This window comes from Amycolatopsis sp. NPDC059235 (assembly GCF_042754125.1).
Lineage (GTDB): Bacteria > Actinomycetota > Actinomycetes > Mycobacteriales > Pseudonocardiaceae > Amycolatopsis > Amycolatopsis albidoflava.
Genome location: NZ_JBHZAG010000001.1, coordinates 184,045 through 241,715, shown reverse-complemented (window position 1 = coordinate 241,715; position 57,671 = coordinate 184,045). Strand labels below are relative to the sequence as shown.

Here is a 57,671-nt window from a genome sequence, read left to right as displayed (position 1 = left end):
CGTACCTGGCGATGGCGACCGTCGAGGAGATGGCGCACCGGGGCCTCATCCCGGGCGTGACTCCCAAGCAGGCCACCACGAACCTGATCAAGGCGCTCGGCAAGGGTGTCCGCAAGACCATGTCGAAGATGGGCGTTTCGACGGTGGCCTCCTACACCGGCGCGCAGATCTTCGAGGCGGTCGGCCTCGGCGCCGAAGTGATCGACACCTGTTTCACCGGAACCACTTCGCGCCTCGGCGGCGTCGGCTTCGACACCCTCGCCGACGAGGTTTCGCAGCGGCACGTGCGTGCTTTCCCGGTCGACGGCGTCCGGGCGAGCCACCGCGAGCTGGAAACCGGCGCGGACTACCAGTGGCGGCGCGAAGGCGAGCCGCACCTGTTCAACCCGCAGACGGTGTTCAAGCTGCAGCACTCCACTCGGGCCGGGAAGTACGACGTCTTCAAGGAGTACACGAAGGCGGTCAACGACCAGGCCGAGAAGCTGCTGACGCTGCGCGGGCTGTTCGACTTCAAGTACAGCGACCGGAAGCCGGTGCCGATCGAAGAGGTCGAGCCGGTTTCGGAGATCGTGAAGCGGTTCGCCACCGGGGCCATCTCGTACGGCTCGATCTCGATGGAAATGCACCAGACGCTGGCGATCGCGATGAACCGCCTCGGCGGGAAGTCGAACACCGGCGAGGGCGGCGAGGACCCGGAGCGGCTGTACGACCCGGAGCGGCGCAGCGCGGTCAAGCAGGTCGCGAGCGGCCGGTTCGGCGTCACCAGCGAGTACCTGGTGAACTCCGACGACATCCAGATCAAGATGGCGCAGGGCGCGAAGCCCGGCGAGGGCGGGCAGCTGCCCGGCGGCAAGGTGTACCCGTGGATCGCGAAGACGCGGCACTCCACGCCGGGTGTCGGGCTGATTTCCCCGCCGCCGCACCACGACATCTATTCCATTGAGGACCTGGCGCAGCTGATCCACGACCTCAAGAACGCCAACCCGGACGCGCGCATCCACGTGAAGCTCGTGTCCGAGGTGGGCGTCGGCACGGTCGCCGCCGGCGTGTCCAAGGCGCACGCGGACGTCGTGCTGATCTCCGGCCACGACGGCGGAACCGGCGCGTCGCCGCTGTCCTCGATCAAGCACGCGGGCGGACCGTGGGAGCTGGGCCTGGCCGAAACGCAGCAGACGCTGCTGGCCAACCGGCTGCGGGACCGGATCGTGGTGCAGACCGACGGCCAGCTCAAGACCGGCCGCGACGTCATGATCGCGATGCTGCTCGGCGCCGAGGAGTTCGGTTTCGCGACCGCGCCGCTGGTGGTGTCTGGCTGCATCATGATGCGCGTCTGTCACCTCGACACCTGTCCGGTCGGCGTCGCGACGCAGAACCCGAAGCTGCGCGAGAAGTTCAGCGGCAAGGCGGAGTACGTGGTGAACTTCTTCGAGTTCATCGCCCAGGAGGTCCGGGAATACCTGGCGGAGCTGGGATTCCGGTCGGTCGAGGAGGCCGTCGGCCACGCCGAGCTGCTCGACAAGCGCAAGGCGGTGGACCACTGGAAGGCCGCCGGGCTCGACCTGTCGCCGATCTTCCACGTGCCCGAGCTGCCGCCGCGCGCGGTGCGGCACCAGACCGTCAAGCAGGACCACGGCCTGGACAAGGCACTGGACAACACGCTGATCCAGCTCGCCGAGGGCGCGCTGGCGGCGGGCGACAAGGTGCGGCTGGAACTGCCGGTGCGCAACGTGAACCGCACCGTCGGCACCATGCTCGGCTCGGAGCTGACGAAGAAGTGGGGCGGCGAAGGGCTGCCCGACGACACCATCGACGTCACCTTCACCGGCACCGCCGGCCAGTCGTTCGGCGCGTTCGTGCCGAAGGGCATCACGCTGCGGCTCTACGGCGACGGCAACGACTACGTCGGCAAGGGCCTGTCCGGCGGGCGGATCGTCGTGCGGCCGCCGAAGGAATCGCCGATCGTCGCGGAGAACCACATCATCGCGGGCAACGTGATCGCGTACGGGGCCACGAGCGGCGAGATCTTCATCCGCGGCCAGGTGGGCGAACGGTTCTGCGTGCGCAACTCCGGCGCCCTGGCGGTCGTCGAGGGCGTGGGCGACCACGGCGGCGAGTACATGACCGGCGGCCGGATGGTCGTGCTGGGCAGCGTCGGCCGCAACTTCGCGGCGGGCATGTCCGGCGGCGTCGCGTACGTGCTGGACCTGCCGGCGCACCGGGTCAACCCGGAGATGGTCGACATCGACCCGCTCGACACCGCGGACGTCGACTTCCTGCGCGAAACCATCGAAAAGCATTACAACGAAACCGAATCCGCCGTCGCGCGGGCGTTGCTGGCGGACTGGGACAATGCGGTCGACCGGTTCGGCAAGGTCATGCCCAAGGACTACAAGCGCGTTCTCGCCGCTCAGGTGGCTGCTGAGCGCGACGGGCGGGACGTGAACGAGGCGATCATGGAGGCAGCTCATGGCTGATAATCGCGAAGCCAGCTATGAGTGCCGACTGGGTGCGGGTATCCCGCAGAACACGGAGGCCGCACATGGCTGACCCCAAGGGCTTTCTGACCACCACGCGCGAGGAACCGAAGCGGCGTCCGGTGGACCTGCGGCTGATGGACTGGCGAGAGGTCTACGAGGACTTCGCGTCGACCAAGCTGGAAAAGCAGGCCGGGCGCTGTATGGACTGCGGCATCCCGTTCTGTCACCAGGGCTGTCCGCTCGGGAACCTGATCCCGGAGTGGAACACGCTGGTGTGGCGCGAGGACTGGCAGCAGGCCGCGGACCGGCTGCACGCCACGAACAACTTCCCGGAGTTCACCGGCACGCTGTGCCCGGCGCCGTGCGAAACCGCGTGCGTGCTCGGGATCAACGACGACCCGGTGTCGATCAAGCGGGTCGAGATCTCGATCATCGACCGGGCCTTCGAGGAAGGCTGGGTCACGCCGCAGGTTCCGGTCACGAAGACGGGCAAGAAGGTCGCGGTGGTCGGGTCCGGTCCGTCCGGGCTGGCCGCGGCGCAGCAGCTGACGCGCGCGGGCCACACCGTCGTGGTCTACGAGCGCGCGGACAAGATCGGCGGGCTGCTGCGGTACGGGATTCCCGAGTTCAAGATGGAGAAGTTCCGTCTCGACCGCCGCCTCGACCAGATGCGCGCCGAGGGCACGGAATTCCGGACGTCGGTGAACGTCGGCGTGGACGTCACGGTCGAGCAGCTCAAGTCGGACCACGACGCCGTGGTTCTGGCCGGCGGCGCGACGGCGTGGCGCGACCTGCCGATCGAGGGCCGGTCGGCCGAGGGCATCTACCAGGCGATGGAGTTCCTGCCGCCGGCCAACCGGGTCGCGGCGGGCGAGCTGGCGGAGTCGCCGTATTCGGCCAAGGGCCTCGACGTCGTGGTCATCGGCGGCGGCGACACCGGCGCGGACTGCGTCGGCACGTCGCACCGGCAGGGCGCGAAGTCGGTGACCCAGCTGGAGATCATGCCGAAGCCGCCGGAGTCGCGTTCGGACGCCCACCCGTGGCCGACGTACCCGATGATCTACCGGGTCACCTCCGCCCATGAGGAGGGCGGCGAGCGGCTGTACTCGGTCAACACGCAGGAGTTCCTGTCCGATGAGGACGGTCGCGTGCGTGCGCTGAAGCTGGTGGAGGTGCGCAGCGAGGGCGGCAAGTTCGTGCCGGTCGAGGGCACTGAGACCGAGCTGCCCGCGCAGCTGGTGCTGCTGGCGATGGGCTTCCTCGGCCCGCAGCGCGAGGGCCTGCTGACCGACCTCGGCGTGGACCTTGACCAGCGCGGCAACGTCGTGCGGGACAAGAACTTCCAGACCACTGTGGACAACGTGTTCGTGGCGGGCGACATGGGCCGCGGGCAGTCGTTGATCGTGTGGGCGATCGCGGAAGGCCGCTCGTGCGCGGCCGGCGTGGACGCCTTCCTCACCGGCCGGGGCGTGCTCCCGGCCCCGATCGCGCCGACGGACCGGCCGATCTCCTGATGGCTCGGAGCAGGCGCGTCAACGTCGCCGCGCCTGCTCCGTTCAGTCTCGGGGCCAAGCGCGTCACTGCCGCCGCGCTTGCCCCGTTCAGTTTCGGGATGAGCGCGTCACTGCCGCCGCGCTGGTCCCGGCTTTCGGGCGGGTGTGACAACGGCGTCGCACCCGCCCTTTTTACTGCGCGGCCCCGTCGTTGTAGGCGACCTCGCCGCCGACCACGGTCGCGCCGATGCTGATCTCGCCGATTTTCGCTGGGTCGACCGTCAGCAAGTCGTCGCTCAACACCGTGAAGTCGGCCAGCTTCCCCCGGCTCAACGTGCCCTTGATCGTCTCCTCATGCACCGCATACGCCGAACCCACCGTGTACGCACGCAATGCCTCCAACGGAGTCACCGCCTCCTCCGGCGCGATCGGCTGGCCCGACGCAGTCCGCCGGTTGACCATGTCGTGGATGCTCAGCAACGGCGACGCCGCGACCACCGGCGCGTCCGTGCTCCCCGGCAAGACCACCCCGGCGTCGAGGAAGCTCCGCATCCGATACGCCAGCCGGCTGCGTTCCGGACCGAGCGCGGCGAGCAGCCCGTCGCCGATCTCGGACAGGAATCGCCCCTGCGGCACGGGAATCACGCCCAGCTGAGCGATCCGAGCCACCGCGGCGTCGTCGGCGACCGCGCAGTGTTCGATGCGGTGCCGGATGTCCTCGCGCGGGTACTTCTGCTGAGCCTCCTCGTACGCATCAAGCACCGCCCCGAGGGCTGCGTCGCCGATCGCGTGGGTGGCGATCTGCCAGTGGCACCGGTGCGCTTCGAGGATGTAGCGGCGCAGTTCGTCCGGTTCGAACAGCATCAGCCCCTGGTTTCCGGGGGTGTCCTCGTACTCGCAGCACATCGCGGCGGACCGGCCGATCAGCGAGCCGTCGGAAAGAATCTTGACCGGGCCGATGCGCAGCCGCTCGTCGCCGACGCCGGTGCGCACGCCGAGGTCGAGCCCGAACCACTCGCCGCCGGGTTCGAACGGGCCGCAGTCGCGCAGGGCGGTGATGTAGGGCATCACCGTCATCCGCACGCCCAGCTGGCCGCGTTCGCGGGTGCGCTGGAAGGAGTCGAGGTCGGCTCGGCCGTGGCCGATGCCGTCGACGGTGCCGATGCCGGGTTCGGTGACGCTGGTCAGGCCGTCGGCGAGGGCGGCGTGCGCACCGGCGGCGATGTTGGCGATGACCTCTTCGGTCGCTTCAGGACGCAGCAGGCGGTCCACGAGCACGGTCGCGCGTTCCTGCAGCAATCCGGTGGCGCGGCCGTTTTCGTCGCGCACCACCGTGCCGCCGGGAACGTCCGGCACGCCCAGGCGGTCCGGATATCCGGCCAGGGCGAAGGCCTCCGTGCTCGCCACCGCCATGTGCCGCGACGTGTGCGTGAGCCACACCGGACGTCCACCGGCGGCGCGGTGCAGGGCTTCGGCGGTGGGGTGTGCGCCGATCTTGTTCTGGTCGTAGCCAGCGCCGGTGACCCAGGCGTCGGCGGGCAGCGTCGCGGCCCGCTCCGCCACCGCGCGGTAGAGCGCGTCGAGGGTCGGTGCGGCCTCGGCGGAGACATCCAGTTCGCGGATTCGCTTGCCGCGCATGCTCAAGTGGTGGTGCGCATCGTTGAGACCGGGGACGACCGGCGCGCCACCGAGGTCGACCACTACATCAGCGGAGAGTCCGCTGACCTCCTCGTCGAATCCGACGATCCGGCCGCCGATCACCCCCAGCGCGGTCGCTTGTGGACGGTCTCCGTCCAGCGTGGTGAAGCGTCCATTGTGGAATAATGCATCGAGACGCACTTGGTTCATCCTTGTCGGGTCAGGGTTTTCTCGGATTCGGCGACGGCCGCGGTGCGGCGAGCGAGCGCCAGGACGCAGGTGAGGGTCAGCGCGAGCAACACGACGTGGTAGATGACGACCGGCCAGATCGCCCCGTGCGTCGAGTTGAGCAGGGCCTGCGCGATGAACGGCGTGGTGCCGCCGAAAAGCGTGCTGCACAGCTGGTAGGACAGCGAGATTCCGGTGTAGCGCAAGTGGATCGGGAACCCGCGGGTGAGGAATCCGGCGAGCACCGCGTAGTAGCCGGAGCCGCAGACGGTCGCGACCGCGATGCCGACGAAAGCCAGCCCCGGGTTGCCGGACGCGATCAGCAGGTACATCGGCACGGTCACCACGATGTTGCAGGCCAGCGAAACGGCCATGAACCGGGTTTCGCCGACGCGTTCGGCCAGCCGCGCCGCGACCGGCTGCCAGCAGAACTGGACCACGGACGCGCCGAGCAGCACGTACAGCATGGTCTGGCGGCCGATGCCGAGTTCGTTCGTGGACCAGGCGAGGACAAACGTGTTGCTGAAGTACGCGGCGGCGATGCCCATGATGCTCGCGCCGATGCCGAGCAGCACGGTCCGCCAGGCAGTCCGCAAGACTTCGAGCAGCGGCACCTTCGCGACGGCAGCGGTCGCCTTGGCGCGCAGGAACTCCGCTGGCTCCTCGACCTTCAATCGGATCACCAAGCCCAGCGCGACCAGCACACCGGACAGCAGGAACGGCACCCGCCAGCCCCAGGTCAGGAACTGCTCGTCCGGCAACGCGCCGACGGCGAGAAAGACCACTGTGGACAGAATCGACCCGGCAGGCGAGCCCTGCTGCGCGAACATCGCGAAGTACGACCCGCGCCCGGCAGGCGCGTTCTCCGCGGCGAGCACGACCGCGCCGCCCCACTCCCCGCCGACCGCGACGCCTTGCACCGCGCGAAGTGCGACGAGCAGCAACGGCGCGGCGATGCCGATTTTGGCGTAGGTGGGCAGCAAACCGACCGCGAAGGTCGCGAAACCCATCAGCAGCAGCGTGACGACCAGCGTGTTCTTGCGCCCGACCCGGTCGCCGAGATGCCCGAACACGATCCCGCCCAGCGGCCGGGCGAGGAAGCCGACCCAGAACGTCCCGAACGCGGCGAGCACGCCGGTCGCCGGATTCAGCCCCGGGAAGAACAGCTTGCCGAAGACCAGCGCGGACGCGGTCCCGTACAGGTAAAAGTCGTACCACTCGATCGCCGTCCCGGCGAAGGAGGCGAGCGCGGCCCGGCGGCCGGCGGCGGTTTCGTGGTTCACGGGCAACTCCCTGGCGGCGGTGTTCCCCAGAGTCTTCGTCCCGCGACCTATGCTGTCCAATACCTGTCCGGACCCATTCCGATACCTCGGAGGCATAGGCGTGGAACTGCGTGTGGTGCGTTATTTCCTGGCCGTCGTGCGAGAAGGCTCGGTCACCGCCGCAGCGCGAACGGTGCGGGTCGCGCAGCCGTCGCTGTCGCGGCAGCTCCGGGCGCTGGAAACCGAACTCGGGGTGGCGTTGTTCTCGCGCTCGCCGGGTTCGCTGACGCTCAGCGCGGCGGGCACCCGGTTCGTGCCGATCGCCCAGGACCTGGTGCGCCGCGCCGAGGAGGCGGGCGCGGTGATGGCGGCGATCGGCCGCACCGAGGACACTCCGCTGACGCTCGTCGCGCCGCCGAGCACAGTGGACAGTCTGCTGGCCCCGTTCATGGCCACCGGCAAGGCCGGACCGGTGCTGCGGGACGCGTTCCCGGTCGCTCCGGACCAGGTTTTCGACTGGCTCCTGCACAGCAGCGCCGACCTCGGCATCTCGACGTCCCCGCCGCCCGCGCAGCTGGAAACCGCCGCGCTGGGCCGGGTTCTGGTGTCCGCGCAGGTCCGGCCGGGCCACCGCTGGTACGAAGCGAAGTCGATCCCGCTGGCCGAACTGGCCACCGAACCGCTGCTGGTGATGAACCGCAGCAACGCGGCGCGGCTGGTCGTGGACGAGGCGTTCCACCGCGCCGGGCTGATCCCGTCGGAGCTGAACGAGACCGGCTCCCCCAGCGTCGCCCAGGCGCGCGCCGCCGGTCGTGGCGAGGTGTGCCTGGTGACCGACCTGGTCCGGTTCGGCCTGCGCTCCATCCCGATCGAAACCGCCGACGGCCCGCTGACCGTGCCGCTGTACGCGGGCTGGCGGCCGGACCATTACGCCCGGCCGTCGATTCTGGCGCTGGTCGAGGGGTTACGGGAGTTTCGTGGCGCGTTGGGCGAATGAGCCGCACTCGGTGAGAAGTTTTCGTTGTGGCACAACGGGTTTGCTTGGTTATTCTCTGCTGGTGCTCTATGACTACTTCGTCGCGGTGGACGACGCCATGGCCGCGCTCGCGTTCGATGATCCGGACAATGCGCGTTGCGCGGGCTACGCCGAACTCGCCGTGAAGGGAGCCGATCCGCTCACGGATCTGCTGCCCGTCGAGACATCTCTGACTCGCAGGACCACCGCTGAGGTCGAGGCCGACCCTGACCGCGGCCGGGACATCGCGCTCCTCGAAGATGGGGAAGCTGCCGCGGTGCTGTCGCTGGCCAACTCCTTCCGCGACGCACTGGCTGCCGCCGACGACACTGCTCTCCAAGACGCGTCTGCTGCCTTCGCGGAGCAGCACTGGGAAGACATCAGCGCTGAGCTTCTCGTCCCCTTCCTGAAGGAACTCGCCGCCCTGGCCAAGGGGGCCGCCACAGACGGCCACCGGCTCTACTGCACGATCTGGCTGTAGCGGCTTTTTCGCCCGATCCGGTGACCCGGCGGCCGATCCCGTGCTAGAACAGTGCGGCGATGGGAAAACTGACCCGCCGGGCCCGGGCCACGGCCGACTATCTCTTCTTCGTCGGCGCCGGGGAATGGCCGGTCGCCGTGTCCGCGCTGGGGGTCGTGCTCGGAGCCGTCACGATCCTGCCGAGCGCGTTCGGCGTCGCCATCTCGATCGTCGCGCTCCTGCTCGGCCTGCTGACTCTCGTGCGAGACATCCGCTTGCTGCGGAAACGGTGGGCCGGCTACGAGTTCACCGCGATCGCCGCGCCGTTCCCGGTCGCGGACACGCCGCCGCCGCGTGCCTATCCGGACGCGCAGTACCTGGCGATTCCCGCCCGTGGCACGGCATTGGTCAGCGACGCCATCGACGCGGCGCTCACCGAAACCACCTTCAGCATCACCGTCGCCGAGGATCCCTACCGGCTCCCCGCGAAGCTGAAGGCCACCGCACCGCACGTGCTGCCGTTGCGGGCGCGCGGCCGGTTGCTGTTCAACGGCCCGATCGTCGGCATGCGCGGCGAACCACTGCCGGTCGCCGGAGCGCGTCCGGCGCCGATCGTCCTGCATCGCGCCCGGTTCTTCGACGCGGTCTGCAGCAACGAACTGGCGTCCCTGCGCATCACGAACTCCGCCGACGGCCGCGAATACGACCTGCGCAACGAGGAACTTACCGACTCGTCCGGTGCCCTGCGCACCCTCGCCGCGAGCACGCTCGCCGACCTCGTCGGCGTGTCCACGATCGCGTTCACCTCGGACGGTCTGCTCGTCGTCGTCCGCCAGTCCGCCCGGAATTCGGCCAGCGGGCTGCTGCTCGCCCCGTCCGGAAGCGGCAGCCTCGAACCGCGGGATCTCCTTACCGCGCAAGGAGGAACTCGCCGGAACCTGCACACCGCGGTGTGCGCGGGAATGGAACGCGAACTGTGCGAGGAAGCCGCCGTCCGGCCCGGCGAAGTCTCCTCGACGCGGCTGACCGGCTTCGCCCGCTGGCTCGAACGCGGCGCGAAACCGGAATTCTTCGGCGTCACGCAGCTGTCCGTCGACAGCAGCGAACTCACCAGCCGCCGCACGAAGGGCGCGGAACGGCTTTACAGCGCCGGAGTCACCGTCCTGGAGATCGACCTGGCGGCGCTAGCCCAAGAGCTGACCGACGGCGTACCGCTGATCGAAGCGAACGCACTGCCGCCGCGGCTGCGCGACGACAGTTCTCTCCCGCTCCTGTTGTGCCTGCGCAGCGCCGCGCTGCAGGTCAGTGCTCGTTCTTGATGACGAAGTAAGACCCGCGGATCGTCCCGGCCAGCTTCGACTTCTGGCGCGCGAACTTGAACTTGTCGGCGAGTTCCTCCGGGACGTCCATCCCGTCGGAAAGCTTGAACCCGACGGCGCGCTTGCCGCCGTCCTCCAGGGTGTACATGACGTTGATCGACAGGCCGCTCTCGTAGAACACGTAAGCCATCCGGATGCCGTCGACCTCGAATTCGGTCGCCTCGAGCGGCCGCGAGGAAATGACGAGATCGCGTTCGTCCTTGAGAATCCCGTGCACCCACTCGATGCTCTCCGGGACCCCGGCCGCGGGCTCGACGGTGAACACGTGGTCGTACTTGTTCTTGAAGTAGCGAGCCTCGTTGGCCCGCAGCCCGGCGAGCGCGTCCGCGACCGGAGAAGACTCCAGGCCGACTGTCGACACGGTGGTGAAATCGACGGCGTAGGACATGATCCGCACTCCCCGGGCTGGGTCTGATCGCGACGACCGGAGAGTACCTCGGGCTCGCGGGCGTTCGCGACTCGTTCGACGGAGCCAGGCCGGGCAGCGCGGGGAGGACGCTGCCCGGCCCCGCCGGTCAGCCGAAGAAGTTCCGAGCCTGGCCGATGCGGCCGTTTTCGAACGTCAGGACGCCGTATCCGGCGGCCACCGGCTCGGTCTCGGTGCCGAGGTACCACGCGTACAGGGCCACGTCGTGGTGTGCGCTGATCACCTGGGTGAGGCCGAGAGCGAGGTCGCCCAGCTTCTCCCGGGCCCGGCCGACCGCGTCGACGATCGCCTCCCGGCCCTCGGCGGTCCAGTCCGGGTCGACGATGTCGGCGTCCTCGGTGAAGATCGCTTCGAGCGTTTTGCGGCGCTGGTCGGCGTCGAAGGTATTCCACGCCTCGAAGTAGGCCTGCACGAGTTCGCTGGCAGAGGTGCTCATTGGGGTTTCTCCTTTTCTGTGGGTTATTCGGCGGAAGCGCCGACGGTGTCCGGTGCGGTGAGGGTGTGCTCCGGCGGTCGTTTCACCAGGAACGCAAGGAAGCCGCCGGCCACCGACGCGATCCCGGCGACCCACAGCGCGACGCGAAGCCCGCCGACCACCGCGGACGGCTCCGGCACCGCGTGAAGGTCGAGGCCCGCGTTGGCGACCGCGACGAGTACCGCGAGTCCGATGGCGCCGCCGATCTGCTGCGAGGTGGTCGCCAGCGCGGAGGCGACGCCTTGTTCCCCGGGCGCGACGCCGGAAGCCGCGGAGACGAACATCGCCGGGAAGGTCAGCCCGCCGCCGATACCCCAGACGACGAGTCCGGCGAGGACAGTCCAGAACGACGCGCCGACGGCCATCCCGACGGCGAGCAAAGCCAGCCCGACGCCGTTGACGAGCATGCCGGTGAACAGCGTCGCGCGGATGCCCCACCGGCCGAGCAGGATTCCGGTGAGCTTCAGCGACGCCGCCATCGAGATGATCGTCAGCGGCAGGAACGCGAGACCGGCCTGCAAAGCGTTGTACCCCAGCACGTTCTGCAGGTAGGCGGTGAACTGGTAGTACGCCCCGCCGAGGCCGCTTTGGAAGACAAGGATCACTCCCATCGCGACGATCAGGCTGCGGTTGCCGAACAGTCGCAGCGGGGCCAGGGGGTCGCGCGTGCGCTTCTCCACGACGACGAACACGGCCAGCAGCACGGCCCCGCCGGCCAACGCGCCGAGGCCCCGCCAGGACACCCAGCCCACTTCCGGCCCGCTGACCAGGCCGAGGACCAGCAACGACGATCCGGCGCTGGCCACGATCGCGCCCGTGAGGTCGAATCCGCCGCGCACGGCGGAGCGAGCGGGATCGGCGGCCAGCACCGGACGAGCCGCGAGGGCAGCGCCCAAGGCAAGCGGCACCAGCAGGAACAGCACCCACTGCCAGCCCAGCGCGTTGGTGAGCACGCCGCCGAGCAACGCGCCGGCAGCGAGTCCGCCGCTGCCGGCCGCGCCCCACACCGCCAGCGCACGGTTGCGGGCGGGGCCTTCGGCGAAGCTCGTGCTGATCAACGCGAGCGTCGCCGGAGTGAGCAGCGCCGCGCCAAGCCCCTGGACGGCGCGCGCCGCGTCCAGGATTCCGGGGTTGCCCGCGAAACTCCCGGCGAGGCAGGCAATTCCGAAAATGGCGAGGCCCGCGACGAAGGTGCGGCGGGCCCCGAATCTGTCGACGATCCGGCCGCCGAAGAGCAGGAATCCGCCGAACCCCACGGCATACGCGCTGACGACCCACTGCAGCGACTGCGCCGTGAAGCCCAGTTCGCGGCCGATGTCGGGCAGCGCGACGTAAACGATGTTGTAGTCCAGCGCGATCACGAACTGGGCGAACGCCAGCAGCGCCAGGGCCAGCCCGGACCGCCGGGCGACTGAGGTCTCCATCGAATGTGTTTCCTCCGAGCCGTTCTACACGGCTATCAATTACTACACGGCGTTCAGTAACAGCACGGCGAATAGTAGCCGAGCGCTGTAGAGTGTCAAGCGTGGAAGCTCGGGTGCCCAGCAGACGGGAACGGTTGCGCGCGGAAGCCAGCCAGGAGATCAAGGCGATCGCGCTGCGGTTGATGACCGAAGGCGGGCCGTCCGCGATCTCGCTGCGGGCGATCGCGCGCGAGATGGGCATGACCGCGGGCGCGCTGTACGGCTACTACGCCACCCGCGACGACCTGGTCAACGCGCTGATCGCGGAGATCTACTCGGCGTTGGCGGACAAGGAAGAAGCCGCTCGCGACGCGGTGTCCGAGGACGATCCGGAAGGCCGGGTGCTCGCCGTCGGCGAGGCGTTCCGGACCTGGGCGGTCGGGCATCCCGAGGAGTTCCAGCTCATCTACGGCGACCCATTGCCCGGCTATCAGGCCCCCGAAGGCGGAGCCGCGGCGGACGCGGAACACCGGGCTTGCGCGGTGCTCACCGGCCTCGTCGCCGACGCCTGGCCGCAGGCGAGCAAGCGGCTGTCCGACGACGGCTACGACTGGGCGGATTTCGACCCCGGGTTCGCCGCGGTCATTCGGGGCGAGTTCCCCGACCTGCCGCCCGCGGCGGTCGCGCTGGCGATGCGGGTCTGGGGCCGGATGCACGGACTGGTGGCGCTGGAGGTGTACGGGCATCTGCGTCCGCAGGTCCTCGATCCGGGGAGGCTGTACCGGGCCGAACTGCTGGACCTGACCAAAACCCTGGGGATCACTCCCGCCGGCCGGGCGCGGTGAACGCGGTTTTCCTGCTGGTCCACGGCGGGCTTGGGGACGACATGGACGCCGACCGGTTCTGGACACGGCCGGGAGTCGCCGACGGTCTCCGCCGGAAGGGCCGCACGGTACTGGCCCCCGATCGCCTCCGGCACCCGCCGGACTGGCCCGCCGAAGCCGCGCATCTCGCCGCGTTCCTGCCGGACCGGCCCGCCGTTGTGGTCGCCGGTTCGAACGGGTGCTCCGCGGCGGTCCGGCTCGCGCTGGCCTTTCCGCAGCGCATAGACCGGCTGCTGCTGGCCTGGCCCGCCACCGCCGGAGACGCTGAGGTCGACGCCCGCTTGGCGGGGGTCCCGCGTGCGCTGCTGCGGGGCGAGACCCTGCGCGGCGTCACCGACGACGAGCTGGCCACGCTCGCCATGCCGGTCGGCGTGCTTCCGTCCGTCCCGGACAATCCGTTCCACCAGCGCCGCACTGTCGATGCCCTCCTGCGGCTCGTACCGAGGTGCGCGGAACTCCCCGGCTGCCCGGAGCCGCCCCGCCCCGGCTTCGCGTCCCATGTGGACGGTCTGCTCGCCTCGATCACCGGGTTCGCCGACTGCTGAACCCCGATTTCCCCTGCGTACGCCCGGTCGGGGAATTTCGTGCAGGGCCTACGGTGGCTTGGTGCGCAACCACCTGATCGACCTGGCCGTCGCGCTCGCCGTGCTCGGCCTGACGCTGACCGGGGAGCTGCCGGACGCGAACCGGCCGTGGTTCTGGCCGATCGCGGTCGCGGTGATGTTCGCGGCGGTGCTGCTGCGCCGCCGGTTTCCGTTGAGCGCGATGCTGGTGTCGGTCGGCGTCGCGCTCGCCACGCCGCCGTTCTGGGGTACGTCTGTCACCCTCTACACGGTCGCTTCGCTGCGCGGACTCCGCTGGCCGACCGCGGTCGCGGCGCTGGCGGAAATCGGTCTGATGGTGTCGTTTTCCCGGCTGTCCGGCCCTCCGGACTGGAAAACGTTCGGGCTCGCGCTCGTGCTGATGGTCGTGGTCCCGACGCTCGCCGGGCTTTGGATGCACCAGCGCGCGGCGTTGCTCGCTGCCCTGCGCGACCGCGCCGAACAGGCCGAACGCGAGCGTGACCTGCTCGGCGAGCGGGCAGTGGCAGCGGAGCGACGGCGGATCGCACGCGAGATGCACGACGTCGTCGCGCACCGGGTCAGCATCGTCGCGCTGCAGGCGGGCGCGCTTTCCGTGCGCGCCAAGGACGACGAGACCGTGCAGCTCGCCGAGATCATCCGCGAATCGAGTTCCGCCGCGCTCAACGAATTGCGCGACATCCTGCAGGTGCTCCGCGACGACGTTCCGGAACCGCGTTCGCTGCCGGATCCGACGCTGGGCGGTGTGCGCCAACTCGCCGACGATCTCGCCGCCGCCGGTGCGCGGGTGCGCGCCGACCTGCCTGACCCGATGCCGGACGTGCCCGATCCGATCGGGCGCGCGGCGTACCGGATCGTGCAGGAAGCTCTTACGAACGCCGCGAAACACGCCCCGGGAACGACAATCGACGTGCGACTGTCTACTTCCGACGAAGGCCTGGTGGTCGAGGTGGCCAACCCGCTCGCCGATTCGGCCGGGCTGCCGGGCGCGGGCTACGGGGTGATCGGCATGCGCGAACGCGCGACGCTGACCGGCGGGACGCTCCGCGCCGGTCCGGACGGCGCGGGCAGTTACCGGGTGCGGGCCGCGTTCCCGCTGCGAGCGGAGGAACCGTGCTGAAGATCCTGCTGATCGACGACGAGGTGCTCGTGCGCAGCGGCATCCGGATGATCCTGGAGTCCGATCCGGGAATCGAGGTGGTCGCGGAGGCAGGCGACGGCCGCGAAGTGCTCGCGCTGGTCCGCGAGCACCGGCCGGACCTCGTGCTCACCGACGTCCAGATGCCCGAGGTCGACGGCCTGGAGGTGACCCGCCTGGTCACCGCAGAACCGGACGCGCCCGCGGTGGTCGTGCTGACGACGTTCGACCTGGACGAGTACGTGCACGAGGCGCTTCGTCACGGTGCCACGGGTTTCCTGCTCAAGGACACGCCGCCGCGCGAGCTGGTGAAAGCGATGCACGTGGTGGGCAGCGGCGAGGCGATGCTGTCGCCGTCGATCACCCGCCGGCTGCTGACGCACTTCGCCACCGCCGCCACCCCGACACCCGCCCGCGCCCGGCTCGAACCGCTGACGCCGCGCGAACGCGAGGTCGCGGTGGCCGTCGCGCAGGGTTCGAGCAACGCCGAGATCGCCCGCGCGCTCGGACTCAGCGAGGCGACCGTGAAGGTCCACTTGGGACGGATCATGGCCAAGACCGAGGCGGCGAACCGCACCCAGGTCGCGATTCTGGTGCACGACGCCGGACTGGCCTGAATCGTTACCCCGCAACGGGTTTCCAGGATGTCAGCTCGACGCCGGGCCGGGTAGGCGTTTCCGAGGGAACCGCGCGACACCAACGACTTCCCGATCGCGTGGCTGGCGGTACTCCTGATCGGGTCCGGTCAGGGCGCACCCGGCGGCACGAACGGCAACCCGCCCGGAGCACCCGCCTCCGCCAGCGCCATCAACATTCCGGTGTCCACTTCGGACTGGATCGCGTCCGCCAGCCGGTCCAGCATGTCCTCCCGCAGGTCCGCGAACCCCGGCGCGCCCTCGGCGGCTTGCCACTCGATGCCTGCCTGTGCCGCCGCTTCGGCGAGCCAAGCGCGGCGGAACCCGTCGTTCTCCAACGCGCCGTGCCACGTCGTGCCCCACACCGAACCGACGCGGTAACCGTCCAAAAACGACTCCGCGTCCGCCGGGGCGGCGCTGCCGTGGTGGATCTCGTACGCGTCCACCCGGTGTCCGCGCCATTCGCCGGTCGGACGGCCGAGCACCTTCTCCCCCGCGAACGTCACGCGCGTCGGCAGCAGCCCCAACCCTTCGACGAGACCGGCACTCGATTCGACGTCGTCCTCAATGGACTCAGCGAGCATCTGGTACCCGCCGCAGATGCCCAGCACCGGAAGCCCCGCCTTAGCCCTGGCAGTCACCGCCTCCGCTAAACCTCGCGCACGCAACCAGTTCAGATCGTCCACAGTGGCCCGAGAACCCGGCAACACGACCAGGTCCGCCGCGGCAACGGTGTCCGGGTCAGCGGTCAAACTCACCGTCACGCCCGGCTCGGCGGCGAGCGCGTCCACGTCGGTGGCATTGGACGCCCGAGGGAACCGGACCACTGCCACCCGCAAACCGCGTTGGGCGGCCTCATGCCGCCATCCGGCCGCGGCGAGGGCGTCCTCGGAGTCGATCCACACGCGGTCCAGCCATGGCAGCACACCCAGCACCGGCCGTCCGGTGACCTTCTCCAGGCTGTTCAACCCCGGTTGCAGCAACCCGACGTCACCGCGGAATTTGTTGACCAGCCAGCCCGCCACCAACGCCTGGTCCTCGGCCGACAGCAACGCGAGCGTCCCGTACATCGCGGCCAGCACCCCGCCGCGATCGATGTCGCCGACCACCAGCACCGGCAGGGAAAACCGCCGCGCGAGGCCCATGTTGACGTAGTCGCCGGAACGCAGATTGATCTCCGCCGGACTGCCCGCTCCCTCGCAGACGACGAGGTCGAACCGTTGCCGCAACTGGGCGAACGCGTCGAAGGCGATCTCCGCGAGCCCGGCGCGTCCGGTCGCGTACTCCCCGGCTTCGAGCGTGCCGTACGGCTTGCCGAGCGCGATGACGTGACTGCGCCGGTCGCTGCCGGGCTTTAGCAGCACGGGATTCATCGCGGCTTCCGGCTCCACCCGCGCGGCCCGTGCCTGCAGCCATTGCGCGCGGCCGATCTCCGCGCCGTCCGCGCAGACCATGGAGTTGTTCGACATGTTCTGCGCCTTGAACGGTGCGACCCGCACTCCGCGCCGCGCGAACCACCGGCAGAGTCCGGCGGTGACCAGGCTTTTCCCGGCGTCGGAGGTGGTCCCGGCGATCAGCAGCCCGCTCATCTCGCCACCGTAATCCCCGCGCTCCGCAACCTGCTCATCGCGATCCCGGCCGAGACAGCCAACGCCGCCGCCCCCACCAACCGCGACAACCGCACCGCCTGGCGCAGATCGCGCGCCCCGGGCGGCCGCCCGTCACCCAGCGTGCCCCGGCGCTCGACCTCGCCGTGATACGTATTCGTGCCGCCCAGCCGGATGTCCAGCGCCCCGGCGAACGCCGCCTCGACCTGCCCCGCGTTCGGGCTCGGATGCGCGCTCCCGTCCCGTCGCCAGGCACGCCAAGCCGACCGCGCGTGCCCGCCGGCCAACGGCGCGGTCACCGCCGTCAGCACCGCACCGACGCGCGCCGGCACCAGGTTGACCCAGTCGTCGACGCGCGCGGCGAACCAGCCGAAGTTGCGGTGCCGCGGCGAGCGGTAGCCGACCATCGCGTCGAGCGTGTTCACCGCGCGGTACCCGAGCAGGCCGGGCACGCCCGCGACCGCACCCCACAGCAGCGGCGCGACGACCGCGTCGGACGTGTTCTCGGCGATCGATTCGGTGGCCGCGCGGGTCAGCTCGGCGGCGTCGAGACCGGTGGCGTCGCGCGCGCAGAGATGGCTGAGCCGCTGCCGGGCGGCGGGCAATTCACCCGATTCGAGTAATCGCGCCATTTCGTGCCCCTCCGCGGCGAGCCCGCGGCCGCCGAGGACGACCCAGGTCGCGGCGGCAGTCAGGACAAATCGGGCGCCCGGCCGGTCCCGCACGGCTCGCTCGGCAAGAAATCCCAGGCAGGCGACCGACCCCGCGCAGACCGCCGCGTAGGCCGCCCCGCGCGGCTTGGAATCGGCCCACCACCAGCGTTCCAGCTGGCCAGCGGCGGTGCCGAAGGCCGCGACCGGATGGCCCCGGCGCGGGTCGCCGAACCACGCGTCGGCGGCGTATCCGGCAACGATCCCGGCCGCGGCGGCGGCTTGTCGGAGTGGCACGTGGCGAACCGTAGCGCTAGGGAGAGAATGCCGGGTATGACCAAGCTGACGCACCGGCTCGCCGGGTCTCTCGAAACCCTGGCGCAGGCCCTCCGCCGGTACGGACGCGACGACGGCAAGGTGCTCGTTCTCGGCGGGGTTCGCTCGGGCAAGTCGAGGCACGCGGAGCGGCTCGTCGCGCACCACCCTCACCTCGTGTACGTCGCTCCCGGGCTGCCCCCGTCGGCGGAGGACCCGGAATGGGCCGCCCGCGTCGAGGCGCACCGGGCCCGCCGCCCGCGCCACTGGACGACGATCGAGACCACCGATCTGGCGACCGTGCTGCGCAACGCGACCAGCCCGTTGCTGATCGACTGTCTCGGCACCTGGCTGTCGCGGGTCCTCGACGAGGTCGGCGCGTGGACGGGCAAATCGGGCTGGGAGCGCAGACTGGACGACCGGCTCGAGGATTTCCTCGCCGCGTGGAGCCAGGCGCGGGTGCCGATCGTCGCGGTCAGCAACGAGGTCGGCAGCGGTGTGGTGCCCCAGGCGGTGTCCGGGCGGCTGTTCCGTGATGTGCTGGGCGCACTCAACAACCGGGTGTCCGCCGACAGCGACCGCGTTTCGCTCATCGTCGCCGGGCGGGCGCTCGACCTTCCGTGAGGAGCTAGCCGTGCCGCGTTTCGCCATTCCCGTCCCGGACGCCGCCGCCCGCGCCACCGCCCTGGAGCGGCTGGACGGCCTGGTCAAACCGGTCGGCTCGCTCGGCAGGCTGGAAGAACTCGCGGCCTGGCTGAGCGCCGCGCACGGCGTGGTCCCGCCGCGCCCGCTGGACGACGTCCGCGTGGTCGTCTTCGCCGGCGACCACGGGGTGTCGGCGCAGTCGGCCTACCCACGCGAGGTGACGGCGGCGATGGTGCGCGTGTTCCTCGCCGGGCGCAGCGGGGTGACGGTGCTCGCGGCGCAGGTCGGGGCTTCTGTGCGGGTAGCCGACATCGCGGTGGACTGGGATGCCACGGATGTCCCCGAGGAGGTCACCGCCCACAAGATCCGCCGCGGTTCGGGAGCCATCGACGTCGAAGACGCTTTGGCTCCCGGTGAGGCTCTTGCCGCTTTTGAGGCGGGCCGGGCCATCGCTGCTTCGGAGTCCACTGCGGACGTTCTCATTCCTGGCGACATGGGCATCGGCAACACGACGGTTTGCGCCGCGGTGGTGGCTTCGGCCCTCGGCCTGCCCGCTGCCGAAGTGGTCGGCACCGGGACTGGCGTGTCCGGGGAGGCGTTGGAGCGCAAGACCTCTGTCGTCGCCGCTGCTCTTTCCCGCCGAGCGGTGACCGACCCGTTCGACCGCCTGACCGCCCTGGGCAGCGCCTGCCTCGCCGCGACGGCCGGGTTCCTGGTGGAGGCCGCGGTCCGGGGAATCCCGGTGGTGCTGGACGGAATCTTCTCCGCGACGGCGGCTTTGGTGGCCCGGGACATCGCGCCGGGCGCGGAGCAGTGGTGGCTGGCGGGGCATCGGTCGACGGAGCCCGCGCAAGCGTTTGCTTTGAAGGCGCTGGGGTTGACGCCGATCCTGGATCTGGGCCTGCGACTCGGGGAAGGCAGCGGAGCGGTGCAGGCCGTGCCGACACTGCGGGCGGCGCGTGCGGTGATCGCGGAGATGGGCCTTTTGGCGGACCTCGGGTGACGGGTTTGCTCGGGGGGCGGGGTTTGGTCGGCGGGGAAGGCTTGTTCGGAGGGCGAGGCTTGCTCGGGTCGGGCTTGGGCTTGGGCTTGGGCTTGGGCTTGGGCTTGGGCTTGGGCTTGGGCTTGGGCTTGGGCTTGGGCTTGGGCTTGGGCTTGGGCTCATGGCGCTGGCCTGCGGTTCGGCGCGGGGGCTGGTTCGGAGTTCGAGTGGCGAATCGGCTCGAAGTTCGCTTCGCCGGGGACCGCCCCAATGTGGCGTTGGGTGCGTCTCACGCACCCAATGTGGCATTCGGTGCATCCCACGCACCCAACGCGGCATTCGGTGCATCCCACGCACCCAACGCGGCATTCGATCCATCCCGCACAACCAACGCGGCATTCGATCCATCCCGCACAACCAACGCGGCGTTCGGTGCGTCGGGCGCACCCAATGTGGCATTCGGTGCGTCGCATGCACCCAACGCGGCATTCGATCCATCCCGCACAACCAACGCGGCATTCGGTGCATCCCACGCACCCAACGCGGCATTCGGTGCGTCGCATGCACCCAATGTGGCATTGGGGCGCGAGCTGTGACCCTGCCGCTGAGCGACGGAATCCGTCTGGCCGTCGGCACCCTGACCACCGTCCCGGTCCCCGCACCGCGCAGGATCGATCGGCGCGTGGCGGGGGTGGCGATGACGCTCGGCCCACTTGCCTCGATTCCGCTCGCGGCGGTGGCGGGGCTCATCGTGGCCGGCGGAGTCGCGCTCGGGCTCCCCGCGCTGGCCGTCGCCGCGCTGGCGCTCGGGGCGGTCGCGCTGGGCAGTCGTGGGTTGCATCTCGACGGCCTAGCCGACACCGCCGACGGACTCGGTGCCTCCTACGATCGCGCGAAAGCCCTCGACGTCATGCGCCGCGGCGATTCCGGGCCTACCGGTGTCGCGACGCTGCTCTTCGTCCTGCTCGTCCAAACCGGCGCGCTGACCGGCGCGATCTCCCACGGACACGGGATCGCCGCCGCGGTGCTGTCCGTCCTGTGTGGACGGTGTGTGCTCTCGCTGTGCTGCGCGCGAGGGGTCCCCTCGGCCCGCCCGGAGGGGCTGGGCGCGACGGTCGCCGGATCGGTCCCGATCCTCGTGACCGCGGTGGTGTTCGTGCTCGCGGCGGGGTGTGCCGCGTTGACGCCGGGGTTGCCGTGGTGGCGAGGGGTTCTCGCGGTAGCGCTCGGTTACGCCGCAGCGGCGGTGTTGCTGGCCCGGTGCGTCCAGCGCATCGGCGGAGTGACCGGCGACGTCCTCGGCGGGTGCGTCGAGGTGGCGGTGGCCGCGGCGTTGCTGGCTGCCGCCTGACCAAGCGCCAGGCCGCCGTTACTCCGGAAAGGAAATCTCCGCCGCGTCCGGCAGTGCGGTCGGCGGCTCGTCGAGGTACCGGCTGTATTCCAAACCGGACAGTACGCCCTGGGTCACCCACACGAGAATCTCTCCGACGCCCTCCACCAAGGCCCTCCGGGGGAGCACGCCACTCAGGTCGCCGTACGGGATCGCGTCGGGCACCGTGAGATCGACGCTCACCGAACCCGGCGACCAGTTCCGCTTGCGCGAGCAGCACCAGGTGGCCCATCAGGACTCGGCGCAGTACCGCGCGCTCATCGCGTTCAGCGGACGCGTCATACGAAGAACTCCTCGATCCACGAACCCTCCGTACGCACGGATTCCGCCCGCACCTTTCGCGCGAAATCGTCGATTGCCGTGTCGATCTCCGCGACCGGGCGCACAGCACCGCGCACGACCTGGACCGCGTCGTCGGTCGCTTGCCAGCCGCCGGGCGCGCGGCAGATCCGCAGCGACCATCGTCCTTCCATCGAAAGGGACGGGAACTCGAAGTCAGGCCGGTCCGACTCCGGGCGGGCCTTCCACTCCCGCAGCGCCACGGCAAGCTCCGCGACCGGAAACGACTTCCAGCTGCAGAGAACGATTTCGCCGTCCACGACCTCCAGGTCGGCTTCCACGTTGACGAAGACGTCGCCCTTGCCCCGGTAATGCAGATCCGAGGTGTCGAAACGGGAATACGCGAACTTCACCAGCACTTCCTCCCCTCAGATCCCCCAAACATTATCCTCTCGGCACAGCCCGCACGGCAACCGATTTGTCTGGTACGTCCGGCCGGGCCATCCTCACGCTGCGGCAAAAGCCAGGCCCGTGCTACCAAGGAACAGTCCGCGACGACTGACCGAGAGGACCTCGTGGCACCTGCGCATCTCAACCGGCGTCGGCTTTTTCATCTGGCGGCCGGTCTTTCGGCTCTCGGCACCGCCGCCTGCAGCGCAACTCCGGACAGCCCAGCCCCAAACACTGCGGCGCCCAAGCCGGACGGAGCGCTCGGGGCCAACTTCAACGCTGACCCGGACACCATGGGCTGGGACGAGCTTCAGCGGTCCGCCGCAAAGTGGGTGCGCGGGTTCACCGCGATGCCCGACCTCGACAAACACAGCGCCGCCGAGAATCCGACGATCAAGACTCTCCTCCAAGCGGCCGACCGCGAATACGGCACCGTGCTCTCCCTCAAGTTTCCCTACTTTCCCGACTCCCACAAGCAGATTCCGCGCCCCGGAACGCCGGACATGCAGGCGGATCTCGCGCGGATCGACAAAGTGCTGCCCGCGGTCATGGACAAGGTCGACATCCTCGTGATCGGCAATGAGCCGTTCATCGAATGCCCGCGGTCCGACTGGAACAACGGCGCACTCAACGAATTCTACGAGACCATCGCCGCCCATGTGATCAAGCAGCGCAAGGGAAAGACCGTCCTCTACATGGGCGCGCTCAACAATCTCGAAGATCCTCAGTGGACTGGTGCGGGAACCGAACGCTGGATGAAGTACGTCCGCGAGACGCCGGAGATCGAAGGCACCGACATCCACCCACATGTCGGTGCGCCGGAACAGGTTCAGGCGTTTCTGGATTACGTGCTGCCCAAGCTCGGCGGCAAGAAGTTCCTCGTCACCGAGTTTTCGCTGGTCCAGCTGTGGAAGAAGCATCTCGGCGACAGGGTGTCAACGGAGTATGCGGACAAGTATCACGTGCCGAAGGACACCAAGGTCTGGCAGGTCATTCGCAATGCGCTGCATCAGCCGTTTCCCAAGCCGCGCTGGGATGATTTCCTTCGCACCAGTCCGTGGTTCGAGAACAACAAGAACTTCCTGACCGACCAGATGGCGAAGTTCCGCGCTACCGGAAAGCTCGCCGTCGCCACCTACGGGATCGACCAGGGCATTGCCGCGCTCAAGGGAGCGGACTTCGGTCCGGACACTCCGCCGTGGTTGTTGAACAGCGTGTTCGCCCGGGCGACCGTTCAGAAGAATCCCGACGGGACGATCGCGCCGAATTACGCCTGGCTTGAGGAATTCACTGCACTACAAAACCATTAGCCTAACGCGGCAAGGAAAGCGTCCGTTGTAGCACGGTCGCGGACTGCGATACGCAGGTGATCTGGGCCCAGCCCGGGGAACGTGTCGCCGCGGCGGACGGCGTAACCTGCTTCGCGCAGCCGCAATCGGACGTCCGCGCCGCTGGGGACTCGGATCAGCACGAACGGGCCGCGCGGGATGCCGAGTACGGGAATTCCCAATGCGGCCAGGCCGGATTCCAGGTAGTCGCGGTCGGCTTCCGCGGCGGCGGCCAGCTTTTCGGCTTCTTCCAGAGCGGCGGGACGACAGCAGGCAACCGTCGCGACGGCGGCCAAAGTGGACACTGACCAGGGTGGCTGCACCGAACGCAGCCGCGCGATCAGTGATGGTTCGCCGAGGACGTATCCGGCTCGCAACCCCGCCAAGCCCCACGTCTTGGTGAGGCTTCGCACCACCACGACTCCGGGGATTCGTTCTCCGGCAAGGCTTTCGACTTCTCCGGGGACCGCGTCGAGGAAGGCTTCGTCTACCACGAGCGTACGGCCGGGACGGGCCAGAGCGCGCACGGAATCGGCTGGATGCAGGACCGAGGTCGGGTTGGTCGGATTGCCGAGGAAGACCAGATCGGCGGAGGCGGGGATCAGCGACGGAGCTAGCCGGTAACCGTCCGCTTCGGACAGAATTACCCGGTCGACCGAGTGTCCGGCGGCACGCAAAGCGGCTTCTGGTTCGGTGAATTGCGGGTGGATCACCACGGGGTGCTCGGCCGGAAGCGAAGCCAGCAGCGTGAACGCTTCCGCGGCTCCGGCGGTTACCAGGACGTCAGAGAAATCCCGGCCGTGCCGGGCGGCAACGGCCTCCGCGGCGCGGGTGGGATCTGGATAGGCGGCCAGATCGTCCAGGGCAGCAGCTAGTTCCGCGCGGAGCCACGCGGGCGGGGCCGGGAGCCGAACGTTTACGGCGAGGTCGACGAGGCCGTCGCCGACCTCGCGGTCGCCATGGTGGTGGAGGTCGTAATCAGCCATGGACTGCTGCCAGGGAATGCGCACGCACCCGGGAAGCGAAACGGTCCGCCAACTCGGGATGCCCGGCCCAATGGACGTGCAAGTAAGACGCGTGCAGTGAATCCGACGCGAATCCGTCCAGGTTGCGATCCCAGCCCCACGCGGCGGTTTCTCCGTGTGCGGGAGTGATTTCGGTGCGGTGGAATTCGTGGCCGGTGACGCGCTGTCCGGCTGCGGCCAGCACATTGTCCGCTACCGAGACCGCGCGACGGTAGCCTAGTTTCCCGCGCGAGGTCATGGTCGCGTCGGCGGCGACGGCACCGACCATCGGCAGGCCGTCCAGCGAACGGCACAGGTACAGCAAGCCCGCGCATTCCGCGCTGACCGGCATGCCCGCGTCGATCGCCGAGCCGACGGCCGCGAGCAGTTCCACATTGGACGAAAGCTCGGCGGCGTGCACCTCCGGGAAACCGCCGCCGAAGTACAGGCCAGCACAGCCCGGCGGTAAAGCCTTGTCCTGCAACGGGTTGAGGTCCACGACGTCGATCCCGCGAGCAGCCAGCAGTTCGAGGTTCTCGGCGTAGCGGAAGGTGAAGGCCGGGCCGCCCGCAGCGGCGAGGGTCGCACGAGGACCGTCGAAGACGGGACCCGGATTCCACAAAGGACCAGTCAGCGCGGGAGCACTCCGCGCCACCCGCACGACGGCTTCGAGGTCGACCCCGGCAGCCACCCAGGCCGCCAGTTCCGGCAGCATCCGCTGAGACTCCGCGGCCCGTTCGGCAGCCGGAACCAAACCGAGGTGCCTACTCGGCGCATGCACGTTCTCATTGCGCCGCAAGGCACCCAGCAACGGTACGCCGGTAGCCTCCAGCGCGGTGACGATCTCGTCCTCGTGCCGTTGCGAGCCCAATTTATTCAGGATCACCCCAGCGAGCCGGACCCGCGTGTCGTATTGTGCGAACCCCAGCACGGTCGCCGCGACACTGCGCGAGGCCGCGGAAGCGTCGACGACCAGCACGACCGGCGCGTCGATCAGCCGCGCGACATGGGCGGTCGACGCGTAGCCTTCGGTGCCCAAAGCACCGTCGAAAAGGCCCATCACGCCTTCGATGACGGCGATGTCCGCGCCCGCGGAACCGTGTCGCAGCAACGGAACCAGGGTTTCTTCGCCCTGCAGGAACGGGTCGAGGTTCCGCGCGGGACGGCCGGTGGCGAGCGAGTGGTAGCTGGGGTCGATGAAGTCCGGACCGACCTTGTGCCCGGACACGATGTGCCCGGCAGTGCGCAACGCGGCCATCAGCCCGGCCGCGATGGTGGTTTTGCCGTGCCCGGAGCCGGGCGCGGCGATGACGAGCCGTGCTACCACTCGATCCCCCGCTGGCCCTTCTGCCCGGCGTCCATCGGGTGCTTCACCTTCGTCATTTCAGTGACCAGATCGGCGGCTTCGATCAGCTCCGGCGGCGCGTACCGGCCGGTGATCACCACATGCTGGTGCCCGGGCCGGGAGGCCAAAGCGGACACTACGTCGTCCACCTCGAGCCAGCCCCATTTGAGCAGGTAGCTGAATTCGTCCAGGACATAGAAATCGTGCGTTTCAGCGGCGAGCCGGCGTTTGATTTCCGCCCAGCCTTCCCGGGCGTTGGCGGCATGGTCCTCTTCGGACCCCTGCTTGCGCGACCAGCTCCAGCCCTCGCCCATTTTGTGCCACTCGACCGGACCGCCCTGCCCGGTGTCGTCGTGCAGCTTCCCGAGCGCCTTGAACGCGGCTTCCTCGCCGACGCGCCATTTCGCCGACTTCACGAACTGGAACACGCCGATCGACCAGCCCTGGTTCCACGCGCGCAACGCCATTCCGAACGCGGCGGTGGATTTCCCCTTCATCTCGCCGGTGTGCACGGCGAGCAGCGGGCGGTTGCGCCGCTGCCGCGTGGTGAGCCCGTCCTTCGGCACGACAGCCGGTTTTCCCTGTGGCATCAGGCAGCCCTCCCCGTCCGTTCGCGCACTGCCGAGGCCAGCGATTCAGCGGCCACATCGGACAGTGGCACGTGCTCGGCACCCAAGTGTCCAGCCAATTCCGCGGCGAGGCCAAGACGCATCCGACCGGTCTCGCAGTCCATCACGATCGTCGTCACGTCGGTGAGCAACCCCGCGGCGGCCTTGGCGCGGGCCACCGCGTCGGAGCCGCTCGTGGCGCGGCCGTCGGTGACGAGCACCAGCAGCGGACGACGCCGCGGATCCCGGATCGCCTCGACCCGCAGCACCCGCGCGGCCTCCAGCAACCCCTCGGCGAGCGGCGTGCGTCCGCCGGTCGGCAAACCGTCCAGCCGGGCGGCGGCGGCTTCGACGCTGATCGTCGGCGGAAGCGCCAGCTCGGCGTCCGCACCACGGAACGTGACCAGACCGACCTTGTCCCGCCGTTGGTAAGCGTCCAACAGGAGAGAGAGCACCGCGGTCTTCACTTCCCGCATCCGTGCCCGCGCGCCCATCGAGCCCGACGCGTCCACACAGAACAGCACCAGATTGCCTTCGCGGCCCTCGCGCAGCGCGAACCGCAAGTCCGCCGACCGAACTTCGAGACCCGCCCCGGACCGGCCCCGCGCCTGCTGATGCGGTGCGGCGGCCCGGATCGTCGCGACCAGGTGCGGCCGTCCGTCCCGCACACTCGGCGGCTGCACGCCGATCGTCCGGCCGGTGTCGGTGATGGCGCGCGACCGGCGACCGCGCTCGCCTTCGCCGGTGCCCTTCACCCGGAACACCCGCGCCCGAAACGTATCCCCGGCTCCGACCGTCTTCTGCGGCGAGGATCCATTGCCCGAAGGCGCTTCGCCGGGAGGGGACGAAGGAGCGCCCTCGGAAGGGCCGCTGTCGTCGGGAATCGGCCCACCGTCGTCCGGACCAGGCCCGCCACCAGACGGACCGTCGTCGTCCGGCCCCTCCGGCGGCGGCTGCGAATCCTCCAACGCCTGTTCCAGCTGTTCCTCGGAAATCCCCGGTGCGTCAAACGGATTCCGCCGCCGCCGGTGCGGCAACGCGAGCCGCGCCGCGACCCGGATGTCCTCCGTAGTGACCTCGTCGCGCCCAGCCCAAGCCGCGTGCGCGACCGCCGTCCGCGCTGTCACGATGTCCGCGCGCATGCCGTCGACCTCGAACGACGCGCACACCTCGGCGATCTGCCGCAGAGCCTCGTCCGGCAGCTTCACCGACGGCAAAAGCCGTTGTGCCGCCTCGATCTCCGCCGCCAGCTCCGCGTCCGCCGAGGCATAGCCGTCCGCGAAACCGTCCGGATCCGCTTCGTAGGCAAGACGTCGCCGGACGACCTCGACGCGCTGCTCCGGATCCCGGCTCGACGCGACCTCCACAGTCAGCCCGAACCGGTCGAGCAGCTGCGGCCGCAGCTCGCCTTCCTCCGGGTTCATCGTCCCGATCAGCACGAACCGCGCCGCGTGCGAGACGGAAACGCCCTCGCGCTCGACTGTCGCCCGGCCCATCGCCGCCGCGTCGAGCAGGGTGTCCACCAGGTGGTCGTGCAGCAGGTTGACCTCGTCGACGTACAGCAGCCCGCGATGCGCGGCGGCCAGCAGGCCGGGCTGATAGTCGGTGACGCCCTCAGCCAGCGCCTTTTCCAGGTTCAGCGAGCCGACGACCCGGTCCTCGGCCGCGCCGACCGGCAGTTCCACCAGCCGTGCCGGCCGCCGGTGCGCGGCAACGCCCGCCGCGTGCGGGCCGTCCGGGCACCCCGGGTCCGGGCTGACCGGGTCGCAGGAGAACCGGCAGCGGTCCACCACGTCGACGCCCGGCAGCAGCCCGGCGAGCGCGCGCACCATGGTCGACTTCGCGGTGCCCTTCTCGCCCCGCACCAAGACCCCGCCGACCGCGGGCGAGATCGAGGACAGGACGAGCGCCAGACGCAGGTCCGGCATCCCGACGACAGCGGTGAACGGATAGGGCTTCAAGAGCACTCCCTCGTGGGTCGGCGTCCGGCCGATCATCGCACAGGCAAGCTCTCGCTTAGGGTGGGAAATCGTGCGCGAAGAATCACGCCTGACGGTGGTCGGGATCGGGGCCGACGGGTGGGCCGGGCTCACCCCCGCGGCCCGCGACGCCGTGCGGCGGGCGGACGTCGTGCTCGGCGCGGAACGGCAGCTGAAGTCCTTGCCGGAAGACCTCCGCACGCGAACTTGGCCCAGCCCGCTGTTGCCCGCGCTCGACGAGATCCTTGCCGAGCAGACCGGCCGCGTCTGCGTCCTGGCGAGCGGCGACCCGTACCTGTCCGGCATCGCCACCACCCTCCGTGATCGCGGCTACGCGCTCGACGTCCATCCAGCGGTCTCCTCGGCGACGCTGGCTCGCGCACGGCTCGGCTGGTCGTTCGAGGAAACCGAAGTCGTGACGGTCGTCGGCCGCGCCGTCCACCGCGTCGCGCGAGCGCTGGCGCCCAACCGGAAACTGCTGGTCCTAGGCGGCTCCGCGGCAGAACTGCGCGAGCTGCTCAAGGCCCGCGGGTACGGCGATTCCGCCCTTACCGCCTTGGAAAACCTCGGCGCGGACGACGAACGGATCTCCGACGGCTGGGCCCACGACCCGGGTCCGCTCACCGTGTTCGCCGTGCTCTGCAACGGCCCTGGCCTCCCGCTCATCGGTCTCCCCGACGACGCTTTCGACCACGACGGCCAGCTCACCAAACGCGACCTCCGAGCGTCCGCCCTCGCCCGCCTCGCGCCAAACCCGGGTGAACTCCTCTGGGACGTCGGAGCAGGCGCGGGCAGCATCGGCATCGAGTGGTCCCGCGCGCATCCGCTGAACCGCGCCGTCGCGATCGAACGCGACCCGGCGCGCGCCGAACGCATCCAGCGCAACGCCAATACTCTTGGCGTGCCGGAATTACAGGTGGTCACCGGTCCGGCGCCCGAGGCGCTGACCGAACTCCCCCGTCCGGACGCGATCTTCATCGGCGGCGGCCTGACCGTCCCCGGCGTGCTCGACCAGTGTGTCGAAACCGACGCCCGGATCGTCGCGCACGGTGTCACCCTCGAAGCCGAGCAGCTCCTGGCCGCCGCCTACGCCCGGCACGGCGGGGAACTGCAACGGACCTCCGTGGAGCACGCGAAACCGCTCGGCGGGTTCACCGGATGGACGCCGTCCCGGGCAGTCACGCAGTGGAGCTGGAAATGACCGTTTACTTCATCGGCGCCGGACCGGGCGCGGCCGACCTGATCACCGTGCGCGGCCGCGACCTGCTCGCGCGCTGCCAGGTGTGCCTGTACCCGGGCAGCATGACGCCGACCGACCTGCTCGCCTACTGCGCGCCGGACACCGAACGCGTCGACACCGCGAACCTCAGCCTCGATGAGATCACCGCGAAGCTGATCGACGCGCATCGAGCCGGCCACGACGTCGCAAGGCTGTGTTCCGGAGATCCGTCGCTGTACAGCGCGGTCGCCGAGCAGGTCCGGCGGCTGGAACCGGAAGGTGTGCCGTACGAGATGGTGCCCGGAGTTCCGGCCTTCGCCGCGTCCGCCGCCGTGCTGGGCCGGGAACTGACCGTGCCGGGAATCGGGCAGAGCCTCGTGATCACGCGCGCGCAGGCGAGGTCCACCGCGATGCCGGACACCGAAACGCTGGAGAATTTCGCCCGCGCCGGCACGACACTCGCGCTGTACCTGGCGATCAACCACATCGAGCGCGTCACCGAAGAACTCGCCGGCCACTACGGCGAGGACTGTCCCGCCGCCGTCGTCGCCTTGGCCAGCCAGCCCGGCGAAACCGTGGTCCGCGGCACTCTCGCGGACATCGCCGGTCAAGCACAAGCCGCTGGAATGACCCGCGCCGCCACGATTTTCGTCGGCCGGGTCCTCGCCGCCGGCGGATTCCCGGACAGTTTCCTGTATTCGAGCACCCGCGATCGGGCGAGCCAACCGGAGTCGTTGTGACCGAACTGCGCTGGGGCCTGCTGGCCACCGGGACCATCGCCGCCGAATTCGCCGCGGGCGTCGAGCAAAGCCGCCACGGCGTCCTCGCCGCGGTCGCCTCGCGCACGGCCGAGCGGGCGCGGGATTTCGCGACCAGGTACGAAATCCCGAAAGCGTATGGCAGCTACGAAGAACTCCTCGCCGACCCGGACGTCGACGCGGTCTACGTCGCGACTCCGCACGCGCAGCACGAAGAATGGGCGATCCGAGCCGTCGAAGCGGGCAAGCACGTGCTGTGCGAGAAACCGCTCACGCTCACCGCGGCCGACGCGGAGAAAGTCATCGATGCCGCCCGGCGAAACGACGTTTTCCTCATGGAAGCGTTCATGTACCGGCTGCACCCGCAGACGCGACGGCTGGTCGAGCTGATCGAATGCGGCGCGATCGGCGAAGTCCGCGCGGTGGACGTCACGTTCAGTTTCGACTCCGACGCGAACGACGCGGCCCGCCTCGGCGACCCCGCGCTCGGCGGCGGCGGAATCCTCGACGTCGGCTGCTACTGCACCTCGCTGGCTCGGCTGGTTTCGCAGGCCGCGACCGGAATTCCGGCTGTGGAGCCGACGCGCGTCACCGGCATGGCGCGGCTCACCGAAAGCGGCGTCGACGAGTTCGCGATGGGCCTGCTGCGGCTGCCCGGCGACATCATCGCCCAGCTGTCCTGCGGATACCTGCTCACCCAGGACGACCACATCCGGATTTACGGCACCACCGGCCAGCTGTACGTGCCGAAGCCCGCGTGGATCCACGAATTGCGCAAGCCGGGCGTCTCGACGATCGTGCTGACTCCGTCGGAGGGCGAGCCGGAGGTCATCGAAATCGAAGCCACCCAAGGGGTTTACGCGCGGGAAGCGGATTACGTCGCCGCGCACGTCGCGGACCGGCAAGGCCCGGAGCTGACCTGGGCGGAGACTCTCGCCAACATGCGCACCCTCGACCGGTGGCGCACGGCCGTCGGGTACGGGCGATGACCGTCCTGATCCTGGGCGGCACCGCGGAAGCCCGCGACCTCGCCGCGCAGCTGCACGAACGCGCCGTCAAGGTGGTCTCGTCGCTGGCCGGACGCGTCACGCGGCCCCGCCTGCCCGTCGGTGAAGTGCGGGTCGGCGGATTCGGCGGCGTCGAAGGTCTCACGACCTGGCTGCGCGAAAACGGGGTACAGGCAGTGGTCGACGCCACGCATCCGTTCGCGGAACGCATCGGTGCCAACGCTTTCCACGCCGCCCGCGCAGCGGAGGTCCCCCTGCTGCGACTCGCGCGCCCCGGCTGGCAGCCGACCGGCGACGACCGCTGGCATTGGGCCGCCGACCTCGACGAAGCCGCCGCGCTCCTGCCCGGCCTCGGCACCCGCGTGTTCCTCACCAGCGGCCGCCAGGGCTTGGCCGCGTTCGCCGACCTCGACCCGCTGTGGTTCCTGATCCGCTGCGTCGACCCGCCTGCCCAGCCGCTGCCGCGCCGCCACGAAGTGGTGCTCGACCGCGGCCCGTACCGCCTCGACGGCGAACGCGCGCTGATGACCGGGCACGACATCGACGTCCTGGTCACCAAGGACAGCGGCGGCGCGATGACCGCCGCCAAGCTGACGGCCGCGCGGGAACTCGGGCTGCCGGTGGTCGTCGTGCGCCGTCCGCCCCGACCGTCCACAACGGAAACCGCGGACGTAGCCGCCGCTGTCGAATGGGTGCTCAACCGATGAATGAACTGTTCTACGAAATCCTGCACCGCCGCCGCGACGTCCGCGCCGAGTTCACCGGCGAACCGATCGACGACGCCGTCCTCACCCGGGTGCTCGAGGCCGCGCACGCCGCGCCGAGCGTCGGGATGAGCCAGCCGTGGGATTTCGTGCTGGTCCGCGACCCCGGCACGCGCGAGGAATTCGCCCGCCACGTGCACGAGGAACGCGACGTCTTCGCCGCGTCCCTGGACGGCGAGCGCGCCGAGACGTTCGCCAAGATCAAGGTCGAGGGCATCCGCGAATCGAGCCTCGGCATCGTCGTCACCTACGACGAGCAGCGCGGCGCCCCGGCGGTGCTCGGCAGGCACGCGATCGCCGACGCCGGGCTGTACTCGGTGTGCCTGGCCATCCAGAACCTGTGGCTGGCCGCGACCGCGGAGGGACTCGGCGTCGGGTGGGTGAGTTTTTACCGCGAGCCCGCGCTCGCGAAACTGCTCGACATCCCCTCCGGGATCCGCCCGGTCGCCTGGCTTTGTGTAGGACCGGTAACGAAATTGGCCGAGGTCCCCGACCTGGAACGGCACGGCTGGCGCAGCCGCTCTCCGCTGGCCAGCGCGTTACACCACGAGCGGTTCACGCCCCGGGACGAGGGGTCCGCGTAACACCGTCCGGGTGACCCAATAGATTCCTTCTAATGCGTCCGATTGCCGTAGTGCTGGGGTTGCTTTCGGCGCTGTGCGCCCTGGCCTATCCCTTCCTGCCGGTCGTGCAGGACACCGCGGAAGTCGTCTGGCCCACCGCCTCCGACACGCGTTCCGTCAACGCGCCTTTGACCGGGTACTGGGCACAGGACCTGAAGGCCGAGCTGCCCTGCGACACGATCCGCTCGCTCGACGCGCGCACGAACGGCCCCGCGCTGCTGTTCTCGACCGTCCCGGACGGGCGCACCGGCAAGCACGCGGCCAACGGCGTCGGCCTGCAGCTGCGCGTCGACAACGGCGTGCTGCTCGCGTCCAGCCAGGGCCAGCAGATCTCGCAGCAGCCGCTCCCGCAGACCGGCTGCTCGGTCACGCTCGACTCGGACGCGACCCAGATGACGCTCTCGGTCGGCAAGACCCCGATCTTCCACACCACCGGCGACGTCCGGCCGCGCGTGCTCGGCATCTACTCCTCGATCACCTCCGCGCGCGACCCGATCGCCGGGCTGCACGTGTCGGTCGTCCCGGACACCCGCTACCAGACCTCGCCGACCACGCTGAAGATCGTCGTCGGCATCCTCGCCGCGCTGTCGTTCCTCGGCTGCCTGATCGCGGTGTGGCGGATGGACTCCGGATTCGCCCGCCGCGCGCCGCGCTGGGCCCCGGTCGGCTGGTGGCGGCTCACCGGCCGCGACGCGACGGTGTTCGGCGTTCTCGGCGCGTGGGTCTTCATCGGGCCGGTGACCTCGGACGACGGCTACATCCTCACGATGGCCCGGGTCACCGAGGCCACCGGATACCTCACGAACTACCACCGCTGGTTCGGCGTCGCGGAGGCCCCGTTCGGCTGGTTCTACCACCTGTACGAGCTGATGACGCACGTCAGCACGGTGCCGCCGTGGATCCGGCTGCCCTCGTACCTGCTCGGCGTGATCAGCTGGCTGCTGATCAGCCGCGAGGTGATGCCGCGGCTGGGCACCCAGGTCCGCCGCAGCCGCGCGGCCGGCTGGGCGGCCGCGGCCGTGTTCCTGGTCTGGTGGATGCCGTACAACAACGGCGTCCGGCCGGAACCAGTCGCCGCGCTCGGGTCGCTGCTGGCGATCTGCGCGGTCGAACGCGCGCTGGTCACCCGCCGGCTGCTGCCGCTGTGCCTCGGCCTGACCGCCGCCGCGTTCACCCTCGCCGCGACACCAACCGGGCTGATCGCGGTCGCTCCGTTCCTGGTCGCCGGGAAACCGCTGTTCAAGCTGGTCCGGCAGCGCTCGGCGAGCGGCTGGCTGCCGATGCTCGCGCCGATCCTCGCGTCCGGCTTCCTCGTGCTCGTGGTGATGTTCGCCGACCAGACGTTCGCGACGGTCCAGGAGGCCACCCGCATCCGCACCGCGGTCGGCCCGAACCTGTCGTGGTTCCAGGAACTCGCGCGGTACCAGTTGCTGTTCGAGAACCTGCCGGACGGCTCCGCGCCGCGCCGGTTCCCAGTGCTGCTCGTGCTGCTGTGCACGGTCACCTGCCTGGTGGTGCTGCTGCGCCGGGGCCGGATCCCCGGCGCGGCGCTCGGGCCCAGCCGTCGGCTGATCGGCACCACCGCGTTGTTCTTCCTGCTGCTCGCGCTGACCCCGACGAAATGGACGCACCACTTCGGCGCGTTCGCCGCGGTCGGCGCGTCGATGGCGGCGCTCACCGCGCTGGCGACCAGTTCGACCGTGCTGCGTTCCAACCGGAACCGAGCGGCGTTCCTCGCGGTGTTGCTGGTGGTCGGCGCGCTCGCCGCGACCGGGCCGAACGCGTACTGGTTCGTCTCGAAGATCGGGGTGCCGTGGACGAACGGCGCGCCCTCGATCGGCGGCATCCCGCTGTCGACGATCCTGCTCGGAGCCGCCGCCGTCGCCGGGATCTACGCGTTTGTGGAGAACATCCGCGCACACCGGCCGGGACCGGCGCCGCAGGAGGGCCGGAGCCGGTCGCTGCGGCTCGGTTCGCTGTCGCTGGTCGTGGTGTGCGGTTTGGTGGCCGCGGGCGAGATCTACACGATGGGCGCGGCGATCTACTTCCAGCGCGACAGCTACAGCCTCGGCGCGGCCAACATCGGGCACCTGTTCGGCAAGAGCTGCAACCTGTCCGACCACGTGATGGTCGAGCGCGACGCGGCGAAGAGCATCCTGCACCCGCAGCCCGACCAGCGGACCGTGCCGGAAAAGCCGGTGACGCAGAACCCGCCGAACCCGCTGCCGAACCCGGACCAGGACAACGGCCGCGTCCAGACCGGCTTCCACACCAGCCCGGTCGACGACAAGGACCCGCTGGCCGAGCCGCCGCACGGGTTCAAGCAGGACCAGGTGCCGATGTGGAGCAGCTACCTCGACACCCAGACCCGCGCCGGACGGCTGCGCAGCGACTGGTACGCGCTCACCGACCGGACCGAGAACGGCCAGATCGTGGTCGCCACCGCGAGCCAGTCCCGGCGGCCCACGTCGGTGAGCCTGGAGTACGGCGTCAACACTCCCGAAGGCGTGCGCGTGCTGCGCGGCCAGTTCGCGCTCCCGCCCGGCGCGGGCACCGGCGGCTGGAACGACACCCGGATCAACCTGCGCGACCTGCCGCCGGAGACCACGTCGGTGCGGATCGTGATGGTGGACAACGACCTCACCGAGGACGGCTGGATCGCCGCGTCCGCGCCGCGCGTGCCGACGTTCACCACGCTGACCGACAAGCTCGCGGGCAAATCGGTGTACATCGACTGGCCCGCGTCGTTCGTGTACCCGTGCGCGAACCCGGTCACCTCGCACGACGGCATCTCCGCGATGCCGGACTACCGCATCACGCCCGGCCAGCTCGCCGACGAGGCGAAATGGGCATCCAGCACGAACGGCGGCCCGAACGGCTGGCTCGAGGAGATCGCGGACGAGCCGGAGGTGCCGAGCTACCTGAACGGGCAGCCGTACCAGTCGTGGGGCCAGCTGCTGCAGATCGAGCCGTATACGACCGGGGTGGCGCCGACGGTGCGCCACGGGGAGAAGACGGTGTGGGGCTGGTGGTCGCCGGGGCCCGGGCCTTCGCAGCCGAACGGCAAGGACCCGACGCGCTAGGGCCTCGTGAGTGGCGTTGCCGGTTCTAACCGGCGTTGCCGCTCACGAGGGCTCCCGCAACCGCCGCGCCCCCACCACCGACACCGCGGGCAGCGCCGCCAACGCCAGCAACGCCCACTGCAACCCCACCGCGTTGGCCAATGCCCCCACCGCAGGCGCCACCACCCCGCCGACACTCACCGCCAGCCCGAGCGTCACCCCGCTGGCGGTCCCAAGCCGGTTCGGCAAGTAGTCCTGCCCCAGCGTCACATGCAGGGAAAACGGGACATACAACGCCACCGCAGCAAGCGCGACCAGCGGAAACACCCCGTACCCCGGTGCCAATGCGATCCCGGCGACCGCAGGCACCGCCGCCGCATACGACACGCGGACCGTGCGGGTGCGCCCCCATCGTCCAGCCAGCACACCGCCCAGCAACGTGCCCAACGCGCCGACTCCGAACAGCACCACCAACGCCACTTCCCCGGCGAGCACACTGCCGGTCCGCTGCGTGACCCAGATGGCGAGGAAAGTGTTGAGCGAGAAGGCCGCGATGGAACGACCGACGACCACGACGATCAGCCAGCCGAACTGACGCCAATCGTCGCGCCCGGCGTGCGCCCTGTGCCGCGCGGCTGAATGCAGGTCGCTCATCCGCCGGAACAACGCGGCGATCACCGCCCCGGCGACGAGCGCGGGTAGCACCAGATACGGCGTCGCACCGAGACCGCCTGCCTGCAGCACCGGGGTGACGACGATCGGCCCGAGCGCGAAACCGACGTTGCCGCCCAAGGAAAACCAGCTCATCCCGACGTGGCCGCGCCCGGCGATCCGGCGGGCGATCCGCGCCGATTCCGGGTGGTAGGCCGCGACGCCGAGGCCGGACAGCGCGATCGCGAGCCAGGTCAGTGGGTAAGAATCGGCGAGCCCGGAGAGTCCGATCCCGGCCCCGGCGACCGTCATCCCTACCGGCACGAGCCACGGCAGCGGCCGCCGGTCGGTCAGCACGCCGAACAGCGGCTGGACCACCGAGGACAGCAGCGTCGCGGCCACCGTGATCCCGGCCGCGGCGAGATAGCCGTAATGCCGCTCGGCGACCAGAAACGGCACGAGCGCGGGGACCGCGCCCTGGTAGAGGTCGTCGACCGCGTGGCCGAGCACCATCAGCGGCATCGGCCAGCGCGCGGTGCGGGCCGGAAGCGTTGTCGTCACCCAGCCATGGTCGAGCCGGCCCGGCGTTGCGCGATTCCGTTATCATGCCGAGCTGTGTCGATTTCCGGCCATCTGCCCGCGGCTCCCACGAACATCCGGGACCTGGCCGCGACCGCGAGCATTGCCGAGCACTGGCACGACGAGCACCAGATCGCCTACGCCAGCAGCGGCGTCCTGGCGGTGCACACCGACCGGTCGCGCTGGATCACGCCCGCGCACCGAGCGCTGTGGATTCCGGCGGGCACCGTGCATTCCCACCGCGCTTACGGCGTCACGCGGCTGCACCTGTTCGGCTTTCCGCAGGAGCTGAGCCCGTTGCCGGTGACCGAGCCGACCGCGCTCGCGGTCACTCCGCTGCTGCGGGAACTGCTGATCGCGTACACCGAACTCGGCGAGGACCGTGCGACTCCCGCAGGGCAACGGATGCGAGCGGTGCTGTTCGACCAGCTCACCCTCGCGCCGGAACGCCCGGTACGGGTCCCCGCCGCGCACGATCCTCGGCTGGTCGCCGTGTGCCAGCTGCTGGAGAAGGATCCTTCGGACTCGCGCAGCCTGGAAGCACTGGGCCGCACTGTCGGTGCCAGCGGCCGGACACTGACCCGGCTGTTCCGTGCGGACACCGGGATGACATTTCCGCAGTGGCGCACGCAGCTCCGGCTCTATCACGCCCTGAGGTTGCTGGTGGAGGGTCGATCGGTCACGGCTGTGGCGCAGCAATGCGGGTTCGCCACGACCAGCGCGTTCATCGACGTGTTCCGGCGTTCCCTTGGTCATACGCCGGGGTCTTATATCCACAGTGGACAGACCGGATCCGGCGGCGCACCACGAGACTCGCCGCCAGCCGGTTGACGCCGAACGAGACGAGGATCAGCCCGGTCGCGTCGAGCAGGTGCGCACCGAGAACGCTGGCCAGCGCGAACGAGCCGATGCGGATCGCGAGAAAGACCGCCCACAGCACGATTCCCGTGCCAGTGAGCCGGTACTGCAGCCCGTTGGCCTGCCGGAACCGCGTCACATAGCCCATCGCGGTGCCGGTGCCCGCGACCAGGACGAGTTCGCCGACCAGCAGCCAATCCGCTGACTGGAGCCCGCCGCCCAGCTCGAACCCGAGGTAGACCAGCCCCACGGCGATCAGGAGAACCGGCATCAGCAGCATCCGCCGCGGTTCGGCGGAGCGCCACTGGAACTGCCGCGCGATCAGGATTCCGATCCCGATCGCGAGGAGCACGTCGTCGACCATCGCCAACTCCATCACTAGTGATACTTCCTCGAATGTATCACCGGTGATTGAATAGGGCTATGCGCGCCGCCGACCTGCACCGACTCGCCCGCGCTCTGCGCGAGATCGCTCTGACCAGCACCGGGAACACCGGCGCGGATCAGGTCAACGCGGGAGAACTGGCGGTGATCGAGGACGTCTCGCGCAATCCTGGCGCGACGATCAGCGACGTGACTCGCCGGACCGGACTGGCCCAAAGCCTCGTCTCCCGAATCACGCACCGGATGGCGGACGCGGGCGTCGTGCGCGTGCGCCCCGACGAGAAGGACCGGCGCAAGTCGCGGCTGGAGATCGAACCGTCCGCCCGGGCGATGTTCCGCACCCGCGCGGACGGCTCGATCTCTTCAGCCCTCGCTGCGCACGCACCGAAACTCAGTGCCGCGCAACGGAAACAGCTCACCCACCACCTCGCCGAGGCCGAGCGGCTGCTGCGCGAAGGTCAGGAATAACTCCGCGGCGTCCACACGATCGACCGCCCGTCCGGCCCTTCCTCCACCACCGTGCGCGAAGAACCCACGATCAGCAGGCACCGCATGTCCACCGCAGCCGGATCCAGCGAGCCCAACGTGGTAACCCGAACGTCCTCCTCCGGGCCGCCGACATCGCGGGCCACCACCACCGGTGTCCCCGGATCCCGGTGCCGCAACAGGACTTCCCGCGCGTTCTCCAGTTGTGTCACCCGAGTCCGCGAAGCCGGGTTGTACAGCGCCAGCACCAGATCCGCCGCACCAGCAGCGTCCAGCCGCCGTTCGATGATCTCCCACGGCTTCAACCGGTCCGAAAGGGACAGCACGCAATAGTCGTGCCCCAACGGCGCGCCGACCCGCGACGCGGCTGCCTGCGCCGCCGTCACCCCGGGCACGATCCGCACCCGCGCACCAGCACCGTTCCCGGCCGAAACCTGTTCCAGCACCGCCGAAGCCATCGCGAACACACCCGGGTCCCCGGACGACACCACGGCCACCCGCGCGCCCGTCGCGGCCAGCTGCAACGCCTCGACCGCCCGGTCCGCCTCGACCCGGTTCCCCGACGCGTGCCGCTGCTGCCCCGCCCGCTGCGGAACGCGCGCGACATACGGTCCGTAGCCGACAATGTGGTCCGCCGCCGCCAATTCCGCGGACGCTTCCGGTGTCAGCCATTCCGGCCCGGCCGGGCCGAGCCCGACGACAACGACCTCGCCGCCCTCCACCGGTGCCGAAGAGCCAGCCGGAACCGCCGGTTCACCGTCCACACGCGACTTGTAAGCCGGGCTTGGCAGCAACGCCAAGGAGAAATAGGGCACCGACTCCGGATCGACGTCCGCGAACGGCTCCACCCGCTGCTGTCCCCAAGTCGCCCGCTCGACGTACCAGGCGTCGTCGAGCTTGCCCGCCTCCGCGAGCGCTTCCCGGACAGAACCGAAGGTACGGCCCAGTTTCAGCACTGCCGCCGCTTCAGTGTCCGCGAGCCGCCGCGCCAATTCGGGCGCTGGCAACGTTCCCGGCAACACGGTGAGCACTTCGTCCCGCTGCACCAACGGACGGCCGAGCACCGACGACGCCGCGCTCACCGACGTCACGCCGGGAACCACCTCGGTCTCGAACCGTCCGACGAGCCGCTCGTGCATGTACATGTAGGAGCCGTAGAAGAACGGATCGCCCTCGCACAACAGCACCACGTCACGCCCGGCGTCGAGGTGCTCAGCGAGCTTTTTCGCGCTCAGCTCGTAGAAATCGGCGATCGCGCCTTCGTACCCGCCGGGATGGTCGGTGGTCTCGGTGGTGACCGGGTAGACCAGCCGCTCTTCCAGCTGTCCCTCGCGCAGGTACGGCTCAGCCACCGACCGCGCGATGCTGCGCCCGTGCCGCGCGCTGTGGTAGGCGATGACGTCCGCCTCGCCGATCAGCCGCGCCGCTTTGACCGTCATGAGTTCCGGATCACCGGGACCGAGCCCGACGCCGTACAGCCGCCCCGTCATTCGACCGCGCTCGCAATCGCGTTCACGGCGCCGACGGCCATCGCACTGCCGCCGCGACGGCCGTGCACGACCAGGTACGGCGCGGGCGCCCGCTTCGCCAATTCCACTTTGGACTCCGCCGCGCCGACAAACCCCACCGGCACACCGATGATCGCGGCCGGGGCGCCGACGCCCTCGTCCAGCAGCTCCAGCAACCGGAACAGCGCGGTCGGCGCGTTGCCGATGGCCACCACCGAACCGGGCAGCCGGTCGCGCCACAGCTCCAGCGCGGCGGCCGAGCGCGTAGTGCCCAGCCGTTCGGCCAGCCCGGGCACGCTCGGGTCGTCCAAAGTGCACACGACGTCGTTCGCCGCGGGCAAGCGTTTGCGCGTGATGCCGCTGGCGATCATCTTCGCGTCGCACAGGATCGGCGCGCCCGCCTCCAGCGCGGCGCGGCCCGCCTCGACCACGTCGAGCGAGTAGCGCAGGTCGTCGACCAGGTCGACCATGCCGCAGGAGTGGATCATCCGGACCGCGACGCCCGCGACGTCGTCGGGCAGGATCGCCAGGTCCGCCTCTTCGCGGATCGTGGCGAACGAGTGCCGGTAGATCTCGGCCCCGTCCCGCAGGTAGTCGATCACGAAGGTCCCTTTCTCGCCAACGCATCCGCCAACTCGGACGCCGGGGTCCAGCGTCCGTCGACACGGTAGCCGCCGGGTTCGGCGACAACGTCGCGGTGGGTGCCGGACGGTCGTCCGCACCGCCGTGCACAGCCCGAAACGTGCACCAGCTCCCCGTCCGCGACCAGTGTCGCCGCGTCCGCGCGGACGTCGGCGAGAGACTTCGCACACCCCGGCGCGCCGATGCAGGCGCTAAGCTCCGCCGTCGCCGGATCCGTCGACAGCCTCGCCGCGCGCAGGCGCTCGACGTCCGCGCCGCCAGGCAGCAGCACCGAACGCCACGGCGTGACCACGGCGTCGCCGAAGTCCGCGAGCGTGCGCAACTGAGCAGCAGTCAACTGGCCGAACCGCGGCGCGACCCCGACTGCCTCGCCGCCGTCATCGCGTCGGATCCGGCCGACGGTGGGGTCAATCCGGGTCGGCAGCAACCGCGGAGCTTCCCGCGGACCGTCCGGCAACAGCGTCGAAGGATCAGCCAGTTCCCCGATCCGCCACGCCGAACCTCGCGTGCGCGCAAACGTTTCCGCCACCGTGAGCAGCGTGGAAACCGCCTCGTCGCGCGCCACCAGCCATCCGGAATCAGCGCCCGCCAACAGCACCACACCGGTCGTCGGACCGACCGCGCGCCAGCAAACGTCCGTGCCCACGACGTCGCCGCGTCCGTCGTCAAAGCCGAAGAGGAACCGCCCCGGCAACTCCGCGAGCCCCGGCCGCGCGCACAACTCACGATCCAGCTTCGCGGAAAGCCCCCGGACGTCCGCGAGCCCGCCGCGCACCCCGCTCAACGGCGAGGCCAGCACATTCCGCACGCGCTCGTGACTCGGCGACGGCAGCAACCCGGCGCCGGTCAGCCGTCCCGCCAGCCCCGGACGGCGCACTCCGCGCAACTGGACGTTCGCCCGCGAGGTCAGGTGCACGTCGCCGTCGCCGAGGTCTTCCGCGCAGGAAGCCAACGCGCGCAACCGATCCGCGGTCACCACGCCGCCGGGAAGCCGGACCCTGGCGAGCGGCCCGTCCGCCGCGTCGTGCGTCGCGAAAACTCCGGGACAGGCGTCGGCGCGCACGCGGGCAGGGCTGGACATGGCGCTCACTGTAACTCGCGGCCGTTTTATCAGGCTTGCGATCATATGTAGTACATCTGCTACATTCCATCGCACAGGCAGGATGGGGGTCATCCAATGAGAGATCAAGCGGACACCGTGCTCCGCGTCGAAGGCTTGCGCATGCGCTACGGCTCGAACGACGTGCTGCACGGCACGTCGTTCACCGCGCACCGCGGCGAGGTGCTGTGCCTGCTCGGCCCGAACGGGGCGGGCAAGACCACGACGATCGAAATCCTCGAGGGGTTCCGCATGCGGTCCGCCGGCGAGGTGTCCGTGCTGGGCACCGACCCGGCGCGCGGCGGCGAGGACTGGAGGGCGCGACTGGGGGTCGTCCTGCAGTCCTGGCGCGACCACGGCAAATGGCGCGTGCGCGAGCTGCTCGACCTGCTCGGGTCGTTCTACTCGCCGTACTCCACCGACCGGATCCGCCGCCCGTGGGACACCGACGAGCTGATCGAGGCGGTCGGGCTTTCCGAGCACGCGAGCAAGAAGATCCGGATGCTGTCCGGCGGGCAGCGGCGCAGGCTGGACGTGGCGATCGGCATCGTCGGCCGTCCCGAACTGCTGTTCCTCGACGAGCCGACAGCCGGGTTCGATCCGCAGGCCCGGCGTGATTTCCACGAGCTCGTGCACCGGCTCGCCGACGATGACACCACGATCCTGCTCACCACGCACGACCTCGACGAGGCCGAAAAGCTCGCCGACCGGATCCTAATCCTGAGCGGCGGCCACATCGTCGCCGACGGTTCGCCGGACCAGCTGAGCAGGCAGATCGCGGGCGAGGCCGAGGTGCGCTGGACGATCGACGGGCAGCGGTTCGTGCACTCGACCACGGAGGCGACGAAGTACGTGTACGAGTTGTTCAAGCAGCACGGCGAAGCGGTCGCCGACCTGGAGGTCGGGCGCGCGTCGCTGGAGGATACGTACCTGACGCTCGTGCAACGCGCGGAGTCCGGGCTGGCTGAAGCGGGTGCGCGATGAGCGCGTCGGCGAAGCGGACCGCGGCGCGGGCGGGATTCCGCCGCGGGTTCATCGAGTTCCGCCAGCAGTGGACGAACCGGGACGACCTGATCGGCCAGCTCGTGTTCCTGGCGATGATCTTCGGCACGCTCCTGTTCATGCGCGGCGCGCAGCTGCCGGGCACCTCGTTCTCGCTGGGCGCCGCGACGGTGCCGGGCGTGATCGGCGCCGGCATCGTGTTCAACGGCCTGACCAGCGTCGCCGGATCGCTCGTCATCGACCGCGAGGACGGCACGCTGCTGCGCGCGAAAGCGACCCCGAACGGGATGTTCGGCTACCTGATCGGCAAGGTCACGACGTTCTCGATGGTGCAGGTCGCGAGCATCCTCGTGATGCTGGTGCCGTCGCTGTTCCTGTTCGACGGGCTGGCCCCGGATGGGTTCTTCTCGTTCCTGAACCTGCTGTGGGTGCTCGCCGCCGGACTGGTCGCGACCCTGCCGATCGGTGCCGCGCTCGGCTCGCTGATCCAGGACTCCAGGATGCTGGCCCTGGTCGTGCTGCCGGTGCTCGGGCTCGGCGCGATCTCCGGGATCTTCTACCCGATCACCGCGCTGCCGGTCTGGCTGCAGGACGTCGGGCAGGTGTTCCCGATGTACTGGCTCGGCCTCGGCATGCGCTCGGCGCTGCTGCCCGACCAGGCGGTCGTCGTCGAAATCGGGCAGTCGTGGCGGCCGTGGGCGACCCTGGGGGTGCTGCTCGCGTGGGCCGTGATCGGATTGGTGCTGGCCCCGATCCTGCTGAAGCGGATGGCCCGGCGCGAATCGGGGTCGTCGGTGGCGGCGCGACGGGAAAGGGCACTTCAGCGTGTGTGAGGCGCGGTGAGCGAGAACGTCTACAACCGCATCGCGGTGCTGCGCGCCGAACGCGGCATCTCGCGGCGGCAGCTCGCGGACGCGCTCGGCGTGCACTACCAGACCATCGGGTACCTGGAGCGCGGCGAGTACAGCCCGAGCCTTTACCTCGCGTTGCGGATCGCGGAGTTCTTCGAGGTCGCGGTGGAGGTGCTCTTCTCCACCGCGCCCTTCCCGCGGATCGGGGACGAAAGCAAGCCCGCGTGAGGGTCTGCTCACCTTGACGGCGCGGGTGCGCCCGGCGAGAGTAAGAGCGCACACGCGTCGGCACGCGGAGGAACCCGGTGGAAATCCGGGGCGGTCCCGCCACTGTGACCGGCGGCCCCGCGGCCGCCGGCAGCCAGGAACTCCCGCCGGCGACACCGTCGACCCGGGGCGCGGACACCCCGAGTGAGGAACGCCGTGATCCTGTTGCTGTCCACTTCGGACACCGACCTGCTCAGCGCCCGGGCCAGCGGCGCGGACTACCGGCTCGGCAACCCGTCCCGGCTTCCGCTCGGCGACCTGCCCGGCCTGCTCGAGGGCTGCTCGATCGTCGTCGTCCGGATCCTCGGCACGCCGCGGACCTGGCAAGAAGGCCTGGATACGCTGCGCGCGTCCGGCGCGCACGTGATCGTGCTGGGCGGCGAGCAGACGCCGGACGCGGAGCTGATGAAGCTCTCCACGACTCCGGCCGGGATCGCCGCGCAAGCGCATCTGTACCTCGCGCAGGGCGGTCCGGAGAACCTCACGCAGCTGCACCGGTTCCTGTCCGACACCCTGCTCCTGACCGGCGAAGGCTTCGAACCGCCCGCCGAACTGCCGTCGTGGGGCGTGCTTTCGCGGCCGGCTCCGGAGGGTGATGGCCCGGTCATCGGGATCCTCTACTACCGCGCGCACCACCTGTCCGGAAACACCGGTTTCGTGCACGCGCTGGCCGACGCGGTCGAGTCCGCGGGCGGCCGGGCGTTGCCGATCCACACCGCGTCCCTGCGCACGCGCGCGCCGGAGATGATGGCTGAGCTGGGCAAGGTCGACGCCCTGTTGGTCACCGTTCTGGCGGCGGGCGGCACCCGTCCGTCGGAAGCCGGAGCGGGCGGGGACGACGAATCGTGGGACGTCGCGGAGATGGCCGCGCTGGACGTGCCGGTGCTGCAGGCGTTGTGCCTGACCAGCGACCGCGAAACCTGGTCCGCCAGCGACGACGGCCTGTCCCCGCTCGACGCCGGCAACCAGATGGCGGTACCGGAGTTCGACGGCCGGATCATCACTGTCCCGTTCTCCTTCAAGGAATTCGACGACGACGGCCTCCCCCGGTACATCGCCGACAGCGAACGCGCCTCCCGCGTCGCCCGCATCGCCCTCGCGCACGCCCGGCTCCGGCACACCCCGCCTGCTTCTCGCCGGATCGCCTTGATGCTGTCGGCGTACCCCACGAAGCACTCGCGCGTCGGCAACGCGGTCGGCCTCGACACCCCGGCTTCGGCGATCAAACTCCTGCGCCTCATGCGCGAACGCGGCTACGACCTCGGCGCGGAGGCTTTCCCCGGCGTCGACCCGACCGGCACCGACCAGCCGGACGGCGACGCCTTGATCCACGCCTTGATCGCCGCGGGCGGCCAGGATCCCGAATGGCTCACCGAAGAACAGCTGTCCGGCAACCCGATCCGCGTCCCCGCGGCCCGGTACCGGTCGTGGTTCGCCGCCTTGCCGGTCGAGTTGCGAGAAGCGATGGAAGAACACTGGGGCCCCGCACCGGGTTCGCTGTATGTCGACACGTCGGCAAACCCCGAGGGGGACATCGTCCTGGCGTCGCTGCAGTCCGGCAACGTCATCCTGATGATCCAGCCGCCGCGCGGGTTCGGCGAAAACCCGGTCGCGATCTACCACAACCCGGATCTGCCGCCGAGCCACCACTATCTCGCCGCGTACCGCTGGCTGGAAGAGGAATTCGGCGCACACGCCGTCGTCCACCTCGGCAAACACGGTTCGCTGGAATGGCTGCCCGGCAAGACCGCGGGCCTCTCCGCCGCCTGCGCCCCCGACGCCGTCCTGGGCAATCTGCCCTTGGTGTACCCGTTCCTGATCAACGACCCCGGCGAAGGCGCGCAAGCGAAACGCCGTGCGCACGCGACCATCGTGGACCACCTGGTCCCGCCCATGGCCCGCGCGGAATCGTATGGCGACCTGGCCCGCCTGGAGCAGTTGCTGGACGAGCACGCCAACATCGCCGCGATGGACCCGGCGAAACTCCCGGCGATCCGCGCCCAGATCTGGACCCTCATCCAGGCCGCGAAGCTCGACCACGACCTCGGCGTCGACGAACGCCCGCACGACGCGGAATTCGACGACTTCCTGCTGCACATCGACGGCTGGCTGTGCGAGGTCAAGGACGCCCAAATCCGCGACGGCCTGCACATCCTGGGCGAGGCTCCGGTCGGCGAGGCCCGCGTCAACCTGGTCCTGGCAATGCTCCGGGCCCAGCAAATGTGGGGCGGCAAGCAAGGAGCCGTCCCCGGCCTGCGCTCTGCCCTGGGCCTGAAGGAAAACTCGGACGCGCCACTGTCCGAAGTGGACGCCATCGAAACCACCGCCCACACGCTGGTTTCTCTGATGGAGACCCACGCGTGGTCCCCTTCTTCAGTTTCTTCAGTGGTGAGCGAGGTCCTGGGCGCTCCTGATGCCGAAGTCGCCCGCGTCCTGACCTTCGCCGCCACCGAAATCGTCCCCCGCCTGGCCGGAACCTCGTCCGAAGTAGACGCGGTGCTGCACGCCTTGGACGGCGGCTACATCCCCGCCGGCCCCAGCGGTTCTCCCTTGCGCGGCTTGGTGAACGTCCTGCCCACCGGCCGAAACTTCTACACGGTGGACCCGAAGGCGATCCCCAGCCGCCTGGCGTGGGAAACCGGCCAGGCCCTGGCGGACTCCCTGCTCCGCCGCTACCGCGAAGACACCGGCGACTGGCCGCGGTCCGTCGGCCTGTCGGTCTGGGGCACCTCCGCCATGCGCACCTCCGGCGACGATGCCGCCGAAGTCCTTGCCCTGCTGGGAATCCAGCCAGTGTGGGACGAAGCCTCCCGCCGCGTGACCGGCATCGAACCCATCCCGCTGTCCGAACTGGGCCGCCCGAGGATTGACGTGACGGTCCGCATCAGCGGCTTCTTCCGCGATGCTTTCCCGCACGTCATCACCATGCTGGACGACGCCGTCCGCCTAGCCGCCTCCCTGGACGAACCGGAATCCTCCAACTACGTCCGCGCCCATGTCGCCGCGGACCTGGCGGATCACGGTGACGACCGCCGAGCCACCACCCGCATCTTCGGCTCGAAACCAGGCGCGTACGGAGCTGGCCTCCTCCCGTTGATGGACTCCGGAAACTGGCGCGACGACAAGGACCTAGCGGAGGTCTACGCAGTCTGGGGCGGCTTCGCCTACGGCAGGGACCTGGACGGCCGTCCCGCGCGCGAGGACATGGAATCGTCGTACAAACGCATTGTGGTAGCCGCGAAGAACACGGACACTCGCGAACACGACATCGCTGATTCGGACGATTATTTCCAGTACCACGGCGGAATGATCGCCACCGTCCGCGCCCTGACCGGCTCCGCCCCCGCGTCGTACGTCGGCGATTCCACCACTCCCGATGCCGTTCGTACTCGCACTTTGGGCGAAGAAACAGCCCGCGTTTTCCGCGCCCGAGTGGTGAACCCGCGATGGCTGTCCGCGATGCGCCGCCACGGCTACAAGGGCGCTTTCGAACTCGCCGCAACCGTGGACTACCTCTTCGGCTTCGACGCGACCGCGGGTGTGGTGGGCGACTGGATGTACGAGAAGTTGTCGCAGTCGTATGTGCTGGATGAGGAAAACCAGCAGTTCCTGCGGGACGCGAACCCGTGGGCATTGCGGGGAATCATCGAACGCTTGACGGAAGCCGCGGATCGAGGCCTGTGGGAGGAACCGGATCCGAAGTTGCTGGCGCAGATGCGCGAGGTGTACCTGACGCTGGAAGGCGATCTAGAAAACGACTGACCTGGCCGGTTGCCTCGGCTGGTTCTGTTTTGGCCAGCTGAGGCAACCGGGGGAGTCATCACTGGCGAACTGCCCCCTTGCGCGGCAATTCCATCCATTGGGCCGGGCTTTCGTCCAGAAACCAGCCGTTCCACCCAACCTACGGCCTCACGCGCGGTCCCAGCTCATCTGGCCGAGTCGCGGATGCTTGCGCGGGCCTTCTCGAAGAACTCGCTAGGCCAACCGCGCCACCGACCTCCGCTATCCGGCAGCCCTCCCCGCTGACCAGCCGCCGTCACCGCTGGCCAGACCCGCCATGCCGACCAGCCGCCGTCATCCCCGCTGCGCACCCAAACCACACGCGCCCCTCAAGCGCCCGCGCTGCGCCCAGCGGCCCCAAGTCCTGCCGCCACCCCGCCAGCGCCCGCCCTACGCCTAACCGCCCAAACCCACCAGCCCGAGCACCTCGTCCACCAGCACCCCCCGAATCGAACGCGAGGTCGCGACCGCATCGACGCCCCCACCAGCGTCCGTGCCGCACCCAACCGCCCCAAGTCTTACCGCCAAACCCGCCAACCCGACCGCATCGCCGCCCCAGCAGCACCTGCCCACGCTCAAGCCGCCACCAGCACCTGCCCGCACCCAAGCGGCACCACCAACACCTGCCCTGCGTTTTCCCGCAGCCCGGAGCCCTATCGCCAAGCCCGCCCAGCCCAGCCACGCCACCGCCACTGCTCCCGCCACCACGCACCGAGCCGTCCGAGCCTCCCCCGCCGCCCGACCACCGCAGTTCTCGCCCCGCGCCCCCTGGCGGCACCCGTCCAATCCAACCGCACCGTCACCGTCTCCCCCTCTCCCCAGCCGACCGCTCTCCCCAGCCGATCACTCGCCCCAGCGGACCACTCGCCCCCCGCGGTCCGCGTCCCTTCGCGCGGACCCGTTGCGCCGCAAGGGTGAATCCGCCGAACCGAATTCCGGCATACCCCCCGAACCCGCCGCCCGCCGGACAAGAGCAGCCGACCGCACCTTGACTTCATAATGGTCTAGTCCAATGCTTACCGCATCAATTTTCCGCATGTTCGCCGGAGGACAGATGCAGCGAAGCAGACTGGCCGCCACACTCGTCGCCGCCGCTACCGTGGCCGGGGCAGCTGCCGTCGTGGCCGCGACCGCCCATGCGCAGACCGGGACGTCGACCGGCCTCGACAACAACTGGTACGCCGCCGCGCCGTACCTCATGCCGCAGAGCAACAACCCGCCCGACCCGGTGACTGTCATGAACGCGACCGGGCAGAAGGCGTTCCAGCTGGCCTTCATCCTCGCGCCCAAGAGCGGCGGATGCAGTCCCACCTGGGACGGCACGACGCCGGTTTCCTCGGACACGACCGTCGGCGACGCGATCAACCGCATTCGAGGCAACGGCGGCGACGTGTCGGTTTCGGTCGGCGGCTACGGCGGGACGAAGCTGGGCCAGACCTGCGGCACTGTCGACGCGACCGCCGCCGCCTACCAGCAGGTCGTGGCGAAATACAACCTGAAAGCCATCGACTTCGACCTCGAAGAACCCGAGTACGAAGACACCGCTGCCATCGCGAACGAACTCGGCGCCGCGAAGAAACTGCAGGCGGACAACCCCGGTCTGTTCGTGTCGGTGACGATGCCGGGAACCGCGGCCGGCACCGGCTGGTTCGGCACCCAGTTGCTGGACCAGGCGAAGTCGATCGGCTTCTCCCCCAACGACTTCTCGATCATGCCGTTCGACGGCGGCTTCACCGGCGGCGGCGCGTCGCAGGTGTCGGCGCTGGAAGCGTTCCACGGCCTGCTCCAAAGCCACCTCGGCTGGGACAGCGACACCGCGTATTCGCACGAGGGTTTCTCGGGAATGAACGGGAAATCCGACTCCTCGGAATACTTCAACGTTTCCGATTTCCAGACCGTGTACGACTACGCGACGAGCCACCACCTCGGCCGGTTCACTTTCTGGGCGGTGAACCGCGACCGGCAGTGCACGACGACGACCGACAACAGCGTGTGCTCGAATGTCCAGCAAAACGACTGGGACTTCACGAAGTTCACCACCCGGTTCGCCGGCGCGACCCCGCCGCAGACCACTCCGCCGACGAGCCCGACCAGTCCGACCAGCAATCCCCCGGGCACCTGTTCGGCACCGGAATGGCAGAAAACGCAGGTCTACACCGGCGGCACCGTAGTCGCGCACAACAGCCATAAATGGACCGCCAAATGGTGGACCCAGGGCGAGGAACCCGGCACGACCGGCCAGTGGGGCGTCTGGACCGACAACGGAGGCTGCTGATTTCCCGATCGGGCGTTGCGACGCGGATTCCTCGCCGCAGCGCCCGATCCGTCGGTCGCGGTGAGGAATCAGGGACGAACGCCGGGCAGGTGCGTATTCGCCCGGCGGACTTCCGAGGCCAACGCCGGCACCTCGATCACCCGCCGTCCAGCGGCGACCAGCCGCTCGACCCCTTCGGCCTCGACGAACAACGACGGTTCCCGCCAGGCCATCACCACCCGCGGAATGGCCGTTTCGAGGATCAGCTGCGTGCAGCTTTTGGGGTGGGACGCGCGATCGCTGCACGGTTCGAGCGAGCTGTACATGGTCGCGTCGGCGAGGCGCGGGTCGCGCGGATCGAGCTTCGCCAGCGCGGATTCTTCCGCGTGATTGTGCGGGTCGCCCTCGCCCGAATGCCCCGTGGCGAGCACTGTCCCGTCCGGCAACCCGACGACCGCGCCGACCCGAAACGTCGAACTCGGCGGACACTCGTCGGCAAGCTCGATGGCTTGGCGCAACCGCAGCAGATCGAGCGACGACGGTTCAGCCGCCGCGCGATACCGAAGCACCGCGACGTCCCCGAGCCGCCGCACTTCCGTCAATTCCAGCGGTCGCGGAAACGCCCCCGGCCCGAGAAACCGCGGCGCGCGCGGGTCGCCGACCATCACCGACGCGACCGCGAGCCGGAGTTCGTCGGCGAGCCCGGCGTCGAGGAACTGCGTGTGCACCGCCCCGCCGCCCTCGACGAGCAACGTCCGGATCCCCCGCGCACCGAGGTCGTCCAGAACACGCCCAAGCTGCGGCGGACTGCCGACGTCCACCACCGTCGCGACCGCGCTCAGGCTCTCCGCGCTGCCCCGCGGCGCGTAGACGAGCTTCTCGGTGTCGCCGACGGTGAAGAACCGTGACGCCGGATCCAGCTTGCCGCTGCTCGTGACCGTCACTTTGACCGGCTGCTCCGGCCGCCCCGCCGCGACGCGCTCGCGGCGCAGTCCGGCGGAGCGCACGAGGAGGCGCGGGTTGTCGGCCCGCACCGTGCCCGCGCCGACGAGGATCGCGTCGGCCTCGGCACGGAGCCGGTCGACCTCCGCGAAGTCGTCCTCGTTGGACAGGATCAGGCGCGTGCTGCCGGCGTCGTCGAGGTAGCCGTCCAGCGATTGCGCCGCGGACAGCAGGACGTGCGGCCGCCCGGTCATCGTGCCCATCCGCTCATCGTGCTCCGGCCAGGTCAGGCAGGCACCACGGCGTACTGGCGGACGTACAGGTCGGTGTAGGTCACCGGTCCGCGCGGACCCGGCACCCGGTCGAGGTTGATGCCGGTTTCGGGCACCGCGAGCAGCTTGAAGCCGTCCAGCAGCCGGGTCGGCGCGTTCCAGAACACGCCGGTGCCGGTGTAGCCGTCGAAGAACTGCTCCGCGGCCGCCGGGTTCTCGGTCGCGATCCCCGCGGCCAGCCCGGACGTGCGCTCGTTCGCGATCTCGACCGCGTCGACGAGCCCGCCGACCTTCTCCACGGTGACGGTCGCCTCCCGCTCGGAGTCCAGCGCCCACTCGTAGCCGATCGGATGCTCGTGCGGCGCGAGCGAAGGCGTGACACCCCGCTCGGCCAGCGCCGACTCGATCTGCGGCCACACCGTGTCGTGCACGTCCTCGTGGATCAGCAGCAGGTTCAGCCGATTGCAGACGCCAAGCCGGTCGAGGCTCGAGAACACGAGGTCACGGACCTTGCCCGCATCCGCCGCGGCGTCGACGTACAGCACCCCGCCGCCGTCGGCATGCGCCAACGTGCCCACCCCGTGCACGGCGGCCTCGGTCGCCAGCGCGCGCGTGCTGTCGCCGCTGCCGCGCAGGATGACGAGCGGCACGAGCCCAGGCAACCGAACCAGCGCCGACGCCGCCTCCCGCTCAACGCGCGGCACCAACTGCATGACGTCCGGGTTGATCCCGGCAGCCTCGAGCGCGGGCGCGATCACGACGTCCCGCAACCGCTGCGCCGACCCCAGCGCCGCCGACCCGGTCCGCAGCACGCCGCCGTTGCGCGACTTGACCAACTGCGACGCCACATCGACGGTCACGTTCGGCCGCGCCTCGTAGTTCGCGCCGATGACACCCACCGGACGCCGCCGCTCGACCAGCCGCAGCCCACCGTCCAACGTGGACACAGGGACGGACCGCTCCTGGTGCGGAGCGCCGGCCAGCAGCCGCAGTTGTGCGGCCATCCCGTCGAGCCGCTCGGGCGTGATGGTGAGCCGATCGAGCAGACCGGCGCTCATCCCGTCAGCCGTAGCCTTGGCAACGTCGGCACGGTTGGCCTCAAGCACCTCGTCCCGGTGCTCGACGAGCCGCTCCGCCATCCCGACGAGCGCCGCATCCACCGCATCGTCCCCGGCGGCAGCCAACGACGGCGCAGCCGCCTTCGCCGCCCGCGCACACTCCTCGACGGCCTTCGCGACCTCGTCCATCGCCTGTCTCCCTCCGGCGGCTCAGCAGACGTCCAGTCTGCCGTACCGCCCACATGGGGAGACGACGGGCTCAGCCCTCGGGACGCTCCCGGCGCCAGTCGCCTGGTGGACAACATGGTCGACAACGCCGCCGCTCACGACCGCCGCGTCCCTGCCCGCGGCCTCTCGCCGTGGCCCCGGGGCGCGCCGCTGCCGCCACCTGCGCTGCTTGGGTGCAGCCGGTGCTCCGACCCGCGATCGCTTCGCCGCGCCGCCACGCGGTCACGGGGTCACGGGGTCACGCCGTCCGCCGCCGCGATTCCCGCCCAGCCCGCCAACCGCCGCGAACTCCCGCGACGGTCCGTCCTAGCAGGCAAGCGACGGCCGCTACGCCGAGCGACTGCCCGAGGAACTGCAGCAGACCCCGCAACCACGACACCAGCACCACCAGCAGCGGCCACTGCCGAAGTGTGTCCACAGCACCCAGGACAGAGCCCAGCTCCGCACGACGTCAACCTGCGCCACCCTGAGCCAACTGCGTCAACCGCGTCAACCGCGTCAACCGCGTCAACCGACGCAGCCCAGCAGCTAGCCGTCCGCACCAGCCCACGGCGACGGCCACGGCCACAGTGCCACTCGCCGCAGCGCGACCGCGCGGCCCTCCACGCCACCTCAACATCCGGGCCGCCAGCCGCACAGTCCACAGCCACCCGCGCCACCGCACCTCGATGCCCAAGGCAAGCAACCCGCACAGCCCCACGGCCAACCGCTCCACCACAGCTGAGCACGCACGACGTCAGCCCACGCAGCCCAACCACTGGCAGCGCAGCACCTCGACGCCCACGGACGTCACCGCCGAGCCACCGACCTGCTCCACCGCAACCCAGCGGCCCCACGCAGTCACCCCACGCGACCCCGGCGACAGTCCGCGTCAGCGCACCGCACGCCAGAACCGCAGCGGCAACATCACAGCCCCAACGGCTGAAGCAACCACAGCCCGCCCGCGATGACGCAGCTCACCGTGAGCACGCCGAACACCAGCACCCACAACACCGCGGGCACGGCGGTCAACCGGCTCAGCTGATCGGCGTCGGAGTCCCGCGCCTGGCCACGTCGCCGTTTGAGCTGAAGCTCCACCACCGGCCGGACCCCGCCGAACAGCAAGAACCACGTCAGCAGATACACGAACGGCGCCTGCACCACCTTCGGCGCGACCAGAGCCACGAGCCCAAGCACGACGGCGCTCGCCACCACCGTGAACACGCCGTAAGCGTTGCGCACCATGATCAGCACACCCAGCAGCAGCAACGCGACCAGCACGAGCACCGAGGTGATGAGGTCGGCCCCGACCAGGCTCGCGAACAGCAGCCCCAAGACCGACGGCGCGACGTATCCGGCCAAGGCCGTGAACGCCATCCCCGGCCCCTCGGGCTTGCCGCGCGACACGGTGACCCCGGAGGTGTCCGAGTGCAGCCGGATCGACCGCAGCCGCCGTCCGACCGTCACCGCCGCCAGCGCGTGGCCGGCCTCGTGCACGATCGTGATGACGTTGCGGGCGAACCGCCACGGCGTTCCGCCGGCGAGCACCACCAGCAAGGCGATACCGCCGGTGACCAACGTGATGACGCTCGGCGTATTCGCCTGTTCCAGCGCCGCACCGACTGTCCCAGTGCCCGCTGCCATGGCCGCACCGGAGATTTCTCCGGCACCCGGTCGAGCACTGAGCACAGTCGAGACGGCGAGTACAGGCGTAGTCACGCGGACACCTCACCACAGGCCCTATTTGGCCCCTGTGAGTGCCCAGGCAACGACCGTCGGCCGCGATTCGGTATGGACGGCGGCCTCACTCCATAACGTCTCCCTCCTGTCGATCCGCGACTTCAGCAACCGCTCAGTCCGCCACCTCCCCGGACACCGCCGTCCGCAACCGATCGAGCCGGAAGAGATGCGCGACCCACGACCGATACGGCCACCAGTCCTCAGTCAGCGGTTCGAGCTCGTCCGGCGGTGTGTCGGGAGGCAACGCGTACTCCGCGCACAGAATCTGGTGAAGCTGGGTGTCCAGCCGCGGGAAGAGATCGGGATGTCCCGCGCCGTGCAGCAGGATCTGCTCGGCGGAGAACGCTCCGATGCCCGGAATCGCGCACAGCCGCGTCATCGCGTCGGGGATCGACAGAGCCAGCAGCTCTTCGGTGTCCAGGCGGCCGTCAGTTGCCGCCCGGGCGACAGCCCGAAGGCGTGCGAGCCGGAACGGTCCCACCGACGGTTCGTCATCCAATTCGGCCAGAATTTGCGGGGTGGGAAAGGAAAATGGCCCATCGTCGCCCACCTGACGGCCGTGTCGCACTGCGAGCTGTTCCCGCAACCGCATCGCCTGCCGGGCGCGCATTCCTTGGGTGAGCACGGCCCAGCAGGCTGCTTCGTACGGCGACGAGTACAGCACTGGGCGCGCTCCGCTGTGGCGAGCCTGCAGCCGCCGGACCACGGAGTCGCGGCTCGCGACCTCGGCGAAACCGGATTCGTCGACGTCGAGCGAGAGCATCCGGCTCACCTGCGCGACCACTCGCGAGGCAATCTCCACCGGCGCCGCCACGCCGACTTCGACCGTGCCCGGGGATCTCTGCCGGATCGCGGCCCCGGCGTGCGTCCAGGTCCCTTCCACCGGGAACGCCAGCCGCAGCACGCCCGGTTCGGCCGCGAAGGATCCCGCCGGGCCCGCCCCGGCGAGCCACTGCGACGCGGCGCTCAGGTCGAAGTCCCCGTGCACGGCGATTTCGCCGGTGGGCAGGTCGATCGGACGCAGGATCGGTGCGGTCATCAGACAGTCCTCCTCGCTGGTCTCCGCGGGTCGGAGACCGTGCGGACGACGTTAGGAACAGGCACCGACAATGCCGGGCCTCGAACGCTTGATCGGGCCGATCTTCACTCGAACGAGTTAGCCGCCGATGCCGCATACTGCCGGTATCCCCACCGAGAGGACTTCCGTGCCCCACCACAGCACCCAGCAGCGGCTCACCGACCTGCTCAGCGAGTCGGCCACGACAGTCGACGGCTTCCTCGACACACTCGGCGACGCTGCCCAGGCCGGCCCGCCCACCGGGCTCACTCAGCGGCTCATGCGCACCACGCTGCTGCCACAGGTCTACGAACGCTATTGGCGGCCGGTGCTCGGCCGCGTCCTCAAAGGCCCCAGCGGCCCGAGCATGGCCAACGAGGTCGCGCTGGCCGCCGAACGGCTCGCGCTGCAGCCAGGTCAGGTCGTGCTCGACGTCGCGTGCGGGACTGGCCGGTTCACGCGCGCGTTCGGCGACGCGGTGGGACCGGACGGGCTTGCGATCGGCTTGGACGGCGCACGCAGCATGCTTTCGCGCGCGGTCGAAGAAACTGATTCGCCGACCGTGACTTACCTTCGCGCCGACGCGGTCGAGCCGCCGCTGCTTTCGTCCATTGTGGACGCTATCTGCTGTTTCGCCGCCCTGCACATGTTCGCCGAGCCGGAACGCGCGCTTGATTCGTTCACCCGGATTCTGCGTCCCGGCGGCCGGATCGTCCTGCTCACGAGCGCTCGCCGCGACTGCCAGGTGACCCGGATCGCCGACACCGCAGGAGGAATCGTCAGCGGGCAACGCATGTTCGACCGCGGGGAGATCGCGGCCAGCCTGCGCGGGCGCGGCTTCGACGAGGTGCGCGAGCAGTACTTCGGGGTCGCCCAACTCGTCTCCGGTCGGCTGTCCGACGTGCAGTGATCCATTTTTGTCGGGGTTCGGAGATAGCATTCTCCGCATGACCCACGCCGCACCTGTCCCGCCCGACGACAGCCACCTCCGTTCCCTCATCGAAGCCACCGCCGAAGCCGTGGCCGCAGCTGAACCGCTCGGCTCCGACCACGCCGGAGCGGACGCGGAAACCCGTGCTGCGGTTGAAGAAGAAGTGCGCGCGCGAGCCAGCGAACTCGTCGCGCTCAGCCAGGATCTGCACGCGCATCCGGAGGAAGGGTTCGCCGAACACCGGTCAGTCGGCGCGCTCGCCGAATTGCTGCGCGCGCACGGACACGAGGTAACCGTCGGGCTCGGCGGGCTGGATACCGCGTTGCGCACCGGAACTCCGGGCAACGGCGGGCCGCACATCGCAGTCCTGTCCGAGTATGACGCTCTGCCCGGTTTGGGACATGGCTGCGGGCACAACGTTATTTGCACTGCCGGAGCCGGCGGATTCCTCGGCGCGGCGGCAGTGGCCGAACAACTCGGCGGGCGCGTGTCGCTGGTGGGCACTCCCGCGGAAGAAGGCGGTGGCGGCAAGGAAACGCTCGCGCGGGCCGGGATCTTCGACGATGTCGACGCGGTGATCATGCTGCATCCGTTCAGCCACGACATCGCACTGCACCCGTTCCTCGGCAGGCGACAACTGGAGATGGTGTTCCACGGCATCGGCGCACATGCTTCGGCTCAGCCGTTCATGGGACGCAACGCCCTCGACGCTGCGGTGGCGGCCTACCAAGGTGTCTCCGCGCTGCGGCAACAGTTGCCGTCGAGCGACCGAGTGCACGGCATCTTCACCGACGGCGGCGCACGGCCGAATGTGATTCCCGCCCGGGCGGCTCTGTTGTTCTATCTCCGGTCGGCGAATCCGGAGACGCTGCGCGACCTGGCCGACCGGATGACCGCGATCGCCCACGGCGCGGCCGAAATGACGGGCTGCGGGGTGGAACTGCACTGGGACGCGCAGCCGGCATACCTACCGATCCGGTTCAACACCACACTGGCCGGACGGTGGTCGGTCAATCAGCAGAGCACCGGGCGGAAGCCGCTGCCGCCGGGCATCGTGCCGGAGTTCCTGACCGGGAGCACCGATCTCGGAAACTTGTCGTTCCGCATGCCCGCGCTGCATCCGATGATCGCGGTGTCCGGGCCGACGGTCGCGTTGCACACCAAGGAATTCGCCGAGGCTGCCGGGTCGCCGACGGGTGATCAAGCGGTCGTCGACGGTGCACTGGGTCTAGCGCTGACGGCCGCCGACTATCTCGCCGACGCGGGCCTTCGCAAAGCCGTGCACGACGAGTTCGAGGCATCGGGAGGGGCGTTGGACGTGCCGAGTTTCTTTGACTGACGCCTGGCGGGACAGACGGAGAACGTAGGGATGACGATGGGCCGCAAGGCTGGAGAGGAGGTGCAACGGCCGGTTTGACGGGTTGGGCTGGAGCTTTTCGCGGATTGGGCTGACTCTGTGACGGTCGCGGTGGCGATCGCTGCTGGGTTCGTGACGGCACGGCACGGCACGGCACGGCACGGCACGGCACGGCACGGCACGGCACGGCACGGCACGGCACGGCACGGCACGGCACGGCACGGCACGGCACGGCT

General features: G+C 69.8%; 51 protein-coding genes and 1 riboswitch (1 of these 52 running past the window's edge). Of the genes, 28 read left to right on the top strand and 23 right to left on the bottom strand.

Annotated features, from left to right (window positions below):
• Positions 1-2,474, top strand: partial view of a glutamate synthase large subunit gene (gltB, locus tag ACFXI3_RS01100; protein WP_378397284.1) — the 3' portion only. It extends 2,059 nt beyond the left edge of the window; 2,474 of the gene's 4,533 nt are visible here — the last part of the coding sequence; its start codon lies beyond the left edge, outside the window; it ends in the stop codon at positions 2,472-2,474.
• A gap of 65 nt (positions 2,475-2,539) precedes the next feature.
• Positions 2,540-3,991, top strand: coding sequence for a glutamate synthase subunit beta (locus ACFXI3_RS01095; RefSeq protein WP_378397283.1), 1,452 nt, complete (start codon positions 2,540-2,542; stop codon positions 3,989-3,991).
• Positions 3,992-4,162: 171 nt separating this feature from the next.
• On the opposite strand, the gene ACFXI3_RS01090 is transcribed toward ACFXI3_RS01095, so the two are convergent.
• Complete coding sequence (locus ACFXI3_RS01090; RefSeq protein ID WP_378397282.1) at positions 4,163-5,809, bottom strand: amidohydrolase; 1,647 nt, start codon at positions 5,807-5,809, stop codon at positions 4,163-4,165.
• 5 nt (positions 5,810-5,814) lie between these two features.
• The gene (locus tag ACFXI3_RS01085) at positions 5,815-7,119 is read right to left on the bottom strand and encodes an MFS transporter (protein ID WP_344287215.1); all 1,305 of its coding nucleotides are present in this window, start codon (positions 7,117-7,119) and stop codon (positions 5,815-5,817) included.
• 100 nt (positions 7,120-7,219) lie between these two features.
• Between ACFXI3_RS01085 and ACFXI3_RS01080 the strand changes: the two genes are divergently transcribed.
• The 3 genes from ACFXI3_RS01080 (at position 7,220) to ACFXI3_RS01070 (ending at position 9,892) form a co-directional block, all read left to right on the top strand.
• The gene (locus ACFXI3_RS01080; protein WP_378397281.1) at positions 7,220-8,095 is read left to right on the top strand and encodes a LysR family transcriptional regulator; all 876 of its coding nucleotides are present in this window, start codon (positions 7,220-7,222) and stop codon (positions 8,093-8,095) included.
• Between the two features lie 61 nt (positions 8,096-8,156).
• Positions 8,157-8,594: a hypothetical protein gene (locus ACFXI3_RS01075; protein ID WP_378397280.1), complete on the top strand. Its 438-nt coding sequence runs from the start codon at positions 8,157-8,159 to the stop codon at positions 8,592-8,594.
• 59 nt (positions 8,595-8,653) lie between these two features.
• Positions 8,654-9,892, top strand: a complete 1,239-nt coding sequence (locus ACFXI3_RS01070) for a hypothetical protein (RefSeq protein ID WP_378397279.1) — start codon at positions 8,654-8,656, stop codon at positions 9,890-9,892.
• Here ACFXI3_RS01070 and ACFXI3_RS01065 read toward each other — a convergent pair.
• The 3 genes from ACFXI3_RS01065 to ACFXI3_RS01055 form a co-directional block, all read right to left on the bottom strand.
• Positions 9,876-10,340: a phage tail protein gene (locus ACFXI3_RS01065; RefSeq protein WP_378397277.1), complete on the bottom strand. Its 465-nt coding sequence runs from the start codon at positions 10,338-10,340 to the stop codon at positions 9,876-9,878. The genes ACFXI3_RS01070 and ACFXI3_RS01065 overlap by 17 nt on opposite strands.
• A gap of 127 nt (positions 10,341-10,467) precedes the next feature.
• The gene (locus tag ACFXI3_RS01060) at positions 10,468-10,815 is read right to left on the bottom strand and encodes a nuclear transport factor 2 family protein (RefSeq protein WP_378397275.1); all 348 of its coding nucleotides are present in this window, start codon (positions 10,813-10,815) and stop codon (positions 10,468-10,470) included.
• Between the two features lie 23 nt (positions 10,816-10,838).
• Positions 10,839-12,278 carry an MFS transporter gene (locus ACFXI3_RS01055; RefSeq protein WP_378397274.1) on the bottom strand — a complete coding sequence of 480 codons (1,440 nt, stop codon included), beginning with the start codon at positions 12,276-12,278 and terminating at the stop codon, positions 10,839-10,841.
• 101 nt (positions 12,279-12,379) lie between these two features.
• Between ACFXI3_RS01055 and ACFXI3_RS01050 the strand changes: the two genes are divergently transcribed.
• The 4 genes from ACFXI3_RS01050 (at position 12,380) to ACFXI3_RS01035 (ending at position 15,477) form a co-directional block, all read left to right on the top strand.
• Positions 12,380-13,102 carry a TetR/AcrR family transcriptional regulator gene (locus ACFXI3_RS01050; RefSeq protein ID WP_378397272.1) on the top strand — a complete coding sequence of 241 codons (723 nt, stop codon included), beginning with the start codon at positions 12,380-12,382 and terminating at the stop codon, positions 13,100-13,102.
• Entirely contained in the window at positions 13,099-13,686 is a 588-nt protein-coding gene (locus tag ACFXI3_RS01045; RefSeq protein ID WP_378397270.1) for an alpha/beta fold hydrolase, read from the top strand. Before ACFXI3_RS01050 ends, ACFXI3_RS01045 begins: the two co-directional genes overlap by 4 nt.
• Positions 13,687-13,747: 61 nt before the next feature.
• A complete protein-coding gene (locus ACFXI3_RS01040) occupies positions 13,748-14,842 on the top strand; it encodes a sensor histidine kinase (RefSeq protein ID WP_378397269.1) in 1,095 nt (364 codons plus the stop codon).
• Complete coding sequence (locus ACFXI3_RS01035) at positions 14,836-15,477, top strand: response regulator (protein WP_378397267.1); 642 nt, start codon at positions 14,836-14,838, stop codon at positions 15,475-15,477. The genes ACFXI3_RS01040 and ACFXI3_RS01035 overlap by 7 nt, the downstream gene beginning before the upstream one ends.
• A 128-nt stretch (positions 15,478-15,605) precedes the next feature.
• Here the strand turns inward: ACFXI3_RS01035 and ACFXI3_RS01030 are convergent, their stop codons facing one another.
• A complete protein-coding gene (locus ACFXI3_RS01030) occupies positions 15,606-17,084 on the bottom strand; it encodes a cobyric acid synthase (protein ID WP_378397265.1) in 1,479 nt (492 codons plus the stop codon).
• Positions 17,081-18,049 (bottom strand): cobalamin biosynthesis protein, encoded by a 969-nt coding sequence (locus ACFXI3_RS01025; RefSeq protein WP_378397263.1) that lies wholly within the window; start codon positions 18,047-18,049, stop codon positions 17,081-17,083. Before ACFXI3_RS01025 ends, ACFXI3_RS01030 begins: the two co-directional genes overlap by 4 nt.
• Before the next feature lie 36 nt (positions 18,050-18,085).
• On the opposite strand from ACFXI3_RS01025, the gene ACFXI3_RS01020 reads away from it, so the two are divergent.
• The 3 genes from ACFXI3_RS01020 (at position 18,086) to ACFXI3_RS01010 (ending at position 21,045) form a co-directional block, all read left to right on the top strand.
• Positions 18,086-18,691, top strand: coding sequence for a bifunctional adenosylcobinamide kinase/adenosylcobinamide-phosphate guanylyltransferase (locus ACFXI3_RS01020; protein WP_344287241.1), 606 nt, complete (start codon positions 18,086-18,088; stop codon positions 18,689-18,691).
• A 10-nt stretch (positions 18,692-18,701) separates the two neighbouring features.
• Complete coding sequence (gene cobT / locus ACFXI3_RS01015) at positions 18,702-19,715, top strand: nicotinate-nucleotide--dimethylbenzimidazole phosphoribosyltransferase (protein ID WP_378397262.1); 1,014 nt, start codon at positions 18,702-18,704, stop codon at positions 19,713-19,715.
• A 571-nt stretch (positions 19,716-20,286) separates the two neighbouring features.
• The gene (locus tag ACFXI3_RS01010) at positions 20,287-21,045 is read left to right on the top strand and encodes an adenosylcobinamide-GDP ribazoletransferase (protein WP_378397260.1); all 759 of its coding nucleotides are present in this window, start codon (positions 20,287-20,289) and stop codon (positions 21,043-21,045) included.
• 18 nt (positions 21,046-21,063) lie between these two features.
• On the opposite strand, the gene ACFXI3_RS01005 is transcribed toward ACFXI3_RS01010, so the two are convergent.
• Together ACFXI3_RS01005 and ACFXI3_RS01000 are read right to left on the bottom strand one after the other, a co-directional pair.
• The gene (locus ACFXI3_RS01005; protein ID WP_378397259.1) at positions 21,064-21,267 is read right to left on the bottom strand and encodes a hypothetical protein; all 204 of its coding nucleotides are present in this window, start codon (positions 21,265-21,267) and stop codon (positions 21,064-21,066) included.
• A 95-nt stretch (positions 21,268-21,362) separates the two neighbouring features.
• Positions 21,363-21,776: a hypothetical protein gene (locus ACFXI3_RS01000; RefSeq protein WP_378397258.1), complete on the bottom strand. Its 414-nt coding sequence runs from the start codon at positions 21,774-21,776 to the stop codon at positions 21,363-21,365.
• 162 nt (positions 21,777-21,938) lie between these two features.
• On the opposite strand from ACFXI3_RS01000, the gene ACFXI3_RS00995 reads away from it, so the two are divergent.
• Positions 21,939-23,123 carry a hypothetical protein gene (locus tag ACFXI3_RS00995; protein WP_378397257.1) on the top strand — a complete coding sequence of 395 codons (1,185 nt, stop codon included), beginning with the start codon at positions 21,939-21,941 and terminating at the stop codon, positions 23,121-23,123.
• Here the strand turns inward: ACFXI3_RS00995 and cobC are convergent.
• Genes cobC through ACFXI3_RS00975 form a run of 4 tightly spaced genes read right to left on the bottom strand, consistent with a single transcriptional unit; the run spans position 23,120 to position 28,059 of the window.
• The gene (gene cobC / locus ACFXI3_RS00990; RefSeq protein ID WP_378397256.1) at positions 23,120-24,127 is read right to left on the bottom strand and encodes an Rv2231c family pyridoxal phosphate-dependent protein CobC; all 1,008 of its coding nucleotides are present in this window, start codon (positions 24,125-24,127) and stop codon (positions 23,120-23,122) included. The two genes, ACFXI3_RS00995 and cobC, sit on opposite strands and share 4 nt — an antisense overlap.
• Complete coding sequence (locus ACFXI3_RS00985) at positions 24,120-25,472, bottom strand: cobyrinate a,c-diamide synthase (protein ID WP_378397254.1); 1,353 nt, start codon at positions 25,470-25,472, stop codon at positions 24,120-24,122. Before ACFXI3_RS00985 ends, cobC begins: the two co-directional genes overlap by 8 nt.
• Positions 25,466-26,080: a cob(I)yrinic acid a,c-diamide adenosyltransferase gene (gene cobO, locus ACFXI3_RS00980; RefSeq protein WP_183125040.1), complete on the bottom strand. Its 615-nt coding sequence runs from the start codon at positions 26,078-26,080 to the stop codon at positions 25,466-25,468. Before cobO ends, ACFXI3_RS00985 begins: the two co-directional genes overlap by 7 nt.
• On the bottom strand, positions 26,080-28,059 hold the full coding sequence (locus ACFXI3_RS00975) for a putative cobaltochelatase (protein ID WP_378397252.1): 1,980 nt from the start codon (positions 28,057-28,059) through the stop codon (positions 26,080-26,082). The genes cobO and ACFXI3_RS00975 overlap by 1 nt, the downstream gene beginning before the upstream one ends.
• Positions 28,060-28,129: 70 nt before the next feature.
• On the opposite strand from ACFXI3_RS00975, the gene cbiE reads away from it, so the two are divergent.
• The 6 genes from cbiE to ACFXI3_RS00945 are packed head-to-tail and all read left to right on the top strand — an operon-like array spanning position 28,130 to position 35,531.
• Positions 28,130-29,278: a precorrin-6y C5,15-methyltransferase (decarboxylating) subunit CbiE gene (cbiE, locus tag ACFXI3_RS00970; RefSeq protein WP_378397250.1), complete on the top strand. Its 1,149-nt coding sequence runs from the start codon at positions 28,130-28,132 to the stop codon at positions 29,276-29,278.
• On the top strand, positions 29,275-30,036 hold the full coding sequence (gene cobM, locus ACFXI3_RS00965; RefSeq protein WP_378397249.1) for a precorrin-4 C(11)-methyltransferase: 762 nt from the start codon (positions 29,275-29,277) through the stop codon (positions 30,034-30,036). The genes cbiE and cobM overlap by 4 nt, the downstream gene beginning before the upstream one ends.
• Positions 30,033-31,043, top strand: coding sequence for a Gfo/Idh/MocA family protein (locus tag ACFXI3_RS00960; RefSeq protein WP_378397247.1), 1,011 nt, complete (start codon positions 30,033-30,035; stop codon positions 31,041-31,043). The genes cobM and ACFXI3_RS00960 overlap by 4 nt, the downstream gene beginning before the upstream one ends.
• Positions 31,040-31,768, top strand: a complete 729-nt coding sequence (locus ACFXI3_RS00955) for a cobalt-precorrin-6A reductase (RefSeq protein WP_344287264.1) — start codon at positions 31,040-31,042, stop codon at positions 31,766-31,768. The genes ACFXI3_RS00960 and ACFXI3_RS00955 overlap by 4 nt, the downstream gene beginning before the upstream one ends.
• Positions 31,765-32,409, top strand: coding sequence for a 5,6-dimethylbenzimidazole synthase (bluB, locus tag ACFXI3_RS00950; RefSeq protein ID WP_378397246.1), 645 nt, complete (start codon positions 31,765-31,767; stop codon positions 32,407-32,409). Before ACFXI3_RS00955 ends, bluB begins: the two co-directional genes overlap by 4 nt.
• 32 nt (positions 32,410-32,441) lie before the next feature.
• Positions 32,442-35,531 carry an arabinosyltransferase domain-containing protein gene (locus tag ACFXI3_RS00945; protein WP_344287268.1) on the top strand — a complete coding sequence of 1,030 codons (3,090 nt, stop codon included), beginning with the start codon at positions 32,442-32,444 and terminating at the stop codon, positions 35,529-35,531.
• Between the two features lie 42 nt (positions 35,532-35,573).
• On the opposite strand, the gene ACFXI3_RS00940 is transcribed toward ACFXI3_RS00945, so the two are convergent.
• Positions 35,574-36,722 carry an MFS transporter gene (locus ACFXI3_RS00940; RefSeq protein ID WP_378397244.1) on the bottom strand — a complete coding sequence of 383 codons (1,149 nt, stop codon included), beginning with the start codon at positions 36,720-36,722 and terminating at the stop codon, positions 35,574-35,576.
• A gap of 54 nt (positions 36,723-36,776) precedes the next feature.
• Here ACFXI3_RS00940 and ACFXI3_RS00935 point away from each other — a divergent pair, with 54 nt between their 5' ends.
• On the top strand, positions 36,777-37,571 hold the full coding sequence (locus ACFXI3_RS00935; protein WP_378397243.1) for an AraC family transcriptional regulator: 795 nt from the start codon (positions 36,777-36,779) through the stop codon (positions 37,569-37,571).
• On the opposite strand, the gene ACFXI3_RS00930 is transcribed toward ACFXI3_RS00935, so the two are convergent.
• A complete protein-coding gene (locus ACFXI3_RS00930; RefSeq protein ID WP_378397241.1) occupies positions 37,465-37,962 on the bottom strand; it encodes a hypothetical protein in 498 nt (165 codons plus the stop codon). The two genes, ACFXI3_RS00935 and ACFXI3_RS00930, sit on opposite strands and share 107 nt — an antisense overlap.
• A 59-nt stretch (positions 37,963-38,021) precedes the next feature.
• Here ACFXI3_RS00930 and ACFXI3_RS00925 point away from each other — a divergent pair, with 59 nt between their 5' ends.
• Positions 38,022-38,450, top strand: a complete 429-nt coding sequence (locus ACFXI3_RS00925; protein ID WP_378397240.1) for a MarR family winged helix-turn-helix transcriptional regulator — start codon at positions 38,022-38,024, stop codon at positions 38,448-38,450.
• Here the strand turns inward: ACFXI3_RS00925 and ACFXI3_RS00920 are convergent.
• Genes ACFXI3_RS00920 through ACFXI3_RS00910 form a run of 3 tightly spaced genes read right to left on the bottom strand, consistent with a single transcriptional unit; the run spans position 38,441 to position 41,699 of the window.
• Positions 38,441-39,958 carry a precorrin-2 C(20)-methyltransferase gene (locus ACFXI3_RS00920; RefSeq protein WP_378397239.1) on the bottom strand — a complete coding sequence of 506 codons (1,518 nt, stop codon included), beginning with the start codon at positions 39,956-39,958 and terminating at the stop codon, positions 38,441-38,443. The genes ACFXI3_RS00925 and ACFXI3_RS00920 overlap by 10 nt on opposite strands.
• Complete coding sequence (locus ACFXI3_RS00915) at positions 39,955-40,578, bottom strand: precorrin-8X methylmutase (RefSeq protein ID WP_037354494.1); 624 nt, start codon at positions 40,576-40,578, stop codon at positions 39,955-39,957. Before ACFXI3_RS00915 ends, ACFXI3_RS00920 begins: the two co-directional genes overlap by 4 nt.
• On the bottom strand, positions 40,575-41,699 hold the full coding sequence (locus ACFXI3_RS00910; protein WP_378397237.1) for a precorrin-3B synthase: 1,125 nt from the start codon (positions 41,697-41,699) through the stop codon (positions 40,575-40,577). The genes ACFXI3_RS00915 and ACFXI3_RS00910 overlap by 4 nt, the downstream gene beginning before the upstream one ends.
• A gap of 96 nt (positions 41,700-41,795) precedes the next feature.
• Between ACFXI3_RS00910 and ACFXI3_RS00905 the strand changes: the two genes are divergently transcribed.
• From ACFXI3_RS00905 to ACFXI3_RS00885, 5 genes are all read left to right on the top strand, one after another.
• Positions 41,796-42,701, top strand: a complete 906-nt coding sequence (locus tag ACFXI3_RS00905) for an ABC transporter ATP-binding protein (RefSeq protein ID WP_378397236.1) — start codon at positions 41,796-41,798, stop codon at positions 42,699-42,701.
• The gene (locus ACFXI3_RS00900) at positions 42,698-43,552 is read left to right on the top strand and encodes an ABC transporter permease (RefSeq protein ID WP_378397235.1); all 855 of its coding nucleotides are present in this window, start codon (positions 42,698-42,700) and stop codon (positions 43,550-43,552) included. Before ACFXI3_RS00905 ends, ACFXI3_RS00900 begins: the two co-directional genes overlap by 4 nt.
• 6 nt (positions 43,553-43,558) lie before the next feature.
• Positions 43,559-43,798 (top strand): helix-turn-helix transcriptional regulator, encoded by a 240-nt coding sequence (locus tag ACFXI3_RS00895; protein WP_037354504.1) that lies wholly within the window; start codon positions 43,559-43,561, stop codon positions 43,796-43,798.
• 67 nt (positions 43,799-43,865) lie between these two features.
• Positions 43,866-43,941: riboswitch (cobalamin riboswitch) on the top strand.
• A 52-nt stretch (positions 43,942-43,993) separates the two neighbouring features.
• Positions 43,994-47,599 (top strand): cobaltochelatase subunit CobN, encoded by a 3,606-nt coding sequence (gene cobN, locus ACFXI3_RS00890; protein ID WP_378397336.1) that lies wholly within the window; start codon positions 43,994-43,996, stop codon positions 47,597-47,599.
• Positions 47,600-48,671: 1,072 nt separating this feature from the next.
• Positions 48,672-49,892, top strand: a complete 1,221-nt coding sequence (locus ACFXI3_RS00885; protein ID WP_344287282.1) for a chitinase — start codon at positions 48,672-48,674, stop codon at positions 49,890-49,892.
• Positions 49,893-49,960: 68 nt separating this feature from the next.
• On the opposite strand, the gene ACFXI3_RS00880 is transcribed toward ACFXI3_RS00885, so the two are convergent.
• The 5 genes from ACFXI3_RS00880 to ACFXI3_RS00860 all read right to left on the bottom strand — a co-directional run bounded on the left by ACFXI3_RS00880 (position 49,961) and on the right by ACFXI3_RS00860 (position 55,129).
• Positions 49,961-51,067: a dihydrofolate reductase family protein gene (locus ACFXI3_RS00880; RefSeq protein WP_378397335.1), complete on the bottom strand. Its 1,107-nt coding sequence runs from the start codon at positions 51,065-51,067 to the stop codon at positions 49,961-49,963.
• A 32-nt stretch (positions 51,068-51,099) separates the two neighbouring features.
• On the bottom strand, positions 51,100-52,332 hold the full coding sequence (locus tag ACFXI3_RS00875; protein ID WP_378397234.1) for an aldehyde dehydrogenase family protein: 1,233 nt from the start codon (positions 52,330-52,332) through the stop codon (positions 51,100-51,102).
• Positions 52,333-52,609: 277 nt separating this feature from the next.
• A complete protein-coding gene (locus tag ACFXI3_RS00870; RefSeq protein WP_378397233.1) occupies positions 52,610-52,789 on the bottom strand; it encodes a hypothetical protein in 180 nt (59 codons plus the stop codon).
• A gap of 488 nt (positions 52,790-53,277) precedes the next feature.
• The gene (locus ACFXI3_RS00865; protein ID WP_344287486.1) at positions 53,278-53,994 is read right to left on the bottom strand and encodes a M50 family metallopeptidase; all 717 of its coding nucleotides are present in this window, start codon (positions 53,992-53,994) and stop codon (positions 53,278-53,280) included.
• 208 nt (positions 53,995-54,202) lie between these two features.
• Positions 54,203-55,129: a DNA-3-methyladenine glycosylase family protein gene (locus ACFXI3_RS00860; protein WP_378397231.1), complete on the bottom strand. Its 927-nt coding sequence runs from the start codon at positions 55,127-55,129 to the stop codon at positions 54,203-54,205.
• A gap of 166 nt (positions 55,130-55,295) precedes the next feature.
• On the opposite strand from ACFXI3_RS00860, the gene ACFXI3_RS00855 reads away from it, so the two are divergent.
• Both ACFXI3_RS00855 and ACFXI3_RS00850 read left to right on the top strand, forming a co-directional pair.
• Positions 55,296-56,057 carry a class I SAM-dependent methyltransferase gene (locus ACFXI3_RS00855; protein WP_378397230.1) on the top strand — a complete coding sequence of 254 codons (762 nt, stop codon included), beginning with the start codon at positions 55,296-55,298 and terminating at the stop codon, positions 56,055-56,057.
• A 37-nt stretch (positions 56,058-56,094) separates the two neighbouring features.
• Positions 56,095-57,417, top strand: coding sequence for a M20 family metallopeptidase (locus ACFXI3_RS00850; RefSeq protein WP_378397229.1), 1,323 nt, complete (start codon positions 56,095-56,097; stop codon positions 57,415-57,417).
• Positions 57,418-57,671: the final 254 nt, after the last annotated feature.

Coding starts and splice junctions, on each gene's coding strand:
- ACFXI3_RS01095 (WP_378397283.1), top strand. CDS start 2,540: ATGGCTGACCCCAAGGGCTTTCTGACCACCACGCGCGAGGAACCGAAG.
- ACFXI3_RS01070 (WP_378397279.1), top strand. CDS start 8,654: ATGGGAAAACTGACCCGCCGGGCCCGGGCCACGGCCGACTATCTCTTC.
- ACFXI3_RS01065 (WP_378397277.1), bottom strand. CDS start 10,340: ATGTCCTACGCCGTCGATTTCACCACCGTGTCGACAGTCGGCCTGGAG.
- ACFXI3_RS01060 (WP_378397275.1), bottom strand. CDS start 10,815: ATGAGCACCTCTGCCAGCGAACTCGTGCAGGCCTACTTCGAGGCGTGG.
- ACFXI3_RS01055 (WP_378397274.1), bottom strand. CDS start 12,278: ATGGAGACCTCAGTCGCCCGGCGGTCCGGGCTGGCCCTGGCGCTGCTG.
- ACFXI3_RS01030 (WP_378397265.1), bottom strand. CDS start 17,084: ATGAGCGGGCTGCTGATCGCCGGGACCACCTCCGACGCCGGGAAAAGC.
- ACFXI3_RS01020 (WP_344287241.1), top strand. CDS start 18,086: ATGACCAAGCTGACGCACCGGCTCGCCGGGTCTCTCGAAACCCTGGCG.
- cobC (WP_378397256.1), bottom strand. CDS start 24,127: ATGGCTGATTACGACCTCCACCACCATGGCGACCGCGAGGTCGGCGAC.
- cobO (WP_183125040.1), bottom strand. CDS start 26,080: ATGCCACAGGGAAAACCGGCTGTCGTGCCGAAGGACGGGCTCACCACG.
- cobM (WP_378397249.1), top strand. CDS start 29,275: ATGACCGTTTACTTCATCGGCGCCGGACCGGGCGCGGCCGACCTGATC.
- ACFXI3_RS00955 (WP_344287264.1), top strand. CDS start 31,040: ATGACCGTCCTGATCCTGGGCGGCACCGCGGAAGCCCGCGACCTCGCC.
- bluB (WP_378397246.1), top strand. CDS start 31,765: ATGAATGAACTGTTCTACGAAATCCTGCACCGCCGCCGCGACGTCCGC.
- ACFXI3_RS00945 (WP_344287268.1), top strand. CDS start 32,442: ATGCGTCCGATTGCCGTAGTGCTGGGGTTGCTTTCGGCGCTGTGCGCC.
- ACFXI3_RS00930 (WP_378397241.1), bottom strand. CDS start 37,962: ATGGTCGACGACGTGCTCCTCGCGATCGGGATCGGAATCCTGATCGCG.
- ACFXI3_RS00925 (WP_378397240.1), top strand. CDS start 38,022: ATGCGCGCCGCCGACCTGCACCGACTCGCCCGCGCTCTGCGCGAGATC.
- ACFXI3_RS00920 (WP_378397239.1), bottom strand. CDS start 39,958: ATGACGGGGCGGCTGTACGGCGTCGGGCTCGGTCCCGGTGATCCGGAA.
- ACFXI3_RS00910 (WP_378397237.1), bottom strand. CDS start 41,699: ATGTCCAGCCCTGCCCGCGTGCGCGCCGACGCCTGTCCCGGAGTTTTC.
- ACFXI3_RS00905 (WP_378397236.1), top strand. CDS start 41,796: ATGAGAGATCAAGCGGACACCGTGCTCCGCGTCGAAGGCTTGCGCATG.
- ACFXI3_RS00900 (WP_378397235.1), top strand. CDS start 42,698: ATGAGCGCGTCGGCGAAGCGGACCGCGGCGCGGGCGGGATTCCGCCGC.
- ACFXI3_RS00885 (WP_344287282.1), top strand. CDS start 48,672: ATGCAGCGAAGCAGACTGGCCGCCACACTCGTCGCCGCCGCTACCGTG.
- ACFXI3_RS00880 (WP_378397335.1), bottom strand. CDS start 51,067: ATGACCGGGCGGCCGCACGTCCTGCTGTCCGCGGCGCAATCGCTGGAC.
- ACFXI3_RS00875 (WP_378397234.1), bottom strand. CDS start 52,332: ATGGACGAGGTCGCGAAGGCCGTCGAGGAGTGTGCGCGGGCGGCGAAG.
- ACFXI3_RS00865 (WP_344287486.1), bottom strand. CDS start 53,994: ATGGCAGCGGGCACTGGGACAGTCGGTGCGGCGCTGGAACAGGCGAAT.
- ACFXI3_RS00860 (WP_378397231.1), bottom strand. CDS start 55,129: ATGACCGCACCGATCCTGCGTCCGATCGACCTGCCCACCGGCGAAATC.
- ACFXI3_RS00850 (WP_378397229.1), top strand. CDS start 56,095: ATGACCCACGCCGCACCTGTCCCGCCCGACGACAGCCACCTCCGTTCC.